General features: G+C 68.0%; 54 protein-coding genes (1 of these 54 running past the window's edge). 33 read left to right on the top strand and 21 right to left on the bottom strand.

Annotated elements, in window-relative coordinates; genetic code table 11:
• Nucleotides 1-457: 457 nt before the first annotated feature.
• Nucleotides 458-1,669, bottom strand: a complete 1,212-nt coding sequence (gene tyrS / locus KXV01_RS12655) for a tyrosine--tRNA ligase (protein WP_005420460.1) — start codon at nt 1,667-1,669, stop codon at nt 458-460.
• Between the two features lie 168 nt (nt 1,670-1,837).
• Here tyrS and KXV01_RS12660 point away from each other — a divergent pair, with 168 nt between their 5' ends.
• Nucleotides 1,838-3,310, top strand: coding sequence for a peptidoglycan DD-metalloendopeptidase family protein (locus KXV01_RS12660; protein WP_049413997.1), 1,473 nt, complete (start codon nt 1,838-1,840; stop codon nt 3,308-3,310).
• Nucleotides 3,311-3,375: 65 nt separating this feature from the next.
• Entirely contained in the window at nt 3,376-4,503 is a 1,128-nt protein-coding gene (locus tag KXV01_RS12665) for an anhydro-N-acetylmuramic acid kinase (RefSeq protein WP_111096931.1), read from the top strand.
• Between the two features lie 68 nt (nt 4,504-4,571).
• Here the strand turns inward: KXV01_RS12665 and KXV01_RS12670 are convergent, their stop codons facing one another.
• From KXV01_RS12670 to KXV01_RS12680, 3 genes are all read right to left on the bottom strand, one after another.
• Nucleotides 4,572-4,802 (bottom strand): hypothetical protein, encoded by a 231-nt coding sequence (locus tag KXV01_RS12670; RefSeq protein ID WP_005420465.1) that lies wholly within the window; start codon nt 4,800-4,802, stop codon nt 4,572-4,574.
• A 78-nt stretch (nt 4,803-4,880) separates the two neighbouring features.
• Nucleotides 4,881-6,185, bottom strand: a complete 1,305-nt coding sequence (locus tag KXV01_RS12675; RefSeq protein ID WP_049413991.1) for an MFS transporter — start codon at nt 6,183-6,185, stop codon at nt 4,881-4,883.
• Nucleotides 6,182-6,982, bottom strand: coding sequence for an exodeoxyribonuclease III (locus KXV01_RS12680; protein ID WP_049413989.1), 801 nt, complete (start codon nt 6,980-6,982; stop codon nt 6,182-6,184). Before KXV01_RS12680 ends, KXV01_RS12675 begins: the two co-directional genes overlap by 4 nt.
• A 161-nt stretch (nt 6,983-7,143) precedes the next feature.
• On the opposite strand from KXV01_RS12680, the gene pyrE reads away from it, so the two are divergent.
• The 8 genes from pyrE to KXV01_RS12720 all read left to right on the top strand — a co-directional run bounded on the left by pyrE (nt 7,144) and on the right by KXV01_RS12720 (nt 16,642).
• A complete protein-coding gene (gene pyrE, locus KXV01_RS12685; RefSeq protein ID WP_005420471.1) occupies nt 7,144-7,803 on the top strand; it encodes an orotate phosphoribosyltransferase in 660 nt (219 codons plus the stop codon).
• 19 nt (nt 7,804-7,822) lie between these two features.
• Nucleotides 7,823-8,485, top strand: coding sequence for a hypothetical protein (locus tag KXV01_RS12690; RefSeq protein ID WP_049413985.1), 663 nt, complete (start codon nt 7,823-7,825; stop codon nt 8,483-8,485).
• Nucleotides 8,486-8,706: 221 nt separating this feature from the next.
• Nucleotides 8,707-8,799, top strand: coding sequence for a potassium-transporting ATPase subunit F (locus KXV01_RS12695; protein ID WP_005407770.1), 93 nt, complete (start codon nt 8,707-8,709; stop codon nt 8,797-8,799).
• Between the two features lie 12 nt (nt 8,800-8,811).
• The gene (gene kdpA, locus KXV01_RS12700; RefSeq protein WP_111190482.1) at nt 8,812-10,521 is read left to right on the top strand and encodes a potassium-transporting ATPase subunit KdpA; all 1,710 of its coding nucleotides are present in this window, start codon (nt 8,812-8,814) and stop codon (nt 10,519-10,521) included.
• Nucleotides 10,522-10,531: 10 nt separating this feature from the next.
• Nucleotides 10,532-12,589 (top strand): potassium-transporting ATPase subunit KdpB, encoded by a 2,058-nt coding sequence (gene kdpB / locus KXV01_RS12705; protein WP_263467828.1) that lies wholly within the window; start codon nt 10,532-10,534, stop codon nt 12,587-12,589.
• Nucleotides 12,586-13,236 (top strand): potassium-transporting ATPase subunit KdpC, encoded by a 651-nt coding sequence (gene kdpC / locus KXV01_RS12710; protein WP_100478987.1) that lies wholly within the window; start codon nt 12,586-12,588, stop codon nt 13,234-13,236. The genes kdpB and kdpC overlap by 4 nt, the downstream gene beginning before the upstream one ends.
• 51 nt (nt 13,237-13,287) lie before the next feature.
• Nucleotides 13,288-15,948: a sensor histidine kinase KdpD gene (locus tag KXV01_RS12715; RefSeq protein ID WP_049439093.1), complete on the top strand. Its 2,661-nt coding sequence runs from the start codon at nt 13,288-13,290 to the stop codon at nt 15,946-15,948.
• Nucleotides 15,929-16,642, top strand: a complete 714-nt coding sequence (locus tag KXV01_RS12720) for a response regulator transcription factor (protein ID WP_005420506.1) — start codon at nt 15,929-15,931, stop codon at nt 16,640-16,642. The genes KXV01_RS12715 and KXV01_RS12720 overlap by 20 nt, the downstream gene beginning before the upstream one ends.
• A gap of 76 nt (nt 16,643-16,718) precedes the next feature.
• On the opposite strand, the gene KXV01_RS12725 is transcribed toward KXV01_RS12720, so the two are convergent.
• From KXV01_RS12725 to coaBC, 3 genes are read right to left on the bottom strand one after another with little or no spacing between them, the layout of a single operon-like run.
• Nucleotides 16,719-19,067, bottom strand: coding sequence for a phosphomannomutase/phosphoglucomutase (locus KXV01_RS12725; RefSeq protein WP_100478989.1), 2,349 nt, complete (start codon nt 19,065-19,067; stop codon nt 16,719-16,721).
• A gap of 12 nt (nt 19,068-19,079) precedes the next feature.
• Entirely contained in the window at nt 19,080-19,553 is a 474-nt protein-coding gene (dut, locus tag KXV01_RS12730; protein ID WP_005420510.1) for a dUTP diphosphatase, read from the bottom strand.
• Nucleotides 19,550-20,839, bottom strand: a complete 1,290-nt coding sequence (gene coaBC, locus KXV01_RS12735; protein WP_049414325.1) for a bifunctional phosphopantothenoylcysteine decarboxylase/phosphopantothenate--cysteine ligase CoaBC — start codon at nt 20,837-20,839, stop codon at nt 19,550-19,552. The genes dut and coaBC overlap by 4 nt, the downstream gene beginning before the upstream one ends.
• Before the next feature lie 199 nt (nt 20,840-21,038).
• On the opposite strand from coaBC, the gene KXV01_RS12740 reads away from it, so the two are divergent.
• The 4 genes from KXV01_RS12740 to KXV01_RS12755 all read left to right on the top strand — a co-directional run bounded on the left by KXV01_RS12740 (nt 21,039) and on the right by KXV01_RS12755 (nt 25,150).
• On the top strand, nt 21,039-21,665 hold the full coding sequence (locus tag KXV01_RS12740; protein ID WP_263467829.1) for a response regulator transcription factor: 627 nt from the start codon (nt 21,039-21,041) through the stop codon (nt 21,663-21,665).
• A 34-nt stretch (nt 21,666-21,699) separates the two neighbouring features.
• On the top strand, nt 21,700-22,440 hold the full coding sequence (gene radC, locus KXV01_RS12745; RefSeq protein ID WP_308304154.1) for a DNA repair protein RadC: 741 nt from the start codon (nt 21,700-21,702) through the stop codon (nt 22,438-22,440).
• A 112-nt stretch (nt 22,441-22,552) separates the two neighbouring features.
• A complete protein-coding gene (gene argS / locus KXV01_RS12750) occupies nt 22,553-24,241 on the top strand; it encodes an arginine--tRNA ligase (RefSeq protein ID WP_099488027.1) in 1,689 nt (562 codons plus the stop codon).
• Between the two features lie 21 nt (nt 24,242-24,262).
• Nucleotides 24,263-25,150 (top strand): SPOR domain-containing protein, encoded by an 888-nt coding sequence (locus KXV01_RS12755; protein WP_111096924.1) that lies wholly within the window; start codon nt 24,263-24,265, stop codon nt 25,148-25,150.
• A 129-nt stretch (nt 25,151-25,279) separates the two neighbouring features.
• Here KXV01_RS12755 and KXV01_RS12760 read toward each other — a convergent pair whose 3' ends face one another.
• Together KXV01_RS12760 and KXV01_RS12765 are read right to left on the bottom strand one after the other, a co-directional pair.
• Nucleotides 25,280-26,032, bottom strand: coding sequence for an SDR family NAD(P)-dependent oxidoreductase (locus tag KXV01_RS12760; protein ID WP_049414322.1), 753 nt, complete (start codon nt 26,030-26,032; stop codon nt 25,280-25,282).
• An 86-nt stretch (nt 26,033-26,118) separates the two neighbouring features.
• Nucleotides 26,119-26,607: a hypothetical protein gene (locus KXV01_RS12765; protein WP_263467830.1), complete on the bottom strand. Its 489-nt coding sequence runs from the start codon at nt 26,605-26,607 to the stop codon at nt 26,119-26,121.
• Between the two features lie 84 nt (nt 26,608-26,691).
• Between KXV01_RS12765 and KXV01_RS12770 the strand changes: the two genes are divergently transcribed.
• Complete coding sequence (locus tag KXV01_RS12770) at nt 26,692-27,159, top strand: DUF1456 family protein (RefSeq protein ID WP_111096926.1); 468 nt, start codon at nt 26,692-26,694, stop codon at nt 27,157-27,159.
• On the opposite strand, the gene KXV01_RS12775 is transcribed toward KXV01_RS12770, so the two are convergent.
• Entirely contained in the window at nt 27,128-28,015 is an 888-nt protein-coding gene (locus KXV01_RS12775) for a LysR family transcriptional regulator (RefSeq protein WP_049414319.1), read from the bottom strand. The two genes, KXV01_RS12770 and KXV01_RS12775, sit on opposite strands and share 32 nt — an antisense overlap.
• A gap of 50 nt (nt 28,016-28,065) precedes the next feature.
• Here KXV01_RS12775 and KXV01_RS12780 point away from each other — a divergent pair, with 50 nt between their 5' ends.
• Complete coding sequence (locus tag KXV01_RS12780; protein WP_263467831.1) at nt 28,066-29,313, top strand: MFS transporter; 1,248 nt, start codon at nt 28,066-28,068, stop codon at nt 29,311-29,313.
• Here KXV01_RS12780 and KXV01_RS12785 read toward each other — a convergent pair.
• On the bottom strand, nt 29,310-30,008 hold the full coding sequence (locus tag KXV01_RS12785) for a TorF family putative porin (RefSeq protein WP_111096928.1): 699 nt from the start codon (nt 30,006-30,008) through the stop codon (nt 29,310-29,312). The genes KXV01_RS12780 and KXV01_RS12785 overlap by 4 nt on opposite strands.
• 178 nt (nt 30,009-30,186) lie before the next feature.
• On the opposite strand from KXV01_RS12785, the gene KXV01_RS12790 reads away from it, so the two are divergent.
• Nucleotides 30,187-30,576 (top strand): DUF6165 family protein, encoded by a 390-nt coding sequence (locus KXV01_RS12790; protein ID WP_049414316.1) that lies wholly within the window; start codon nt 30,187-30,189, stop codon nt 30,574-30,576.
• A 6-nt stretch (nt 30,577-30,582) separates the two neighbouring features.
• On the opposite strand, the gene KXV01_RS12795 is transcribed toward KXV01_RS12790, so the two are convergent.
• Complete coding sequence (locus tag KXV01_RS12795; RefSeq protein ID WP_049414314.1) at nt 30,583-31,260, bottom strand: response regulator transcription factor; 678 nt, start codon at nt 31,258-31,260, stop codon at nt 30,583-30,585.
• A gap of 198 nt (nt 31,261-31,458) precedes the next feature.
• Entirely contained in the window at nt 31,459-32,031 is a 573-nt protein-coding gene (locus KXV01_RS12800) for an Ax21 family protein (RefSeq protein WP_049414309.1), read from the bottom strand.
• A gap of 283 nt (nt 32,032-32,314) precedes the next feature.
• Between KXV01_RS12800 and KXV01_RS12805 the strand changes: the two genes are divergently transcribed.
• Nucleotides 32,315-32,674, top strand: coding sequence for a DUF1428 domain-containing protein (locus KXV01_RS12805; protein ID WP_049414306.1), 360 nt, complete (start codon nt 32,315-32,317; stop codon nt 32,672-32,674).
• Between the two features lie 15 nt (nt 32,675-32,689).
• On the opposite strand, the gene KXV01_RS12810 is transcribed toward KXV01_RS12805, so the two are convergent.
• Both KXV01_RS12810 and KXV01_RS12815 read right to left on the bottom strand, forming a co-directional pair.
• The gene (locus KXV01_RS12810) at nt 32,690-33,382 is read right to left on the bottom strand and encodes a hypothetical protein (RefSeq protein ID WP_099488034.1); all 693 of its coding nucleotides are present in this window, start codon (nt 33,380-33,382) and stop codon (nt 32,690-32,692) included.
• 106 nt (nt 33,383-33,488) lie between these two features.
• The gene (locus KXV01_RS12815; RefSeq protein WP_263467832.1) at nt 33,489-34,382 is read right to left on the bottom strand and encodes a histone; all 894 of its coding nucleotides are present in this window, start codon (nt 34,380-34,382) and stop codon (nt 33,489-33,491) included.
• A gap of 490 nt (nt 34,383-34,872) precedes the next feature.
• Between KXV01_RS12815 and KXV01_RS12820 the strand changes: the two genes are divergently transcribed.
• The 9 genes from KXV01_RS12820 to KXV01_RS12860 all read left to right on the top strand — a co-directional run bounded on the left by KXV01_RS12820 (nt 34,873) and on the right by KXV01_RS12860 (nt 42,782).
• Nucleotides 34,873-36,306, top strand: a complete 1,434-nt coding sequence (locus tag KXV01_RS12820; protein WP_099488039.1) for a Do family serine endopeptidase — start codon at nt 34,873-34,875, stop codon at nt 36,304-36,306.
• 101 nt (nt 36,307-36,407) lie between these two features.
• Nucleotides 36,408-36,773 carry a hypothetical protein gene (locus tag KXV01_RS12825; protein WP_004153835.1) on the top strand — a complete coding sequence of 122 codons (366 nt, stop codon included), beginning with the start codon at nt 36,408-36,410 and terminating at the stop codon, nt 36,771-36,773.
• Between the two features lie 8 nt (nt 36,774-36,781).
• On the top strand, nt 36,782-37,252 hold the full coding sequence (locus tag KXV01_RS12830; RefSeq protein WP_004153834.1) for a phage holin family protein: 471 nt from the start codon (nt 36,782-36,784) through the stop codon (nt 37,250-37,252).
• Nucleotides 37,249-37,710 (top strand): protein sip-5, encoded by a 462-nt coding sequence (locus KXV01_RS12835; protein WP_263467833.1) that lies wholly within the window; start codon nt 37,249-37,251, stop codon nt 37,708-37,710. Before KXV01_RS12830 ends, KXV01_RS12835 begins: the two co-directional genes overlap by 4 nt.
• A gap of 67 nt (nt 37,711-37,777) precedes the next feature.
• Nucleotides 37,778-38,887, top strand: coding sequence for an AI-2E family transporter (locus tag KXV01_RS12840; protein ID WP_049414302.1), 1,110 nt, complete (start codon nt 37,778-37,780; stop codon nt 38,885-38,887).
• 31 nt (nt 38,888-38,918) lie between these two features.
• Nucleotides 38,919-39,638: an HAD-IA family hydrolase gene (locus tag KXV01_RS12845; RefSeq protein ID WP_049414299.1), complete on the top strand. Its 720-nt coding sequence runs from the start codon at nt 38,919-38,921 to the stop codon at nt 39,636-39,638.
• Nucleotides 39,639-39,641: 3 nt separating this feature from the next.
• Complete coding sequence (locus KXV01_RS12850; RefSeq protein ID WP_100478994.1) at nt 39,642-41,009, top strand: M17 family metallopeptidase; 1,368 nt, start codon at nt 39,642-39,644, stop codon at nt 41,007-41,009.
• A gap of 136 nt (nt 41,010-41,145) precedes the next feature.
• Complete coding sequence (locus tag KXV01_RS12855; RefSeq protein ID WP_049414295.1) at nt 41,146-42,249, top strand: catalase family peroxidase; 1,104 nt, start codon at nt 41,146-41,148, stop codon at nt 42,247-42,249.
• On the top strand, nt 42,246-42,782 hold the full coding sequence (locus KXV01_RS12860; protein WP_099488047.1) for a cytochrome b: 537 nt from the start codon (nt 42,246-42,248) through the stop codon (nt 42,780-42,782). The genes KXV01_RS12855 and KXV01_RS12860 overlap by 4 nt, the downstream gene beginning before the upstream one ends.
• A 576-nt stretch (nt 42,783-43,358) precedes the next feature.
• Here KXV01_RS12860 and KXV01_RS12865 read toward each other — a convergent pair.
• Genes KXV01_RS12865 through KXV01_RS12875 form a run of 3 tightly spaced genes read right to left on the bottom strand, consistent with a single transcriptional unit; the run spans nt 43,359 to nt 45,306 of the window.
• Nucleotides 43,359-43,961, bottom strand: coding sequence for a response regulator transcription factor (locus tag KXV01_RS12865; protein WP_014645643.1), 603 nt, complete (start codon nt 43,959-43,961; stop codon nt 43,359-43,361).
• Nucleotides 43,958-45,181 carry a sensor histidine kinase gene (locus KXV01_RS12870; RefSeq protein ID WP_049439699.1) on the bottom strand — a complete coding sequence of 408 codons (1,224 nt, stop codon included), beginning with the start codon at nt 45,179-45,181 and terminating at the stop codon, nt 43,958-43,960. The genes KXV01_RS12865 and KXV01_RS12870 overlap by 4 nt, the downstream gene beginning before the upstream one ends.
• Nucleotides 45,178-45,306: a hypothetical protein gene (locus KXV01_RS12875; protein ID WP_263467834.1), complete on the bottom strand. Its 129-nt coding sequence runs from the start codon at nt 45,304-45,306 to the stop codon at nt 45,178-45,180. Before KXV01_RS12875 ends, KXV01_RS12870 begins: the two co-directional genes overlap by 4 nt.
• Before the next feature lie 202 nt (nt 45,307-45,508).
• On the opposite strand from KXV01_RS12875, the gene KXV01_RS12880 reads away from it, so the two are divergent.
• From KXV01_RS12880 to KXV01_RS12895, 4 genes are all read left to right on the top strand, one after another.
• Complete coding sequence (locus tag KXV01_RS12880) at nt 45,509-46,756, top strand: efflux RND transporter periplasmic adaptor subunit (protein ID WP_049412546.1); 1,248 nt, start codon at nt 45,509-45,511, stop codon at nt 46,754-46,756.
• A gap of 102 nt (nt 46,757-46,858) precedes the next feature.
• Nucleotides 46,859-47,548 carry an ABC transporter ATP-binding protein gene (locus tag KXV01_RS12885; RefSeq protein ID WP_049412548.1) on the top strand — a complete coding sequence of 230 codons (690 nt, stop codon included), beginning with the start codon at nt 46,859-46,861 and terminating at the stop codon, nt 47,546-47,548.
• Nucleotides 47,549-47,562: 14 nt separating this feature from the next.
• Nucleotides 47,563-48,720: an ABC transporter permease gene (locus tag KXV01_RS12890; RefSeq protein WP_005420575.1), complete on the top strand. Its 1,158-nt coding sequence runs from the start codon at nt 47,563-47,565 to the stop codon at nt 48,718-48,720.
• A 12-nt stretch (nt 48,721-48,732) separates the two neighbouring features.
• Nucleotides 48,733-50,049 (top strand): ABC transporter permease, encoded by a 1,317-nt coding sequence (locus KXV01_RS12895; protein ID WP_100478998.1) that lies wholly within the window; start codon nt 48,733-48,735, stop codon nt 50,047-50,049.
• Nucleotides 50,050-50,351: 302 nt separating this feature from the next.
• On the opposite strand, the gene rarD is transcribed toward KXV01_RS12895, so the two are convergent.
• Nucleotides 50,352-51,248, bottom strand: a complete 897-nt coding sequence (gene rarD, locus KXV01_RS12900; RefSeq protein WP_049412555.1) for an EamA family transporter RarD — start codon at nt 51,246-51,248, stop codon at nt 50,352-50,354.
• On the bottom strand, nt 51,245-52,150 hold the full coding sequence (yedA, locus tag KXV01_RS12905) for a drug/metabolite exporter YedA (protein ID WP_263467835.1): 906 nt from the start codon (nt 52,148-52,150) through the stop codon (nt 51,245-51,247). Before yedA ends, rarD begins: the two co-directional genes overlap by 4 nt.
• Nucleotides 52,151-52,373: 223 nt before the next feature.
• On the opposite strand from yedA, the gene KXV01_RS12910 reads away from it, so the two are divergent.
• A complete protein-coding gene (locus KXV01_RS12910; RefSeq protein WP_005420583.1) occupies nt 52,374-53,708 on the top strand; it encodes an MFS transporter in 1,335 nt (444 codons plus the stop codon).
• Between the two features lie 31 nt (nt 53,709-53,739).
• Nucleotides 53,740-54,075 (top strand): hypothetical protein, encoded by a 336-nt coding sequence (locus KXV01_RS12915; RefSeq protein WP_239666619.1) that lies wholly within the window; start codon nt 53,740-53,742, stop codon nt 54,073-54,075.
• Nucleotides 54,076-54,226: 151 nt separating this feature from the next.
• Here the strand turns inward: KXV01_RS12915 and KXV01_RS12920 are convergent, their stop codons facing one another.
• A protein-coding gene (locus KXV01_RS12920) for a M28 family metallopeptidase (RefSeq protein ID WP_049412562.1) crosses the window boundary here: on the bottom strand, nt 54,227-55,607 show its 3' portion. The gene runs 272 nt beyond the window's last position; the window shows 1,381 of its 1,653 coding nt (coding positions 273-1,653); its start codon lies beyond the right edge, outside the window; the stop codon is at nt 54,227-54,229.

Genomic DNA, 55,607 nt, shown 5'->3' on the forward strand with positions numbered 1-55,607 from the left:
CTTGCTTTAAAACAATTAATAGTTGCTTGATCAAACGTCTGCAAGATGGACAATCATCCTTCCTGCAGGCGCCTTCACAAGATACCTGCGCATACTTTCAAAGATCCGGGGAAGTGGCCTCAGCGCCGTTCCCGTGTGCCGCGAAGTTTCCTTCGTAGCTAGCCGCCCATTATGCCAGACTTTTTCAGTCCGTCAACACCTTCGTTCGATCATCTCGTTCGGCGGTGGTGGGCGCCCTGTTGTCGCTGAAGCCCCTTGGTGGCGGCCCCTGCGACGGGGGAGGAGAAGTATGTCCCCATTCCAATCATTTGTGAAGGGGGTGTGGCGATTTTTTTCACCGGATGTTGCATCGGTTCATCCGTCGCGCGACGGAAGGAACCCGCGAAGCGCAGCCAAGCGTGGGCGTGGCTCTACCAGAGCCCAGGGAAGGGCCGGCTGCGCCGGCCCTTCCCTGCTGTCAGCCAGCGACCAGGCGCACGCGGGCGAAGGTGCGCTTGCCGACCTGCAGCAGGCCTTCGAAGCCCGGCTGCAGCACCTGCTGGCCGTCTTCGACCACTTCACCGTCCACCTTCACCGCGCGCTCCTTCAACTTGCGGTTCGCTTCGGAGTTGCTCGGGGTCAGGCCGGCCGCCGTCAGCAACGCGGCAATACGCAGGCCTTCGGCCGGGATCGCCACATCCTGCAGCGGCAGCTGGGTGATGTCGCCCTGCCCGGTCACCGCCGCTTCCCAGCCGGCAATCGCCTGCTCGGCCGCCACGGCGTCGTGGAAACGGGTCGCCAGCTCACGCGCCAGGCGCAGCTTGACCACGCGCGGGTTCAGGCCGCCATTGGCCACCTGCTCGCGCAGCTGCACGGCCTCGGCCTGGCTGATGTCGAAGGACAGCAGCTCGATCCAGCGCCACATCAGGGTGTCGTCCACCTTCATGGTCTTGGTGACGATGTCGATGGCCGGCTCGCTGATACCAATGTAGTTGCCCAGCGACTTGGACATCTTGTTGACGCCATCCAGGCCTTCCAGCAGCGGCATGGTCAGCACCACCTGCGGCTTCTGGCCATGGTGTTCCTGCAGGCCACGGCCCATCAGCAGGTTGAACTTCTGGTCGGTACCGCCCAGCTCGACGTCGGCCTCCAGGGCCACCGAGTCGTAGCCCTGCACCAGCGGGTACAGGAACTCATGGATGGCGATCGACTGCTGGGCGGCATAACGCTTGGCGAAGTCGTCGCGCTCGAGCATGCGTGCCACGGTGTGCTGCCCGGCCAGGCGGATCATGTCGGCCGCGCCCATCTTGCCGAACCACTCCGAGTTGAAGCGGACTTCGGTACGGCTGCGGTCCAGCACCTTGAACACCTGTTCCTCATAGGTACGGGCGTTGGCCAGCACGTCATCGCGGCTGAGCGGCTTGCGGGTCAGGCTCTTGCCCGACGGATCGCCGATCATGCCGGTGAAGTCGCCGATCAGGAAAATGACCTGGTGGCCGAGGTCCTGGAACTGGCGCATCTTGTTCAGCAGCACTGTGTGGCCCAGGTGCAGATCGGGCGCAGTGGGGTCGAAGCCGGCCTTGATCCGCAGCGGGCGGCCTTCCTGCAAGCGCGCGCGCAGATCCTCAAGCTTGAGGATCTCGTCGGCACCGCGGCCGATCAGGGCAAGGGCTTCTTCAATCGAGGACACGTGACTACTCCCGGCAACGCCGATTCTTGTGTGGGGGTGTTAAAGCAAAGTTAACCCGATTGGCTTCACAAAAGCCAATGGGCACAAGGGTTTGACGCGGTTTTCTCAGGTGTCTATGGTAACCGCCGATCAGGCCCGCGCTCCCGGGCCGCCAGGAAAACACCGCCGATGCACAATTCCGAACAAGGGCGCGCACGCAAGCAGCGCTTCCAGGAACGCCTTCACGTCCTGCACGACAACGCCCTGCATCGGAAGCTCAGGCAACACCTTCCCGCCGCCTTCAATGAGCGCTGGACCCGCCGCCATTGGATGCACGCGAGCCTGTTTGCGACCATCGGCGCCTTGGTGGCGACGATCGTCCCCGGTTTCTCGCACACCATTGACGCGCCTTACGCGGACAGCCACACCAGCCTGGCACTGCCGCTGCCACCGTTGACCATGGCCCGCCAGCAGCAGGTACCGGGCGACAGCTGGCAGGTGCTGCGCATCCAGCGCGGCCAGACCCTGAGCGACCTGTTCGACAAGGCCGGTATTCCGGCCACTACCCTGCACCGGGTGCTGGAGCACCCCGGTGCGCGCGAGGCGCTGACCAAGCTGCGCCCGGGCGCCGAGATCGCCTTCGACATGCCGCTGTCCGGCGACCTGCGCAGCATCCGCTTCGATCGCGACGCCGACAACCGGGTGGAACTGAGCCTGGCCGGCGATGACATCAAGGAGAAGGTGACGCGGCGCGAGACTTCCACGCGTACCGTGGTCACCAGCGGCGAGATCACCAGTTCGCTGTATGCCGCGGCCCGCCGGGCCGGGCTGTCGCCGTCGGCGATCGCGACGATGACCGACGACATCTTCAAGTACGACATCGACTTCTCCAAGGACCTGCAGCCGGGCGACCGCTTCAGCGTGGTGATGGACGAGACCTGGCGCGAAGGCGAGAAGGTGGACACCAGCAAGATCCTGGCGGCGACCTTCACCACTGGGGGCAAGACCTATTCCGGCTTCCGCTTCGACCGCAACGGCAAGTCCGAGTACTACGACATCAACGGCCGTTCGTTGAAGAAGAGCTTCATCCGCATGCCGATCCCGTTCGCGCGGCTGAGCTCGACCTTCGGCGCGCGCAAGCACCCGGTGCTGGGCAAGATGCGCATGCACAAGGGTGTGGACTACGCCGCGCGCACCGGCACGCCGATCATGGCCGCAGGCGACGCCCGCGTGCAGTTCGCCGGCGTGCAGCGCGGCTATGGCAACGTGGTGATCCTTGATCACGGCCGCGGCCACACCACCCTGTACGGCCACATGTCGCGCTTTGCGAACATCAGGACCGGCCAGCGCGTGGCCCAGGGCACGGTGATCGGCTACGTCGGCTCGACCGGCCTGGCGACCGGGCCGCACCTGCACTACGAATTCCGCGTCAACGGCGAGCACCGCAACCCGCTGACCGTGACCATGCCGCCGCCGGAGCCGCTGAAGGGCGCCGAGCTGGTCGCCTTCCGCGCGCAGACCGCGCCGGCGATGGCCCGCATCCAGGGCATGGAGAAGCTGATCTACGCCGATGCCAGCCCGGCACCGACCAGCCGCGACGAGGCCGCCACCGAGGTTGCCAGCGCCAAGGACAAGCAGGCAACCGGCCGCAAGCGCGGCTGAGCCCCTTCGTTGACGAAGAAGGACGCGGCAGCACAAGCTTGCCGCGTCCTTTTTTTATGCCTGCCATGAACACAACTGCCGACGCTGACGCCCCCCTGTACCTTGGCCTGATGTCGGGCACCAGCGCCGACGGCATCGATGCCGCGCTGGTGCAGTTTCCCGCCGCCGGTGGCTGCCGCTTCGTGCACGGGTTGACCGCCCGCTGGGAGCCGGTGCTGCGTGCGCGGCTGGTGGCGCTGGGTGAAGGCGGCCCGCTGGACTCGCTGGAGGAGCTCGGCGAGCTGGATGCGCGCATCGCGATCAACTTCGCCGAGGCTGCCAACCAGCTGCTGGCCGAAGCCGGCGTGGATCGCAGCCAGGTGCGCGCGATCGGCTCGCACGGCCAGACCGTGCGCCACCGCCCGCTGGCCGATCCGGCGTTCACCGTGCAGCTGGGCGACGGCAACCGCATCGCCGAGCTGACCGGAATCACCACGGTGTCCGACTTCCGCCGCCGCGACGTGGCGGCCGAGGGCCATGGCGCGCCGCTGATGCCGGCTTTCCACCTGGGCATGCTGGGTGCCGCCGATGAAGACCGCGCAGTGCTCAACCTGGGCGGCATCGCCAACCTGACCCTGATCCCGCGCGAAGGCGCAGTGCGCGGCTTCGATACGGGCCCTGCCAACGCGCTGATGGATGCCTGGTGCCAGCGCCACACCGGCCGCACCTTCGATGCGGACGGCGCGTATGCCGCCAGTGGCGCGGTGGACGAGGGCCTGCTGGCCGGCTGGCGTTCGGACCCGTGGTTCGCGCTGCCGCCGCCGAAGAGCACCGGGCGCGAGCAGTTCCACCTGGCCTGGGCCGAGGCCCACATGGAGGAAGGCGAATATGCCGCTGCCGATGTGCAGGCCACCCTGCTGGAGCTGACCGTGACGACCGTGGCCGACGCGCTGCTGGCGCAGCAGCCGCAGACCCGGCGCCTGCTGGTCTGTGGCGGCGGGGTGCGCAACCGGCAGCTGATGAAACGGCTGGCGGCGCGGCTGCCGGAGGTGCAGGTGGAGTCCAGCGCGGTGCATGGGCTGGACCCGGAGTACGTGGAGGCGATGGGCTTTGCCTGGCTGGCGCAGCGCACGATGGACGGACTGGCCGGCAACCTGCCAAGCGTGACCGGAGCGAAGGGGCCGCGGATCCTGGGGGCAATCCACCTGGCGTGAGGTGGCGCCATCCACGCATGACGTGGATTCACCGGGCAGCCGAGCGTGGGCTCGGCTCTACAAAGCCGCTAATCGAAGCCCTGCCCTGCGGGCAAGGCCTGCAGGGCGGCGATCGCATCGGAGAGGGCGTCCACTTCGGGATCGCCGAAGCCGGAGCGGACCTCCAGTTCACTGCTGAACAGGCCCTGCTCCAACAGGGCGGCGCAGGTCTGTTCGTGGGTCCAGCCGCGGGCGACCGCGACACGTCGGATACGTTCCAGCAGCAGCGGGTCCAGGTCCCGCAGCACAACATCGGCCATGCTCACTTCCCCGTTCGCAAGGCACCGCCCCCTCGGCGCGTCGGGGGCGATGATCCCGCAGTCCGGGCGGGCAGGCAATCAGGCGACCGGCGGCGGCCCGCGGTCGGCGATCCGCGGCCACAGCCAGGCCAGCAGCAGCAGGGTCGGCACTACAGTGACCGAGCTGAGGATGAAGAACGTGCTGTAGGACGTCGCTTCAACGATGTATCCGGAGACGCCGCCGATGAACTTGCCCGGCAGGTTGGCCAGCGATACCAGCAACGCGTACTGCGTGGCGGTGAAGTTGCGGTCGGTCAGCGACGACATGAAGGCCACCAGCACGGTGCCGGCGAACCCCTGGAACAGGTTGTCGGCACTGAGCGCGGCATAGAACGCCCACAGCTTGCCTGGGTTGTGCGCCATCAGCAGGAAGGCCAGGTTGGACATCGCCACGCCCAGTGCGGCCACCAGCAGCATGCGCCGGAAGCCGAATGCGGCCACCGCAATACCCCCCAGGAACGCACCGCCGATCCCCATCCATACGCCGAACAGCTTGGACACGGTGGCGATGTCGGCCTTGTCGAACCCCGAATCGAGATAGAACGGCCCGGCCATCACGCCGATCACCTGATCGGGGAACTTGAACAGGCCGACGAAGGCCAGCAGCACCAGTGCCAACGCCACGCCATTACGGCTGAAGAAGCTGGAGATGGGCTGGACGAAGGCTTCGGCGATATCGATGCGACGCTGCACCGCCGTGGCCGGGCGCTCCGGTTCGGCGCACAGGAGGGTAGTGACGATCGGCAGCAGCATCAGCGCGGCCATCGCCAGGTAGGCGACGATCCAGCCTTCGAACTGGGCCAGGTACAGCGCGCCGGCACCGGCCAGGATCAGGCCGATCCGGTAGCCCAGCGTGTAGGTGGCCGCCAGTGCGGCCTGCGCGGTCTGCGGCGCGATCTCGATACGGTAGGCATCAACCGCCGAGTCCTGGGTGGCGCCAGCGAACGACGCCACCAGCACCCACATCACCAGTGGCCAGACGCCCTCTTCCGGCCGCACGAAGGCCAGTGCGACCAGGCCGACCAGCACCAGCACCTGCGATACCAGCAGCCACGAACGGCGGCGGCCGAGCGCGCCCAGCAGCGGAAATGCATAGCGGTCCAGCAGCGGCGCCCACAGGAACTTGAGCAGGTAGAAGAAGCTGGCCAGGCTGATCAGGCCGATGCTGCCCAGGTCCAGGCCGACGTCGCGCAGGCGCGTGGACAGCGTCTGCGAAGCGATCAGCAGGAACGGCAGGCCACTGCCGAAGCCAAGCATGGCCATGGTCAGCGCCGACGGGGTACCGAAGGCGCGCTTGATGCCTGCCCAGCCCTTGTAGCTGACCGGCGTGGCGGCCTCGGTCACAGGTCGTAGTCCACGGTGAACGGGGCGTGGTCGGAGAAGCGCTCGTCGCGGTAGATCGAGCAGCTGCGCAGGCGATCACGCAGGCCGGGGGTGATGAACTGGTAGTCGATGCGCCAACCGACGTTGTTGGCACGGGCGGCGCCGCGGTTGCTCCACCAGGTGTAGTCCTCGCCGGCGGGGTTGAGCAGGCGGTAGGCATCGGCCCAACCGCGGCCGGCGGCGACATCGGTGGCCTGGCCGTGGTCGGCGCAGAGGGCGTTGAGCCAGTCGCGTTCCTCCGGCAGGCAGCCGGAATTCTTCTGGTTGGACTTCCAGTTCTTGATGTCCAGCGCCGAACGCACGATGTTCCAGTCGCCGCACAGCACGTAGTCGCGGCCGCTGCGCGCCCACTCCTCCAGGATCGGGCGCAGCCATTCCATCACTTCGAACTTGAAGCCCTGGCGCAGGTCACCCGAGCTGCCGGAGGGAATATAGAACGAGACCACGCTGAGATTGCCGTAGCGCGCCTCGATGTAGCGGCCTTCGTCGTCGAACGGGGCCCAGCCCAGCGAGGTGATGACCTGGTCCGGCTCGCGCTTGCTGTAGATCGCCACGCCGCTGTAGCCCTTCTTGGTGATGGCGTCGCGGTAGAAGCAGTGATGGCCATCCGGACGGAACATCGGGTCGGTCAGCTGGTCTTCCTGGGCCTTGGTTTCCTGGATGCACAGGACGTCGGCGTCCTGGGCACGGAACCAGTCGAGGAAGCCCTTGGTCGCGGCGGAACGGATGCCATTGGCGTTGAAACTGATGATGCGCATGCGGGGACCTGCGGCGGGAAACCGGGCAAGCATACCGGTTGCCCGTGGGGCTGCGCAGTCCGCCAGGCAGTGCCGCGACAGGCTTCAGGCGGGGCCGGACGAGCGCGAAACGCCCAGCTGGATTAGGATTTATGCTCCAAATGAAGATGAATCGAGTTTTGATGAGCGACCACCGCCACCGTTTCCTGCAGCTGGCCCTGACCGCCGACGCCCTGCGCTTCGGCCAGTTCACCCTCAAGTCCGGCCGGCTGAGCCCCTATTTCTTCAACGCCGGCCGTTTCGACTCCGGTTCGCTGCTGTCCCAGCTCGGTGCCTGCTATGCCGATGCCATCGATGCCAGCGGGATCAAGTACGACGTGGTGTTCGGCCCGGCCTACAAGGGCATTCCGCTGGCCACCGCGATGGCCTGCGAGCTGGCCCAGCGCGGCCGCGACCTGCCGCTGTCGTTCAACCGCAAGGAAGCCAAGGACCACGGCGAAGGTGGCCAGCTGATCGGCGCCGACATGAATGGCAAGCGCGTGCTGATCGTCGACGACGTGATCACCGCCGGCACCGCGATCCGCGAAGCGCTGGGCATCATCCGCGCTGCCGGCGGCACCCCGGCCGGCATCGTGGTAGCCCTCGATCGCCAGGAGATCGCCTCGGAAACCGACCGCCGCTCGGCGGCGCAGTCGGTGGCCGAAGAGGCCGGGATTCCGGTGATCGCCGTGGCGTCGCTGGCCGATCTGCTTGATTTCGCCTCCGGCAACCCGGAACTTGTGGGTTACCGCCAGCCGCTGGAAGCCTACCGGGCCCAGTACGGCGTCCGTTCGATCCGCTGACCGACCCAGGGGAAAGGTCATGTCCCGAGTTCCTGCCGTTCTCTTTGCTGGCCTGCTGCTGGCCGTGCCGTGCACCGTGCCGGCGCAGTCGCGCGACGGCGGCAAAGTGGAAAAGAAACTGTACTGCTGGAACGAGGGCAAGGAGCGGATCTGCAGCGATTCACTGCCAGCCGATGCGGTCAATCACGCCCGCGAGGAGTTCAACGCGAAGAGCGGCCTGCGCAATGCGCAGGTCCAGCGCGCGTTGACCGACGAAGAGCGCGCCGCCGCCAGCACGGTGGCCGCGCAGCAGCAGCTGGACCTGATGGCCGAGCAGACCCGCCAGCGCACCGAGCAGGCGATGCTGACGACCTATGGCAGCGAGGACGACCTGCGCCGGGTGTTCGCCGAGCGCCAGGAAGTGCTGGACAACAACCTGAAGACCGCCGAGTACAACGTCACCAGCCTGCGCGAATCGCTGGTGGCGCTGTTGTCGGCCGCTGGCGACCGTGAACTGGCCGGCGGCAAGGTCGCCGACAAGCAGGCCGAGGCGATCCGTCAGCGGCACGTGCAGTTGCGGGCGCAGCAGCGCCTGCAGGCGGGGTTCCTGCAGCAGCAGCAGGCGCTGAAGGCCGAGATCGACAGCACGCTGCAGCGCTACCGCGAGCTGAAGGGCGTGGCGCCAGCGCGCCAGGCGCCGTGATTCGCTTGTAGCGTCGAGCCCATGCTCGGCTCCGCGTGACGTTGGGAAAGAGCAGCCCAGCATGAGCCCGGCTCTACAGCAGGCGGCGCCTGGTTACGGCCTGGCCCACGGAATTTATGCACTCTTTACGCGTCGGCACGGTCCGGCGCGTAGTGCGTTTATGGGCGGCAGGACGACGATGACGACCTGAGGTGGAGGGGTTCCACCAGGACGCTATTGCAATGTCCCCCTGGCTGTCGTTGTTGTGTGGCGTGCTGGTGCTGGTCGCCGCCGCCTATCTTCTTTATGTCGTGCTGCGGCCCGAGTCGTTCTGAGCGGAGCCGGCCATGACTGAGATGCTTGTGATTATTGCCGCCAGCCTGCTGCTGGCGTGGCCGCTGGGCCTGTACCTGGCGCGCGTGATGCGTGGCACGCCGATGAAGGTCGACGTGCTGTTCCACTGGATCGAGAAGCCGCTGTACAGGGTGTTCGGCGTCGATCCCTCGCGCGCGATGTCCTGGCGCGGCTACGTGCTGGCCTTCGTGCTGAGCAACGTGGTGGTCGCCGTACTGACCCAGGCGGTGTTCATGACCCAGGCCTGGCTGCCGCTGAATCCGGACCAGATCCCGAACATGCGCTGGGACACCGCGCTGCACACGATGATCTCGTTCCTGACCAACACCAACCAGCAGCACTATTCGGGCCAGGCGCAGCTGTCCTACCTCTCGCAGATGACCGGCATCACCGGCCTGCAGGTGGTGACACCGATGATGGGCCTGGCGCTGGCGGTGGCCACGCTGCGCGCGTTGTTCTCGCGTGCGCCGCAGGCTGCCGCGGCCACCGGTGCCGGCGACGACCGACAGGTAGCGGTGGGCAACTACTACGTGGACGTGGTGCGCCTGTGCGTGCGCTTCCTGTTGCCGCTGTGCCTGGTGTGGACCCTGCTGCTGACCAGCCAGGGCGTGCCGTCGACGATGGCCGGTGGCCCGCAGGCCACGCCGATCGATGCCAGCGCCGGCATGGCCGCACAGAAGCTGCCGCTGGGCCCGGTGGCGGCGATGGTCGCGGCCAAGCAGCTGGGCGCCAACGGTGGCGGCTGGTACGGCCCGAACAGCAGCTTCCCGCTGGAAAACCCGACCCCGCTGTCGAACGCGCTGGAGATCGTCGGCATCCTGCTGGTGCCGATGGCGGTGATCTTCATGATCGGTGCGTTCACCGGCCGGCGCCGGTTCGGCGCCCTGGTGTTCAGCTGCATGCTGGGCATGTCGCTGCTGTCCACCGGCGCAATGATGTGGAGTGAAGGGCACAGTGCCAGCGCCGCCACGCCGCTGCTGATGGAAGGCAAGGAGGTGCGCTTCGGCGCCGACGGCACTGCGCTGTGGGCGGCGGTGACCACGCAGGTCTCCAACGGCTCGGTCGACGGCATGCATGACTCGCTGGCGCCGCTGAGTGGCGGCATCGCGATGGTCAACATGCTGGTCAGCGCGATCTGGGGCGGCATCGGCTGTGGCCTGCAGCAGTTCATCGTGTACCTGCTGCTGGGCGTGTTCCTGGCCGGGTTGATGACTGGGCGTACGCCGGAACTGTTCGGCCGCAAGCTGGAGACGCCACAGGTACGCCTGCTAGCCCTGCTGGTGCTGCTGCAGCCGATCACCCTGCTGGTGTTCACCGCGATCACCCTGGCCGTGCCCGGGCTGGCCGGTACCTCCAACCCTGGCTTCCATGGCATCAGCCAGGTGTTCTACGAGTACGTCTCGGCCTACGCCAACAACGGCTCGGGCTTCGAGGGGCTGGGCGACGCCACGCTGTGGTGGAACCTGAGCTGCTCGCTGGTGCTGCTGCTGGGCCGCTTCCCGCTGCTGATCATCCCGCTGGTGGTGGCCGCCCAGCTGGCCGCCAAGCGCCAGGCGCCGGAGTCTGCCGGCAGCCTGCAGATCGAAACCCCGACCTTCGCCCTGACCCTGGTCTCGGTGATCGTCATCCTGACCGTGCTGCAGTTCATGCCGGCGCTGGTACTCGGCCCGATCGCCGACCACCTCAGCCTGGGACTGCACTAAGGACACCCCGATGAGTACCCACGCAAGTTCCACCCGTAGTTCCCTTGCCCCGCGCCCTGCGCTGCTTGATGGCGCCGGCCTGCGCCGTGCGCTGGTCGAAGCAGTACGCAAGCTCTCGCCGATGCATCTGGTGCGCAGCCCGGTGATGGCGGTGGTGATGGCCGGCACGATCGTCGCCGCCATCGTCACACTGACCGGCAATGCGCCGCTGGGCTTCGGCCTGGTGGTGACCGCGATCCTGCTGGTGACTGTGTTGTTCGGCAATTTCGCCGAAGCAGTGGCCGAGGCGCGTGGCCGTGGCCAGGCCGCGTCGTTGCGCCGCGCGCGCCAGGATCTGGTGGCGCGGCGCCTGGCCGCACCGCAGCCGGGGGCTGCGGAAGCCCAGGTACCTGCCGCTGAGCTGCGCCCGGGCGACCATGTGATCGTCAGTGCCGGTGAGCTGGTGCCGGCCGATGGCGAGATCGTGCAGGGCCTGGCCACCATCAACGAGGCGGCGGTGACCGGCGAATCCGCCCCGGTGCTGCGCGAGGCCGGTACCGACCGTTCCGGCGTGATCGGCGGCACCAAGGTGCTGTCCGACCAGATCATCGTGCGGGTGACCGCCGAGCCGGGCCACAGCTTCCTCGACCGGATGATCGCGCTGGTGGAGGGTGCCAACCGCCAGAAGACCCCGAACGAGATCGCGCTGACCCTGTTGCTGGCAGCGATGACGCTGACCTTCCTGGTGGTGGTGGCGACGCTGCCGGCGATCGGTGCGGCGGTAGGCGTGCAGGTCGATCCGCTGCTGCTGATCGCGCTGCTGGTATGCCTGATCCCGACCACCATCGGCGGGCTGCTGCCGGCCATCGGCATCGCCGGCATGAACCGTGCGCTGGCCGCCAACGTGCTGGCCAAGTCGGGCAAGGCGGTGGAAGTGGCCGGCGACGTCGACGTGCTGCTGCTGGACAAGACCGGCACCATCACCTACGGCGACCGCCAGGCCAGCCACTTCCATCCGTTGGCCGGCATCGACGCCAGCCAGCTGCGTGAAGCGGCGCTGCTGTCCTCGCTGGCCGACCCGACCCCGGAAGGCAAGTCGATCGTGCGCCTGGCGCGCGAGCAGGGCTGCGCCACCGCCGAGCCGGACCATGCCGAGTACCTGGCGTTCAGTGCGCAGACCCGCATGTCCGGCGTCGATCTGGAACATGGCCGGCAGATCCGCAAGGGTGCCGCCGATGCGATCCGCGCCCATGTGCAGGCGCTGGGCGGCAACGTGCCGGCGGAACTGGCCGGTCGCGTCGAGCAGGTGGCGCGCAATGGCGCCACCCCGCTGGTGGTGGCCGAGGGTCGCCACGTGCTGGGCGTGATCGAACTGTCGGACGTGGTCAAGCACGGCATGCGCGAGAAGTTCGCGCAGCTGCGGGCGATGGGCATCCGTACGGTGATGATCACCGGCGACAACCCGCTGACGGCTGCAGCCATTGCCGCCGAGGCTGGCGTCGACGACTACATCGCCGAGGCCCGCCCGGAGGACAAGCTGGCGCGCATCCGCCAGGAACAGGCCGGTGGCCGGCTGGTGGCAATGGTCGGTGACGGCACCAACGACGCCCCGGCACTGGCCCAGGCCGACATCGGCCTGGCGATGAACTCCGGCACGCAGGCGGCGAAGGAGGCCGGCAACATGGTCGACCTCGATTCAGACCCGGCCAAGCTGCTGGCGGTGGTGGAAGTCGGCAAGCAGCAGCTGATCACCCGCGGCGCGCTGACCACCTTCTCGCTGGCCAACGACGTCTCCAAGTACTTCGCGATCCTGCCGGCGCTGTTCGCCGCGGCCGTTCCGACCATGGCCGCACTGAACGTGATGCAGCTGTCGAGTCCGCGCAACGCGGTGCTGGCGGCGCTGATCTTCAACGCCCTGGTGATTCCCGCGCTGATCCCGCTCGCCCTGCGCGGCGTGCGCTTCCGCCCGGCCACCGCGACCGCGCTGCTGCGCCGGAACATGCTGGTGTACGGCCTCGGCGGCGTGCTGCTGCCGTTCGCGGCAATCAAGCTGATCGACCTCCTCCTAGTCCTGGTATTCGGCGCATGAACCGTTCTGTTTCCACCTCCACCTCCCTGCCCCGCGAAGCGAACGCCGAGGCCCGCGTGGCCAGCCTGCAGGACGACGCCCGCTGGCGCCCGGCGATCGGCCTGGGCCTGGCCACCCTGCTGCTGGCCGGCGCGGTCTATGCCGGCATCGCCACCGGCTTTGCCGGCCTGGCCTACCCGACCCAGGCCGAAGGCAGCCTGCTGCGCGATGGCAGCGGCCAGGTGCGTGGCTCGGCCTGGCTGGCGCAGCCGTTCACCGGTGACGGCTACTTCCAGGCGCGTCCGTCGGCGGCCAACTACGACCCGATGGCCGCGGCCGGTTCCAACCTGGCGCGCAGCAACCCCGCGCTGGCCGAGCGCGTCGCCGCCAGCACCGCTGCGGTGGCCGCACGCGAAGGCATTGCCCCGGCGCAGGTGCCGGCGGACCTGGTCACCCAGTCCGCCGGTGGCCTCGATCCGCAGCTGTCGCCGGCGGCGGCGCAGCTGCAGGTGGTACGCGTGGCGCGTGCCCGTGGCCTGCCGGTGGAGCGCGTGCAGGCACTGGTGCAGGCGCATACCGAAGGGCGCCAGTGGGGCCTGTTCGGCCAGCCACGGGTGAACGTGGTGACGCTGAACTTCGCGCTGGACCATGCGGCCAAGACGCCGTGATGCCGGGCTGTACCCGCTGCGCGCACAATGGTGGCCATGACAGCGGCCCCCATGACTGATGCACGTACCCGCCAGGCCGATGCCCTGGTTGAAGGCCTGCAACGCGAAGCCGGCGGCAAGCTGACCGTGTTCCTCGGTGCGGCGCCGGGCGTGGGCAAGACCTACACCATGCTGACCCGTGCGCAGGAACAGCTGCGCCGCGGCGTCGACCTGGTGGTGGGCCTGGTGGAAACCCATGGACGCACCGATACCCAGGCCCTGCTGGAGGGCCTGCCGCAGCTGCCGCTGAAGGACGTGGCCTATCACGGCCATGTCCTGCAGGAGATGGACCTGGATGCCGTGCTGGCACGGCATCCGGCGCTGGTGCTGGTGGATGAACTGGCCCACCGCAATGCACCGGGCAGCCGCCATGAGCGGCGCTGGCAGGATGTGATGGAGCTGCTGGATGCCGGCATCGACGTCTGGACCACGGTCAACATCCAGCATCTGGAAAGCCTCAACGACGTGGTGATGCGGATCACCGGCGTGCGCGTCAGCGAGACCGTGCCCGACGGCGTGCTCGACCGCCTGCACGACATCGTGCTGGTCGATCTGCCGCCGCGCGAACTGATCGCTCGCCTGCAGCAGGGCAAGGTCTATGTGCCCGAACAGGCGGCACAGGCACTGCAGGCGTTCTTCTCACCGGCCAACCTGACCGCGCTGCGCGAACTGGCGATGCAGGAAGCCGCCGACCGCGTCGACAGCAGCCTGCGCGAAACCCGTGCCGCGCGCGGCGAAAGCAATCTGCCCCTGCGTCGCGGCGTTCTGGTGGCCATCGACGGGGGCGGCCAGAGCGAATACCTGGTGCGCGTGGCGCGGCGCATCGCAGAGCGCCGCGACGCACCGTGGACGGTAGTGACCGTGCAGGGCCGGCGCCAGGACGAGGCGACCCGGCGCGAGATCGATGCGGCCTTCGCGCTGGCACGGCGGCTGGGCGGCGACGCCGAACTGCTGCACGGATCAAGCATTGCCGATGCCCTGCTCGACCATGCCGCACACAACGGCGTGTCGACCCTGGTGCTGGGCCGGACCCGCGAACGGCCGCTGGCGCGGATGTTCAACCGCACCCTGACCCAGCAGCTGATCCAGCGTGGCGCGCATTACGAGATCACCATCATCAGCACGCCGCAGGCACGCGCACGCTCGCGCCGCGAGAGCCTGCTGCCGCCAATGCGCGGTATCAGTCATGAACCGGCACAAGCCCTGATCGCCACGGCGCTGGCCTGTGCGGTGGCGTGGCTGGCCGAACACTGGGTGGGCATGGCCGACCTGTCGATGGTGTTCATCGTCGCAGTGGTGCTGGTGGCTGCACGCACGCGCGCCAGCGTGGCGGTGATGGCCGCGATCCTGTGCTTCCTGGCCTACAACTTCCTGTTCATCGCGCCGCGCTTCACCTTCGCCATCGGTGCGCGCCAGGGCGTGATCACCGTGTTCCTGTTCCTGGCCGCGGCACTGGTGGCCGGGCGCCTGGCCTCGCGCCTGCGCATGCAGGTGATTGCGCTGCGTGCGGCCAACCGCCATGCGCGTGCGCGCCAGCAGCTGGGCCGTCAGCTGGCCAGTGCGGCCGGCAACGGCGAAGTGGCACAGGCGGGCCGGCATGCGCTGGAGCAGGCCCTGGACGTGCCGGCGTGGCTGCGGATCGGCACCGATACCGCCGCCGGTGGCCGCAGCCAGCCTGGCGATACCGACCTGGCGGCCGCCGATTGGGCACTGCGCCACGGCCAGCCCAGTGGGCGTTTCACCGATACCCTGGCCGGCGCGCAATGGTGGTTCCTGCCGCTGCTGGACGGCGAAGACCGTGCGATCGGCGTGGCCGGCCTGTACCTGCCCGGCGCACAGGCGCGCCTGCTGCCCGAACAGCGGCAGCTGGCCGAAGCGATGGTCGATGACATCGCACAGGCCGCGCTGCGTACGCGGCTGGTGGCGGAACTGGAGCAGGCACACGTCAGCAACGAGACCGAGCGGTTGCGCTCGGCGCTGCTCTCCTCGGTGTCGCACGACCTGCGCTCGCCACTGGCGGCGATGATTGGGTCGGCCGACAGCCTGGCCAGCTACGGTGCAGCGATGGATACGGCTGATCGCCGCGCCCTGCTGGACACCATCCTGGTCGAGGGCGAGCGCCTGGACCGCTACATCCAGAACCTGCTGGACATGACCCGGCTGGGTCATGAAGGGCTGAAGATCAACCGCGACTGGATCGGCGTGGACGAACTGATCGGCTCGGCGGCACGGCGCCTGCAGCGCTACCAGCCAAAGGTGCGGCTGGAGCTGGACATCCCAGCCACGCTGGCACCGATCTGGGTGCATCCGGCGCTGGTCGAACAGGCCGTGTTCAACGTGATGGAGAACGCGGCCAAGTTCTCGCCGCCCGACGCCGCCGTGCAGGTACAGGCGCGCGAGCTGGACGGCCAGCTGCGCATCGACGTGATCGATGCCGGCCCCGGCATTCCCGATGACGAGCGCGCGCGCATCTTCGACATGTTCTACAGCGTCGAGCGTGGCGACCGAGGCCGCCACGGCACCGGCCTGGGCCTGACCATCTGCCAGGGCATGATCGGCGCACATGGCGGCAGCGTGCAGGCGCTGCCCGGACGCGACGGTCGCGGTACCCTGATCCGCATCACCCTGCCCCTGCTCAAGCCAGCCTCCCACGATGAGCCCGACCCCGATTGATGCCAGCGTGCCGGCCGCGCGCGTCCTGGTGATCGATGATGAAACCCAGATCCGCCGGTTCCTGGACATCAGCCTGCGCGCGCAGGGCTATCAGGTGCGGCAGGCGGCGACCGGCCAGGAAGGCCTGCAGCTGGCGGCCAGCGAAGACATGGACCTGGTGATCCTGGATATCGGCCTGCCGGACATGGAAGGCCACGAAGTCCTGGAACAGCTGCGCCAGTGGAGCCAGGTGCCGGTGATCATGCTGACCGTGCGCGCCGGCGAAGCCGAGAAGGTGCGCGCACTGGATACCGGCGCCAACGACTACGTGACCAAGCCATTTGGCACGCAGGAGCTGATGGCGCGGGTGCGGGCGCTGCTGCGCACGCGCAGCGTGCCGACCGATGGCACGCCGCCGGTGTTCGACGATGGCCACCTGCACGTGGACCTGGTGCGTCGCGAAGTCGCCCTGCAGGGTGAACCGGTGGCGTTGACCCGCAAGGAATACGCGCTGCTGTCGCTGCTGCTGCGCAATGCCGGGCGGGTGGTGACCCAGCCGCAGATCCTGCAGGAGATCTGGGGGCCGACCCACCAGCACGACACCCACTACCTGCGCATCCTGGTCGGCAAGCTGCGGCACAAGCTGGGCGATTCGGCGCTGGATTCGCGCTACCTGTTCACCGAGCCGGGCGTGGGGTTGCGGTTCAAGGGATAGTGCCGGCCGCTGGCCGGCAAGCCCAATTGCCGGCCAGCGGCCGGCACTACCCATTCTGCTGCAGCGTCCAAAGGGGTCAGAACCCCAGCGGGGTATCGCCCAGCACTGGTTGCAGCTGGCTGCGGAACAGGGACTGGATGCGTTCCAGTGCGGCCTCGTCGTTGCCTTCGAAGCGCAGCACCAGCACCGGCGTGGTGTTGGAGGCACGCACCAGCCCCCAGCCATCGGCGAAGTCCACGCGCAGCCCGTCGATGGTCGACAGGCGGCCACCCACATACGGGTTGTCCGGCGATTGCGCCGCCGCCACCAGCATCGCCACCAGGGCATGCGGCGTCCCGTCGGCCACCGGTACCTTCAGCTCCGGCGTGGCGACCATTTCCGGCAGTTCGCCCAGCACCTCGTCCGGGGTTTCCTCGCGCTGGGCCAGGATCTCCAGCAATCGCGCAGCGGCGTACAGGCCGTCGTCGAAACCGAACCAGCGTTCCTTGAAGAAGAAATGGCCGCTCATCTCGCCGGCCAGCTCGGCATCGGTCTCGCGCATCTTCGCCTTCATCAGCGAATGCCCGGTCTTCCACATCAGCGGGCTGCCACCGTTGCGCAGCACGTGGTCGGACAGCTTGCCGGTGCACTTCACGTCGTAGATCACCATCGCGCCCGGATTGCGCATCAACACATCGGCAGCGAACAGCATCAGCAGGCGATCGGCGTAGATGATCCGGCCTTCGCCGGTCACCACGCCCAGCCGGTCGCCGTCGCCATCGAAGGCCACGCCGAGATCGGCGCCAAAGCGCTTGACCGTCTGCACCAGGTCTTCCAGGTTGGCCGGTTCGCTCGGGTCGGGATGATGGTTGGGGAAGGTACCGTCGACATCGCAGTACAGCGGAATGACGTCGGCGCCGATCGCTTCCAGCAGCTGCGGCGCCAGTGCGCCAGCCACGCCATTGCCGGCATCGGCCACGACCTTCAGCGGGCGGTCCAGCTGCACGTCATCGGCGATGCGCTGGATGTAGTCGGCACTGACATCGCGCTGCTGGTAGTCACCGGGCTCGGCGGCCTGCACCAGGCGGCCCTCGACGATGCGCTGGTAGAGATCGGTGATGGCATCGCCGGACAGCGTCTCGCCGCCAATGACCACCTTGAAGCCGTTGTACTCGGGCGGATTGTGGCTGCCGGTGACTGCCACGCAGGTGCCGGTACGCAGATGGAAGGCGGCGTAGTACACGAGCGGGGTCGGCGCCAGGCCGATGTCGATCACCGCGCAGCCGGCACGGCGCAGGCCCTCGGCCAGCCCAGCCGTGAGCTCGGGTCCGGACAGGCGGCCATCGCGACCGATCACCACCTCGCGCAGGCCCTGCTCCAGTGCCACGGTGCCGATGGCCTGGCCGATCAGCGCCGCGGTCTTCGGTGTCAGTTCACTGCCCACCACGCCGCGGATGTCATAAGCGCGGAAGATGCCGGCGGCCAGCTCCTCGGCCGGCACCGGCGGGGGCGGCGGTGGCGTGGCATCGCCACTGCCGGTCACAGCGGCCACGGGTGGCGGCGCCTGCTGCAGGCTCTCGCTCAGGGTCGGGCCATGGTCGGCCTCGGACGCTGCGGCGCGGCGCGGCAAGGGCAGCGACTTCGGCAGTCGGTCACGTCCCACCACCAGCAACACGGCAATGAACGCCAGCAGCAACGCCACAATGGCGCTGGCCAGCGCGCCCAGGCCCAGCGGACCGGCGTCGACATTCGGCACCGACGCGACCAGCCGCAGCGGCGTGCCTGCAACCGGGCGCGCCAGCGCTTCGGCACTTTCGGACAGGCCCGCGTCGCCCTGGGTGACCAGATCGAACCCACCCTGGCGCAGGCCAAGGAAGCCTGCGGACGGCGCACGCACCTGGTCCAGCGGCGAGGTCAGCCGCAGCAGCGGCTGGCGGACATAGATCACGGCCGGCCCCAGGCTGCCCAGCTGCACCGGCGCGGCCAGGCCCAGGCGATTGCCGCCACCATCGCGGACGACGCGCAGGCTGGGTTTGCCCTCAGCCACCGCCGCTTCCAGCAGAGCCAGGCGTGCATACCCGAAGGTGGCCGGATCGGCATAGGCGTTGGCCAGATCGGCCGTCAGCACCTCGACCTGCTCAACCCCGGTCCAGCTCTCGCGCACGGCCAGCGCCGCTGCAGCAGCATCGCCGGCCTGCAGCGCCTGCTGCACGCGATCGTTCTTCAACTGCTGCTGCAGCTGCTGCAACTGGCCTGCAGCGGCCTGCTGCAGGCCCTGCACGGCCTGGTCGCGCGCTTCTTCCAGCGCCTGGCCGTTGGCCTCCTGCCGCCATTGCTGCACCGCGCTCCATCCGAACCAGCCGGCCAGCAGGATCAGCAGCACCCCCAGTAGTGGTGCACTGCGACCCAACGACCGTCCCCGCTGTCCTTCCCCGATGCCGCTCATCGATGTCCCCTGTCAACGCACCCCGGTATGGCCGAATCCACCCGTGCCCCGCACGCTGTCGGTGAAAGTATCCACCACCTGCAGGCTGACGCGGGCAATCGGAACCACCACCAGCTGCGCGATGCGATCGCCGGGCTCGATGGTGAAGGCCTCGCGGCCACGGTTCCAGACGCTGATCAGCAGCGGCCCCTGGTAGTCGGCATCGATCAGGCCGGTGCCGTTGCCCAGCACGATGCCATGCCGATGGCCCAGCCCTGAACGCGGCAGGATCACCGCGCACAGGTTCGGGTCGGCAATGTGGATGGCCAGGCCGCTGGGCACCAGCGCGGTGTCGCCCGGCTGCAGGGTCAGCGCGGTATCCAGCGCGGCGCGCAGGTCCATGCCGGCGCTGGCTTCGGTGGCGTAGGCCGGCAGCGGCCAGCTGTCGCCGAAGCGCGGATCGAGCAGCTTGACCTGCAGCGGTTGGGAAAGGGATGCCTGGGTCATGCCTGGAGTCTCCGCGCGATCAGCGCCAGCAGTTGTTCGGCCAGTTCGCGCTTGGAGGTGGCCGGGAATACCTGTTCACCGTCCTGCCAGAAGGCCGTGGCGGCATTGTTGTCGCTCTCGAAACCACCACCACTGATGCCGACCTGGTTGGCAATCACCAGGTCCAGGCGCTTGTCGATCAGCTTGCCGCGTGCATATTTCTCCACGTCGTGGGTCTCGGCGGCGAAGCCGACCACCAGCTTCAGCGACTGCGTCTGCGCGGCGACTTCGGCCAGGATGTCCGGCGTGCGCACCAGCTCGATCACCAGCGACTGGCTGTCGGCGGTCTTCTTCAGCTTCTGCGCGGCGACCTGGCGCGGGGTGTAGTCGGACACCGCGGCGGCACCGATATAGATGTCGGCGGGCAGCGACTTCAGTACGGCATCGCGCATCTGCGCGGCCGAGCGCACGTCGATGCGCTGCACGCCCGGTGGCGTCGGCAGCTGGACCGGGCCGCTGACCAGAACCACGTGCGCGCCCAGCGCGGCGGCGGCAGCGGCCAGGGCAAAGCCCATCTTGCCGCTGCTGCGGTTGCCGACGTAGCGCACCGGATCGATGTCTTCGTAGGTCGGGCCGGCACTGATCAGCAGGCGCAACCCCTGCAGGGCATGGGTTTCCGGCGCGGCAACCGTCGCAGCGGTACCGCCATTGGCCACCAGCGCGGCCACGATGTCGCCCGGTTCGGCCAGCCGGCCGGGACCGGATTCACCTTCGGCCAGCGGGCCATCGACCGGGCCGATCACCTGCGCACCGCGCTGGCGCAGCAGGGCGATGTTGGCCTGGGTAGCCGGATGCAGCCACATCCGGTGGTTCATTGCCGGGCAGATCGTCAGCGGTGCGGTGCTGGCCAGGCACAGGGTGCTGACCAGGTCATCGGCATGGCCTTGGGCCAGCCGCGCCAGCAGATCGGCGGTACCCGGCGCGACCACGATGCGGTCGGCCCAGCGCGCCAGCTCGATGTGGCCCATGGCCTGCTCGGCGGCGCTGTCCCACAGCGTGGTGCGGGTCGGCTGCCCGGACAGGGCCTGGAAGCTGAGCGGAGTGACGAACTGCTGGGCACCGGCGGTCATCGCCACCTGCACCTGGGCACCGGCATCGCGCAGGCGCCGCACCAGCTCCAGGGCCTTGTAGGCCGCGATCCCGCCTCCGACGCACAACAGCAGTTTCTGGCCTTCCAGCGCGCGGGCCGGCGCGGGGGAAGCGTTGGGGGAGTCAGCCACCTGGAATTCCTGTGCAAACGAGGGCATTAGCTTACCCGATGGTCAGTAATGTCCCGGTACACGGCACACATAGCGGGCGGCTATCAGCAGATGGGACTTGCGCCACAACGCTTCCGGGGTTCAAGACACTGCGATTCGGAACTTTCCTATACCTGTTGCCCGGCCACGTTTGCAGAATCGTCGGTGGCCACCGCAGGTGTGCCGCTTCGCTTTTCGAGGATTCCGCGTGCACCCGCGCATCATCATCGCCGACGACCATCCCGTCGTCCTGCACGGCATCCGCATCGTGCTGCAGACCCATCTGATGGAGGTCGTCGGCAGCGCGCGTGACGGCGCCCAGCTGCTGCAGCTGGTCGAGCACCACGGCTGCGACGCGGTGCTGACCGACCTCTCCATGCCGGGCACCGGCCCGGATGGCCCGGAACTGATCGCTGAGCTGCGCGCACGCCACCCGGGCATGCCCGTGGTGGTGCTTACCGGCGCCCGTCACCCCGGCCTGCTCGATGGCCTGCTGCGTGAAGGTGTCAGTGGCCTGGTGGACAAGTGCGCCGATTTCGGCGAGTTGCCGCAGGCCCTGAACGCGGCCATGGCCGGGCAGGTGTTCGTCTCGCAGCAGCTGCGCCACCACCTGCAGGCGCGCGACCTGATGTTCGCGCGTGAGCCGGCGGCGCTGTCGGCCCGCGAGCAGGAAGTACTGGACCTGCTGGCCGCCGGGCTGAAGGTGAACGCCATCGCCGTCCACTGCGGACGCAGCCCGAAGACGATCAGCCGGCAGAAGGCCGAAGCCAAGCGCAAGCTGGGCCTGCAGAACAACCAGGAACTGTTCGCCTACCTGCAGTCGCGGCGCGGCTGAGGCAACGGCCGACCCTGGCATGCGTGCTGCCCCGATGGGACGCCTCACCCGCACCGGCGATGATGCAGGCATGCCCATCCATGACTGGCCCGAACAGGAACGTCCCCGCGAGAAGCTGATCGCCCGCGGCCCCGCCACCTTGTCCGACGCCGAGCTGCTGGCGCTGTTCCTCGGCTCGGGCTTCGGCGGGCGCGACGCGGTGCAGACCGCGCGCGACCTGCTGCAGGCGCATGGCCCGCTGCGCGTGCTGCTGGACCGCCCGGCCCGGGAGCTGGCCCGGCTGCCTGGGCTGGGCCCGGCGCGCAGCTGTGCCCTGGCCGCCGGGCTGGAACTGGCCCAGCGCTACCTGGCTGCCGAGCTGCAGCAGGGCGAGGCGGTCGGCAACAATCCCGTCGCGGTGGGCCGTTACCTGCAGCACCGCCTGCGCGGCCAGGCCCGCGAGATCTTCATGGCGCTGTTCCTCGACAACCGCCACCGCCTGATCGCCTGCGAGGAGCTGTTCCAGGGCACCATCAACGCCGCGCCGGTCTATCCCCGCGAGGTGGTGCGGCGCGCCCTGCTGCACAACGCGGCGGCGGTGATCCTCAGCCACAACCACCCCTCCGGCGACCCGGAGCCCTCCGGCGCCGATACCCGCATCACCGACGAACTGCAGCAGGCGCTGGCCCTGGTGGACGTGCGCCTGCTGGACCACTTCGTGGTCGGCGAGGGCCGCCCCGTTTCATTTGCTGAACGAGGGCTGCTGTCCCCGCCCCAGCCGCGCCTGTTCGGCTGAGCCGCGCCCGCCAGGCGCGGGCGGGGCCCCCACAGGCATGTTCTGGTCAGCGTGGGCGCGGGCATCTGCGCTAAAATGGGCGATTCCGCCGCTCATTCTCACAGCAGGCCTCGTGAAAAATCTCCTCCGCGCCCTGATCAGCCAAGGCATCGAAGCCTTGCGCGCCAATGGCACCCTGCCCGCCGACTCCCTGCCGCCGGACTTCGTGGTCGAGCGCCCGAAGACCCGTGACCACGGCGACTTCGCCACCAACGCCGCGATGCTGCTGGCCAAGGCCGCGCGCAGCAATCCGCGCGCACTGGCGCAGGCGCTGGTCGAGGCGCTGCCGCGCAGCGAGGACGTCAGCAGGGTCGAGATCGCCGGTCCCGGCTTCATCAACTTCCACCTGGCTCCGGCTGCGTACCAGCGCGAAGCCGCGTCGGTCATCAAGGAAGCCCACGACTACGGCCGCAACCTGTCCGGCAATGGCCGCACGGTGGGCGTGGAGTACGTGTCGGCCAACCCGACCGGCCCGCTGCATGTCGGCCATGGCCGCGCGGCGGCGATCGGCGACTGCGTGGCCCGCGTGCTCGATGCCAACGGCTGGAACGCCAAGCGCGAGTTCTACTACAACGACGCCGGCGTGCAGATCGAGAACCTGGCACTGTCGGTGCAGGCCCGCGTGAAGGGCATTGCGCCGGACCAGGAAGGCTGGCCGGAAGGCGGCTACCGCGGTGAGTACATCGCCGATGTTGCCCGCGCCTACATGGCCGGCGCCAGCGTTGACCTGGAAGGCACGCTGGTAGTCGGCGCCAAGGACCCGGACGACATGCAGGCGATCCGTCGCTTTGCCGTGGCCTACCTGCGCAACGAGCAGAACCTGGACCTGGCCGCCTTCGGCGTCGACTTCGACATCTACTTCCTGGAAAGCTCGCTGTACGCCGATGGCAAGGTCGCCGAGGCCGTGGCCAAGCTGCAGGCCTCCGGGCACACCTACGAGGAAGGCGGCGCGCTGTGGCTGCGCAGCACCGATTTCGGTGACGACAAGGACCGCGTGATGCGCAAGTCCGACGGCACCTTCACCTACTTCGTGCCGGACGTGGCCTACCACCTGTCCAAGTGGCAGCGCGGCTACGAGCGCGCGATCACCGAACTGGGCGCCGACCACCACGGCTCGCTGGCGCGCGTGCGCGCCGGCCTGCAGGCGCTGGAAGTGGGCATCCCGCAGGGCTGGCCGGAATACGTGCTGCACCAGATGGTCACCGTCATGCGCGGCGGCGAGGAAGTGAAGCTGTCCAAGCGTGCCGGCAGCTACTTCACCCTGCGCGACCTGATCGAGGAGGCCGGCCGCGATGCGACCCGCTGGTTCCTGATCGCGCGCAAGCCCGATTCGCAGCTGACCTTCGACATCGACCTGGCCCGCCAGCAGAGCAACGACAATCCGGTGTTCTACGTGCAGTACGCGCACGCCCGCGTCTGCAGCCTGCTGCGCCAGGCCCAGGAAAAGGGCCTGGTGTACGAGCAGGGCAATGGCCTGGCCAATCTGGGCCGCCTGGCCGACGATGCCTCGCTGGGGTTGATGAACGAGATCTCGCGGTATCCGGAAGTGGTGGAAGCGGCTGGCGTGGCGCTGGAGCCGCACCTGGTGGCGCAGTACCTGCGTGAATTGGCGCATGCCTTCCACACGTGGTATCACGGGACGCCGGTGCTGGTGGACGACGCCACCGATCGCAACGCCAAGCTGACCCTGGCCTGCGCGGCGCGCCAGGTGCTGGCCAACGGCCTCGAACTCCTGGGCGTGAGTGCCCCGGAAAAAATGTAAGCATCAGGAGACGCAGTACACATGGCAGCACGACGCGGCAAAACCCAGGCACGACGCAACAGCAGCAGCCAGGGCACCCCCGGATGGGTGTGGCTGGTGGCCGGTGTGGCGATCGCCGCCGTGGTGTTCCTGGCGGCGCCGAACCTGTTCAAGGGCGAAGGCGATGGCTTCCTGCGTGCCGGTCCGCAGCCGAACCCGAACGCGCAGCCGGCCCCGGTCGCTGATGCCGACAGCGATGTCGGCAGCCAGCCGGCCGCGCAGCCGGCCACGCCGAAGCCGGCCGAACCGGAGAAGCCCGCCGCGACGCAGTACGACTTCTACACCCTGCTGCCGGGCAAGGAAGTGGAAATGTCCGACGCCGAACTGGCCGCCAGCGCGCGCGCCGAGGATCAGCGCCGGGCCAAGGCCGAAGCGTCGCGCGCGCAGGCCGCGCTGGAGGGCAGGCCGGTACCTCCGGCAAGCACGGCCACGCCGGCACCGACCGCAACGGCCAGCGTCGCAAGCACCGCGCCGGTAACCGCGACCAACCGTCCGCTGCCGGCACCGCTGAGCGAGCACCCGGCCGCGGCAACCCCGTCGGCCAGCACGGCGGCCGCCACTCCAGCGCCGCGCGCGGAAAGCGCGCCCGCCGCGTCGGCACCGCCGGCGTCCGCAGCTGCACCGGCGGCCGCCGACAACGCCCGCTACATCCTGCAGGCAGGAGCCTTCGGTGCTTCCGGTGACGCCGAAGCCACCAAGGCCAAGCTGGCCATGATGGGCCTGGCGGCACGCGTGGAGTCGGCGCAGATCAACGGCAAGACCGTGTACCGCGTGCGCATGGGCCCGTACGGCAGTGCCGGCGAGTTGTCCGAAGCCAAGCAGAAGCTGGATGGCACCGGCCTGCAGGCGATGGCGATCAAGGCGCAGTAAGCCTGCCGATGTGAATGAAAAAGCCGGGCAGTGCCCGGCTTTCTTGTTTCTGCAGAGTCGAGCCATGCTCGACTGCCGTTCAATGCAGTCGAGCATGGCTCGACTCCACAAAAAGCGATACGACTCCGGTCAGCCCTCGCGGGCGACCTGGAATCCGGCGAACGACTGGCTGACCGGCATCAGCTCCAGCCGGTTGATGTTCAGGTGCGGCGGCAGGCTGGCCACCCAGAAGATCTGCTCGGCGATGTCTTCGGCGGTCATCGGGTTGGCGCCGCTGTACAGCTTGTCCGAGGCGTTCTGGTCGCCATGGGTACGTACCACGGTGAATTCGGTTTCGGCCATGCCCGGCTCGATCGTGGTCACACGCACGCCGGTGCCGTGCAGGTCCGAACGCAGGCCCAGCGAGAACTGGCTGACGAAGGCCTTGGTGCCACCGTAGGCGTTGCCACCCGGGTACGGGTAGACGCCGGCCACCGACGAGATGTTGATGATCGCGCCCTTGCGCTCCACCAGCTGCGGCAGCAGGCGGTGGGTCAGGGTCACCAGCGCGGTGATGTTGGTGTCGATCATCGTGGTCCAGTCCGACAGCGTGGCGCTCTGTGCCGGCGCGGTGCCCTGCGCCAGGCCGGCGTTGTTGACCAGCAGGTCGATCTCGCCAAAGGCCGGCGGCAGCGCCAGCAGGGCCGCCTCCATCGCCACCGCATCGCGGATGTCGAAGGCGGCGGCATGCACCACGTCCTTGCCGTAGCGCTCGACCAGCGGCTGCAGGCGTTCGCCGCGGCGGCCGGTGGCGATCACTTTCCAGCCGGCCTGGGCGAAGCGGTGGACGGCGGCGGCGCCGAAGCCGGACGTGGCGCCGGTAATCAGGACAGTGCGGGTCATCAGGCAACTCCAGGGGGAAAACCGGACGCCCATTCTGGCATTCCCGGCCCGTCCTGAGTTGCCCACCGTCCTGCCGTCCCCCCGGCTCAACGCACGCGAAACACTCTGGCCTTGGGCAGGTCTTCGTCGACCTGCAGGAACCAGCGCCCGGCAATTCCGGGAACAACGGCGATCTGCGGCGACTGCAACACCCTGCGCAGCTTCATCTGTCCCTTCATCACCTGCCATTGCTGGCCGTTATCAAGGGTGAACAGCGTGCCGGGCTGCCAGCCTGCGACCTCTCCGACCACACGGGCGCTGACCGGTTCGTCTTCCAGGCCCAGATGCATTGCTGCTGGTGCCGGCACATTGGCAGGCAGCGGCGCAGCGACCGGGGCCACCGCTGCCGTCGACGCGGCGGCCGTGCTCTCTGCCTCGCGCAGTACCCGGTTCAACGCCTGCAACTGCGCTGGGCTGAGCCCGACCTCGGCCAGGTGGGATGCACTGAGGCGCCGCTCGACGGGTACGAAGCGGTCCTGGGCGAAGGCAGCGAAGCTGCCGGCGAGCAGTAGTGCGGAAAACAGATACCGGCGCATGCGAGGGTCCCAGCGAACGAGTGCTCACGATGCTGCAGTTCGATGACAGTCCGGTGACACGCCAGAGGCCGGTACAATTGGGCCATGATCAACAATGATGTCCTGCGCAGCGTGCGCTACTCCCTGGACCTGGGTGACCAGCACGTGGTCACCCTGTGCCAGATGGCCGACCCGGCCTTTGCCGTGGATACCGGGCAGGTGAAGGCCTGGCTGCGCCGCGAGGACGAAGCCGGTTTCGAGGCGATGAACGACAGCGCGCTGGCGCACTTCCTCGACGGCCTGATCGTGCACCTGCGTGGCCGCGACGAGAGCCAGCCGCAGCGCGCAGTGAAAACCCACATCGACAACAACCTGGTGCTGAAGAAGCTGCGCGTGGCGTTCCAGCTGCGCGACGTGGACCTGATGGAGATCTTTGCCAGCGCAGGTTTCAATGTCTCCAAGTCGGAAGTGGGCGCGCTGTTCCGCCAACCCGGGCACGCCAACTACCGGCGTTGCCTGGACCAGATGCTGCGCAACTTCCTCAAGGGCCTGAGCCTGCGCCTGCGCGGCTGAGCACGGCGTCGACGAACGCCCGCGCCGCTGGTGTCGGCAGGCGCTGCCAGACCAGGTGCACGCGCCGGGTCGGGGTCGGCTGCAGCGGAATCTGCACCACGCCCTGGAACCCATCGGCGATCAATGCCGGCACGATGCCGACCGCCAACCCATGGCGGACGAAGCGCTCGACCAGTTCCATCAGGTTGACCTCGAAACGGACCGTGTGCGGCAGTCCGGCTGCGGCAAAAGCATCATCGGTCTGCCGGCGGGCGCCGGTGCCGCGCGGGAAGTCGACCAGTGCTTCATCCTGCAGTGCGGTCAATGGCAGCCGCTTGCGCCCGGCCAGCCGGTGCGATGGCGCCAGTACCGCTACCAGATCCTCCTCCTGCAGCACCTGGTGGCAGACACCGTCCAGCGCTGCCGAAGGCGCCAGGCCGACCAGTGCCACATCCAGCGCGCGCGACTGTACCTGCGCGATCAGGTCCTCGCTCTTGTCTACGCGCAACTGGAACTCCACCTGCGGGTGCACGCGCTGGAAGGCCGCCAGCATCGCCACAACGTCGATGTCGGTCAGCGAGGAAATCTGCCCGATGGCCAGCAACCCACGCACTTCGCCACTGACGGCGGCCACGTCGGCGCGCAGGTGGCGCAGGCTGGCCAGCACCTGGCGTGCGTGCACCAGCAACGCCTCGCCGGCGGCGGTGGCCCGCACCTGGCGCGGCAGGCGCTCGAACAGCGTGGCACCCAGTTCCTGTTCCAGGTAGGCGATCTGGTGGCTGAGCGCGGATTGCACCACGTGGCAGCGCTCGGCGGCACGGGTGAAATTGCCCTCTTCGGCCAGCGCCACGGCGAATTCGAGCTGCTTGAGGTTCATACAACTATCTTGTTTTCAGATGGCGCGGATGATGATGATTCATTTCCATCATGCTCGCAGCAGGCGGACACTGTGCCCCCCGTTTCCTGGAACATCGCGTGGACCCGTCCCTTCCCCCTCCCCCTCTGCAGCGCTGGCAGGTGCTGCTGATGTCGGTCGCCACCGGCGTGGCCGTGGCCAGCAACTACTATGCGCAACCGCTGCTGCACACCATCGCCGACGCCTTCGGCGTGCCGTTCGGCCAGGTCGGCATGGTGGTTACCGCCGCGCAGCTGAGCTATGCCGCCGGCTTGATCCTGCTGGTGCCACTGGGTGACCTGTTCGAACGCCGCCGCCTGATCGTGGTGATGAGCCTGCTGTCGGCGGGTGGACTGGTGATCAGTGCCTGCGCCCCGTCGCTGACCTGGCTGCTGGTGGGCACCGCGATCACCGGCCTGTTTTCGGTGGTGGCCCAGGTGCTGGTGCCGTTCGCCGCCACGCTGGCCGCGCCGGAACACCGTGGCCGCGTGGTCGGAACATTGATGAGTGGCCTGCTGCTGGGCATCCTGCTGGCGCGCACCGTGGCCGGCGTGCTTTCCAGCCTGGGCGACTGGCGCCTGGTGTATGCGATCGCCGCTGCCACCCTGGTGCTGACCGCACTGGCATTGCAGCGCGGCCTGCCGCGCTTCCACCACAGCGCCGGCCTGGGCTATTTCGCATTGCTGCGCTCCATTGGCGAACTGTTCGTGCAGGAACCGGTGCTGCGCCAGCGCACGCTGCTGGGGGCCTGCAGCTTCGCCATGTTCGCGATCTTCTGGACCCCGCTCGCGTTCCTGCTGGCACAGCCGCCGTACGCCTACAGCGACGCCACCATCGGCCTGTTCGGGCTGGTCGGTGCGGCCGGCACGCTGGCGGCGGGGCTGGCTGGCCGCATGTCCGACCGTGGCCAGACCGGACCTGCCACCGCCATTGCACTGGCGCTGTTGCTGCTGTCGTGGCTGCCACTGGGGCTGTCGGCCCACTCGCTGCTGGCGCTGCTGGTCGGCGTGGTGGTGCTGGACCTGGCCGCGCAGCTGCTGCATGTCAGCAACCAGAACCTGATCTATGCGCTGCAGCCTGCGGCACGCAACCGCCTCAATGCCGGCTACATGACCGGCTATTTCATCGGCGGCTCGCTGGGCTCGCTGCTGTCTGCACAGGTCTACCAGCGCTTCGGCTGGACCGGCGTCTGCGTGGCCGGTGCCGCCGTGGCCGTGCTGGCCCTGCTGCTGTGGCTGCCCGGCGCGCTGCGTGCGCGCCAGGCGGCATCGTCGAATTAGAAACTGCCCTGCAGCGCCAGCTCCCAGCGCCCACCGGCGTTACCCGGGAACAGGCGCTTGGCCGCGTTGTCGGTGTCGTGCACGGTGGCACGCAGCTCCCATGCCGGGGCCAGCGTGGCAATGGCACTGAGCTGGCCATGCAGGTAGTCCGGGCCCTGCGCGGTGGCCAGCCAGTACTGGCCCAGCGCCGCTTCCAGGCGGACGCGTTCGTGCAGCGGCACACGCACTCCCAGCTGGGCATAGGTGCCGCGATGGCCACCGGCCAGTGCATCGCTGGAATGGGCGACCTGCAGCCAGGCACGCTGCTTCCAGGTCAACGTGGTGTTGAGTTCGGTCCAGTCCAGCGTGCGGCCGGTGCCCGGGTACACGTAGCGGGTCAGGTTCGCATCCAGGTTCCAGGCCGGCGCCAGTGCGCCGGACCAGCCGGCCACCAGGTCGAACTCGCTGCGCGCGCCATTGTCCGGTTTGAACGAAACGTTCGAACCCCACACGCTGGCGTACCATCCCGACGGGATCGAGACCTTCGCGCCGGCCTGCACCGCCGGGTCGCCATCGCTCTGCGAGCTGCCACGCCACACGTAGTCGCTGGTCAATGCAGCACTGCCACTGGCCTGCACCTGTGCCTGCGCGCTGCCGATCCCGAGCAGCCCTGCCAGGGCGGCCACCAGCGCCGCCATCATCCCCTTGCTGTTCACTGCACTGTGTTCCTTGTCGAAGGCGGTCGCGCCGCCGGGACGGCAGTGTCGGGCGCGCCGCCGTAACGGATCGAGGGTGCTGCCCGGCCAGCGGCGCAAATTCGGCGTAAATCCCGTGGATGGAGGCTGCGCGCCAGCCGCGCGGTATCATGGCGCCTTGTTTCCAGGAACCAATCACGTGGACGCCATCCTGACCCCGGTATCGATCGGCGAGCTGATCGACAAGATCACCATTCTCGAGATCAAGGCCGAGCGCATCGATGATGCTGCCAAGCTGGCCAACGTGCGCACCGAACTGGATGGCCTGTTGCCCTTGCTGCAGCAGCAGCTGCAGGCGCAGCCGGCATTGGACGCGCTGAAGCAGCAGCTGAAGGCGATCAACGAGCGCATGTGGGACATCCAGGACCAGCTGCGCGACAAGGAAGCGGCCCAGGTATTCGACGATGCGTTCATCCAGCTGGCACGCGGTGTCTATGGCACCAATGGCGAGCGGGTGCAGGTGAAGAACGAGATCAACCGCGTGGCCGGTTCGGCGCTGGTGGAAGAGAAGCAGTACCAGGGCGAGTAAGGCTGCTCAGCCGCATTCCAGCAGGTGGCGGAAGCGGAACAGGTCGCCGTCGCCACGAATGCCGAGCTTGCGGTAGGCCGACGTTTTCTGCGAGCTGATGGTGCTGGCCGAGCGCCCCGAGCGCAGGGCCATTTCACTGGTGCTCACGCCCTTCAGCACCAAGCCGAGCACTTCACGCTCGCGCTGGCTCAGCGGCGCGAGCACCGGTGCAGATACCCGGCGTGTGCGTGGCAGCTTCAGCTCCTCACGCAGTTCCGGTGGCACGAAGCGGCCGCCACGGGCGATCACGTCAATGGCGCGCAGCAACGTCTCCGGTGGCATCGACTTGGACAGGAAGCCGCGCGCGCCGGCTCGCATCGCGGTGGTCACCGTGCTGGCGTTGCAGTGCGCCGAGAGCACCAGCACCGGCAGCGCCGGCCAGCGCTGCGACAGCACGCGCAGCAGGGCCAATCCATCGCCCAGGTCGCCCATCGGCAGCGCATCGATCAGCAGCAGGTCGACACACCTCGGGCTGCGCTCCAGCAGCTGCAGCAGGTGCGCCTCGCTGGACAGGCTCACGCGCACCTGCACACCACTGTGTTGGCGGAGCAGCACTTCCACGCCCAACCGCAGCACAGGATGCGGGTCCAGCAGCGCCAGGCGGCATGGCCGATCAGGCAGCAGGGGCGGGCGAGTGGGCGGCATCGCGGCATGTCCAGGCAACATGGGGCATCCACCGTAGGCCGGTGCCCGCAGCGGCGGAATCCAATTCCTTGCAATGCTCGGCCCGCGTGCGCCACCAGTCAGACGGCATTCTGTTTCGCGCGGCCACAAACGCAACAGGCCCGGCAAGAGCCGGGCCTGTCGAGACTTCTCCAGCGCGCAGGCGCGCGGGAACAGCAATTACCAGCTGAAGCGCGGGCCGACGGTGTATTCCTTGTCGCCGTCGCGGTTCATCTTCAGTTCGCCGTTCAGGCCCCAGTTCTGGTTCAGCTTGACCTGGCCACCCAGGCGGCCGTACCACTGGCCTTCCGGGTTGATGCCGTGCTTCTTCGAGAAATCTTCGTAGCCGACCATGCCGTAGACCTCGGCGTGGGCACCGAAGGCGGTGCGGATACCGGCTTCAGCGCTGTAGCCGTTGAAGTCCAGGCCGTGCTTCGGGTCGAACTTCTGGTAGGCGACGCGGGCAACGAAGTCGGTGGTCGGGGCGATTTCGACGTTGTAGCCGGCACCGACCTTCCACTGGTCAACCTTCAGGTTGGTGTGGTCGATTTCCTGGCGGCTGTACTCGCCGAAGGCGTGGAAGTTCGGCAGGAAGCCGTACGAACCCTTCACGCCCCAGCCGTCGGCCTTGATGCCTTCAACGTCGGTCTTGGCGTAGTCGGCTTCGGCGTAGTTGTAGGACAGGTTCTCAGCAGCCGAGGCGGTGAACGGCAGGGCAGCGGCCAGGGCCAGAGCAATCAGCGAATTCTTCATGGGGGTACACCTTTACTTTCTTATGGTGTGCAGCAGCGCCAGGGCGCCATCGCATCGGGAATGTAAATTCTCCGTTATTCGCCACAACGCTCCCTGAAAACAGCGGTCTTCGCATTGCTGAATTTTCTGGCTTGATTCAGGCTGCGTCTGGCATACGCGCGCGGCGCGCGTGCATTCTGCTTCCAGCTTTCACCCACCTTTCCCCAGATGTCGATCCGCGATGCCCGGGTTCGTCGGTTACTTGAAGGCCGTGCATGTGGCACGGTCCATCCGGAGGCAGGCAATGAGCTACATCGATGGTTTCGTCCTGGCGGTGCCCACCGCCAACAAGGAGAAGTTCCTCGCCCATGCACGCACAGGAGATCCGGTCTTCATCGAGTACGGCGCACTGCGCGTGGTCGAGTGCTGGGGCGATGACGTGCCGCACGGCAAGACCACCGACTTCTTCGGCGCGGTGAAAGCCACGCCGGACGAGACGGTGGTGTTTTCCTGGATCGAATGGCCCGACAAACCGACCCGCGACGCCGGGATGAAGAAGATGATGGAAGACCCGCGGTTTGATCCAACGAAGAATCCGATGCCGTTTGACGGCGCGCGGATGATCTACGGCGGCTTCGTGCCGATCTACGAGCTGACCCGCTGAACCCGGCGGACGTGCTCAGCGCGCGTCCGTTTCATCGCTGGCAGTGGCATGGCCGGCGCCCAGTGCGGCGCCGGCTCCGAGGCCCATGCCGCCCATGCCAGCGCCCATTCCGCCGCCCCCACCTCCGCCACCACCCGCACGGCCGCCCTTGGCATCGCCATCGTTGCGCCCCTTGCCGCCACCACTGGCCGCGGGGCGGGTCGGCCCCTGCGGCGGAATCCGCAGGTCGGGAGGAATCGGCGCCAGATCCAGCGCTTCGCGCACGAAGTCGCGCAGCGAGACCACCAGTTCGTGGATATGCACCGGCCGCCCCTGTGCCAGTTCGTTGGCGGCACGCGCCGCCAGTCGCACCTGTTCGTCGGTGCCCAGCAACAGGATGTCCGAGAGCGCGGCCTCGACCGCATCGCGGATGCGGCGCGTTCGATCCGAACGCGGTTCGGCGATGCCTTCGGCCGCTTCGCGCTGGCGCAGATCGCGGCGATGGCTGGGATCCACGCCCAGTTCACCAGTGAATGAACCGCCCAGGGTCTTGTAGGCCGCCATCAGCGTGCGCAGCCGCTCGTTGATCTGCCGGTTCTCGCGCTCGCGACGCTGCTGCAGGGTCTGCATCACCAGCAGGCGGATGCCCACGCCCAGCAGTGTGATCAGGACCAGGCCGGCCAACGTGGACAGCACGCCCTGCCAGGAACTGAAATCGATACCGCGCATGGTGGGGCTCCGGCGGGAAGAATCTGCATCTTGCCCCAGACCGCGCCCCGAAAACGCGAAAGGCCCCACCACCCGGTGGGCGGCAGGGCCTTCGGTCACGGCGCGATTACTTGCGCTTGGCGACCTTGCGCACGGCCTTGGCCGGGGCCTTCTTGGCAACAGCCTTCTTGGCCGGAGCCTTATTGGCGGCGACCTTCTTCAGCGGTGCAGCCTTCCTGGCCACGGTCTTGCGGGTCGCGGCGACCTTCTTGCCGACAGCCTTCTTGGCAGCAGTGGTCTTCTTGGCAACGGCCTTCTTGGCGACGGCAGCCTTCTTGCCGACAACCTTCTTGGCGGCGGCGGTCTTCCTGGTGGCGACCTTCCTGGTGGCGGCAGCCTTCTTGCCGACAACCTTCTTCGCAGCCACTGCCTTCTTGGCGGCGACGGTCTTCTTGGCCACTGCTTTCTTGGCGGCGACGGTCTTCTTGGCCACAGCCTTCTTGGCGGTGGCGACCTTCTTGCCAACCACCTTCTTGGCGGCCGCGGTCTTCTTGGCAACGGTCTTCTTCGCGACAGCAGCCTTCTTGGTGGCGGCCTTCTTCACGGTGGCGACCTTCTTGCCGGCAGCCTTGGTGGTCTTCTTGGCAGCGGCGGCCTTCTTGGTCACGGCCTTGCCCGCAGCCGCCCTCTTCTTCGCCACTTCCTTCTTCAGGGCAGCAGCTTCGGCCTTGGCGTTCTTCTTGGCCGCTTCCAGCTTCTTCTTGGCGTTGGCAACCGTCTTGCCGACCGACTTGGCAGCCTTCTCGGCCTTCTTGGCAACGGTCTTCTCGACCTTGGCCACGGCCTTCTTGGCCTTGGCAACGCGGGTACCGGCAGCCTTGCTCGCGCGCTTGACGGTCTTCTTGACCGACTTCACTGCGTCTTCGGCGGCGTGGGCGATGGTCTCGCCGACGTTGGTGGCGGTTTCTTTCACGTTCTCGACAGCGTCGGTCACGACCGACACACCATTACCGTTGCTCATGTTGCCCTCCTGCGGGCCTTAAGTATCAAAACGGGGCGATGCTATACCGACATTGACGATCGTGGAACGGGGCATATGCCAGCAATCGCATCTGTTGCGACGCCGATGGTGTACGCAGCAGTGCCCGTTGCCGCCTGCGGTTCGCAGCAAACCCCTTTTTTTCAGTGCTGCGCCACGCGAACCCAGCATTGTCTGGCCGTCGTCGCGCGCACGTGCACGGATGCCGCCTCCGGCATCCATCGTGGCGCATTGCGGCACCCGCCTGCGCGGAACTGCGCAAGTATCCGCCTGTGCCAGTGCGGCGCGCGTTGGCGTTGAGTGGCGCACCCATCACCTGCCCGGGTGTCGCCACAAGCGCGTTCCTGGCCCCTGCGCTCCCCCCTTCGAGGCACCCGTTTTCATGGCGCATTTATCCAGATCGCGACACACTCATTCAGCTTGTTTTACCGTAGGCCCGAACGGCCCCACCCACGCCAGCGAACCGACTCCCATGCGACCGCTTCCCACCCTGCTCACGCTCGCAATCGCCGCCGCCTTCGGTGGCTTCGTTGCCACCGGCATCAATGCCCACCTGGACAACCGTGCCGACGCCGCGCCGCTGCCGGCGGTCCTACCGACCACCGCAGCGTTGCCGGCCTCGGTGGCCGGACAGGCGGTACCGTCACTGGCACCAATGCTGGAGAAGGCGATGCCGGCGGTGGTCAGCGTCAACACCAAGCAGGTGGTTCGCGTACGCAATCCCTTCTTCAACGACCCGTTCTTCCGCCGCCTGTTCCCGGACATCCCGCAGGAACGCATCAACGAATCGCTCGGCTCCGGCGTGATCATCGACGCCAAGGAAGGCCTGGTACTGACCAACCACCATGTGATCGAGAACGCCGATGACGTGCAGGTGACACTGGCCGACGGGCGCACGGTCAAGGCCCAGTTCCTGGGTTCGGACCGCGATACCGACATCGCCCTGATCCGCATTCCGGCGCAGAACCTCACCGACATCAAGCTCGGCAACAGCGACCAGCTGCGGGTCGGCGACTTCGTCGTGGCCATCGGCAACCCGTTCGGCTTCAGCCAGACAGTCACCTCGGGCATCGTCTCGGCGGTGGGCCGCAGCGGCATCCGCGGGCTGGGCTACCAGAACTTCATCCAGACCGATGCGTCGATCAACCCGGGCAACTCCGGTGGCGCGCTGGTCGACCTGCAGGGCCAGCTGGTCGGCATCAACACCGCCAGCTTCAACCCGCAGGGCAGCATGGCCGGCAACATCGGCCTGGGCCTGGCGATTCCATCGAACCTGGCGCGCAGCGTGGTCGACCAGCTGGTCAAGCACGGCGTGGTGGTGCGTGGCACGCTGGGGGTGGAAAGCCAGAACCTGACCGCGCAGATCGCGCAGGGTCTGGGCCTGGGCGAAACACGTGGTGCGCTGATCACCCGCGTGCTGGCCGGTTCGGCCGCCGCCGCAGCCGGGCTGAAGCCAGGCGACGTGGTGGTCTCGGCCAACGGCCAACGCGTGGACAGCGCCGAAGCCCTGCACAACGTGGAGGGCCTGGCCGCCGTCGGCAGCCCGATGACGCTGGACGTCCGCCGCGAAGGCAAGCCCGTGCAGATCAAGGCAACGCTGAAGGAACAGGCACGTGCGGTCAGCGGCGAGAGCCTGGACCCGCGGCTGACCGGCGCCACCTTCGTCGACCTGCCCGAGTCGCTGCGGCAGTCGGGGGTCGGCGGCGTGCTGGTCAGCGAGGTCAAGCGCGGCAGCCGCGCGGCCAGCAACGGCCTGCAGCAGGGTGACATCATCACCGACGCCACCGTGGGTGAATTCGCCGACCTGGCCAGCTGGCGTGCCAATTTCCAGCAACGCCCGCCGACCTTGGTCGTGCGCGTGCTGCGCAACAATGGCCAGCAGCAGGGCCAGCTCGTGATGCGCTGATCGCCCTGCCGTAACACCCCCTATACCCCGGCAATGCTATTGCTGTCAGTCCAGGTCGGCACCGCCGACGCCCGTTCCCCCATCGCAACAGGAGTGATTCGATGAGCCCCACCAATACCGAGAACCTGAAGGAACACCTGGGTGAAGCCGGTTCCCACCTGAAGCAGGCCGCCACGGCCGCCGGCGGTGCGATCAAGGGCGCAACCGGTGCCGCGACCGACGAACTGCGGATCGGCAAGGCCAACGTCAAGGCTGAACTGTCCGACAGCGCGCTGTCCGGCCTGGCCGCCGCCGAGTTCGGCGGGGCCGCTGCCAAGGAACAGGTCGATGCACTGATGGACAAGGGCAAGGACCTGATCGACAGCGCCGCCGAGCTGATCCGCGAACGTCCGCTGGCTTCGTTCGGTGTTGCCTTCGCTGCCGGCTGGATCATCGCCAAGCTGGCCCGCGGCAGCAGCGACAAGTAAGCTGCGGCGTGAGCGAAGACAACGCGCAAGCCCCTGATCCGGCGGCCACCCCGCCGCTGGATGAGAGCATCCGCCAGGTCGGCGCGGCCGGTCGCGCCGCTGCCGATTCGGCCAAGCACTCGCTGCGTTCGCTGCGCCGGCTGGCCTCGGCCGACTTCGCGCTGGCTCGCAGCGCATTCGGCCGTGCACTGGCCTGGGCCGGGGTAGCGATCGTATTCGGTGCGTCGGCCTGGCTGCTGATGGCCGCCACCCTCATCGCCCTGCTGCAAAGCTGGGGCCTGAGCTGGCTGCAGGCCCTGCTGATCACCTCGCTGCTGAGCCTGGCCGTCACCGGTTATGCGATCTGGCGGGTGTCCTACTTCTTCCACCACACCGGCATGCACGCCACCCGGCGCCAGCTGTCCCGCCTGGGCCTGTTCGACGAGCCCAGCGAAGACGACCCCGATGCCGATGTGCAGCTGCCAGAGGGCAAGCCATGAAGTTCGGCGCGCTGCAGCGGCGGGTGAAGCGCTGCGAACAGGTGGTGACCGTGCGTCTGGTCGAGACCCAGGACCACTGGTCCACGCTCAGCCAGGTCTGGCGCCAGGGCTGGTCGCCACTGCGCATCGTGCTGGTGGGCCTGGCCGGTGGCTTCATTGCCGGCAAGCTGGAAATGCCGGGCAAGGTCAACGGTGCGCGCTGGCTGCAGATGGTGGGTTCGGTCTCGAACCTGTTCGCCAGTGCGCAGGCGGCGTTCGCCACGGCGATGGCGGCGCAGGCTGCGGCCACCGCCGACGATGCGGCCGAAGAAGCCGACAACGCCAGCGAACAGGCACAGGCGGCCGCATCGGCATCAACCGCACGGCCCGCGCCAGCGGCGGCGTCACGGCCCGCGGCAGAACCGGAGCCGCGCGAACCGCGCCCGGCCGAAGCCGCCACCGAACTGTCCGAACGTTGATCCATGGAATCCGCCGCGCCGATCGCGGCCGGCGGATAATGCGCCCCCCTTTCCGGCTGATGCGTCGATGAGCGAGTCCTCCCTGTTCCCGTCACCAGCCGATCCGCAGGACCCGGAGGCACCGCTGCCGCCTCCGTCTCGCCCACGCGGGCCGATGTCGCTGGTGGTGCTGGCGACCCTGGCGGTGGGCTACACGCTATGGGCTGCACAGGACATCATCCTGCCGGTGCTGCTGGCGATGTTCTTCGCACTGGTCGGCAACCCGATCCTGCGCCTGCTGCAGAAACTATGGATTCCGCGCGCGCTGGGCGCGCTGCTGATTCTCGGCGCCGGCCTGGGCGTGACCGGTTCGCTGGCGGTGCAGTTGATCGGCCCGGCGATGGAATGGGCGCAGGAAGCCCCGCAGCAGCTGCGCAAGGTCGCCCGCCAGGTGCAGGACCTGACCAAGCCGGTGCAGCAGGCCAACCAGGCGGCGGAGAACTTCGCGCGCGTCGCCGGCGGCGACAGCAACCACAAGGTGCAGGTGATCCGCACCCAGCTCGACGACCCGTACCGCATGCTGACCCGCGCGCCACGGCTTGCTGCCTCGGTGCTGGCCGTGGTGCTGCTGACCCTGTTCTTCATGATCTATGGGCAGAGCCTGCAGCGCGCGGCGATCGCGCTGTTCCCGAACCGCCAGCAGCAGCGCTTCACCGCCGACATCCTGCGGTCGATCGAACGCGAGGTCTCGCGCTATGTGCTGACCATCAGCGTGATCAACACCCTGGTCGGGCTGGTGTTCGCCGGCGTGCTGATGCTGCTCGGCATTGGCCTGCAGGAGGCGTTGCTGTGGGGCACGGTGGCCGCGCTGCTGAATTTTGCCCCGTATGTCGGCCCGCTGATCGGCGTGGCACTGATGCTGCTGATGGGCTTCGTGGAATTCCGCGACCCGCTGCAGGCGCTGCTGCCGGCGGCCGCGTACCTGGCCCTGCACACTCTGGAAGGGCAGATGGTGACCCCGATCGTGCTGGGCCGGCGCATGAAGCTGTCGCCGCTGGTGCTGATCCTGGCACTGATGGTGTTCGGCTGGGCCTGGGGCATGATCGGCCTGCTGCTGGCGGTGCCGCTGCTGGTCTGCATCAAGCTGGTGCTGGCACGGCTGGACGGCATGCAGGGCTGGGCACGGCTGCTGGAATGAAAGCCCGCGCGGGCAGGCGTAGAATGGAGGGGTGAATTTCCCCGTCCAAGCCATCACTCTCGACCTTGACGACACGCTGTGGCCGTTCGCTCCGATCGGCGCCCGCATCGACCTGGTCCTGCACGAATGGATGCGTGAACACAGCCCCGCCACCGCCGCGATGTATCCGGTGGCGGCGATGCGCGAACTGCGCGAGCGCCTGTACCACGCTCATCCGCACCTCCACCACGACCTGAGCGCGCTGCGTCGGCTGACCCTTCACGAAGCGCTGCACGCCAGCGGCGCCAGCCTCGATCTGCTGGAGCCAGCGTACGAAGTGTTCTACGCCGCGCGCAACCAGGTCGAGTGCTATCCCGATGCGATCGATGCGCTGGCGCGGATTGCCGCGCGGGTGCCGGTGGCAGCGCTGAGCAATGGCAATGCCGATCTGGAGCGGATCGGCCTGGCCCATCATTTCGCCTTCCAGCTGGGCGCGCGCGAACACGGCGCGGCCAAGCCGGAGGCAAGCATCTTCCACGCCGCCTGCACCCGCCTGGGTGTGGCGCCGGCACAGGTACTGCACGTGGGCGACCACGCCGAGATGGACGTGGCCGGGGCGATCGCCGCCGGCCTGCGCGGCTGCTGGATCAACCGCGAAGCAGCCACCTGGACCCATCCGCACCTGCAGCCGGACCTGCAGTTCGACACCCTCACCGGCCTGGCCGACTGGTTGGACGCCAACCTCGACACCGCCGCATCCCGGAGTAACTGACGCATGAGCGAGATCACTGGTTTCACCGCCGACAGCGCCGCGGCGCTGCCTCTGTACGTGCTGGACCGCGAGCAGTTCGCCGCCTGGAAGCAAGGCCAACCGGCCGCGATCCAGGCCTGGCTGGCCTCGCAGGGCTTCAGCGCCGGCGCGCACAGCGTGGCCCTGCTGCCCGGAAGCGATGGCCTGGCCGGTGCGGTGATGGGCGTGGGTGATCGCGCCGATGCCTACAGCTATGCACATGCGCCGCACGCCCTGCCGGAAGGCAGTGTCTGGCAGCTGGCCAATGAACTGCCTGCCGCCGAACTGGCGCTGCTGCAGCTGGGCTGGGGTTTGGGCAGCTACCGCTTCGACCGTTACCGCAAGCGCAACCGCGCCCCGGCGCAGCTGGTGGCCGCACCGTCCGGCGAAGTGGCCGACCTGATCGCCGCCAGCCTGCGCGTGCGCGACTGGGTCAACACCCCGACCGAAGACATGGGGCCGCAGCAGCTGGAAGACGCCGCGCGTGCACTGGCCGCTGCGCATGGTGCGCAGGTCGAGGCGATCACCGGCGATGAACTGCTGAAGCAGAACTTCCCGGCCATCCACGCCGTGGGCCGCGCTTCGCACCGCGCGCCGCGCCTGGTGGTGCTGCGCTGGGGCAAGGAAACCGACCCGGCACTGGTGCTGGTCGGCAAGGGCGTGTGCTTCGATACCGGCGGCCTGGACATCAAGCCGGCCGACGGCATGCGCAACATGAAGAAGGACATGGGCGGCGCCGCGCATGCGCTGGCCCTGGCCGGCCTGGTGATGGCGCGCGGACTGCCGGTGCGCCTGACCCTGCTGGTGCCGGCGGTGGAAAATGCGATCGGTCCGGATGCGTTCCGCCCGGGCGAAGTGATCGCCACCCGCAAGGGCCTGAGCGTGGAGATCGACAACACCGATGCCGAAGGCCGAGTGATCCTGTGCGACGCGCTGACCTTTGCCGGTGAGCAGAAGCCGGACCTGGTGCTGGACTTCGCCACCCTCACCGGTGCCGCGCGCATCGCGCTGGGTCCGGATCTGCCGGCGCTCTTCAGCAACGACGACACGGTGGCGCAGCAGTGGCTGCAGGCCGGCGACGCAACCCGTGACCCGGTCTGGCGCATGCCGCTGTGGCGCCCCTACCTGCGCTATCTGAGCAGCGGCATCGCCGACCTGGCCAATGCCGGTTCGCGCATGGCCGGCTCGGTGACCGCCGCGCTGTACCTGGAGCGCTTCCTGGAAGACGGCCAGCGCTGGGCGCACCTGGACGTGTACGCCTGGAATGATGGAGAACGCCCGGGCCGTCCGGCCGGTGGCGAAGCGCTGGCGCTGCGCTCGGCCTGGGCGATGTTGAAGCAGCGCTACAGCTGATCGAGTGGGTGCCGACCGTTGGTCGGCACGCCGTCCCCGGCAAATCTGACGAAAAATTGAATTTCGGCCCCGGCCGGGTTCTGCGAGGATGTGTGGGTCGACCACCCACACGCTCCGTGAAGGCAGGACTCCGACCATGTCGCTCTTCGGCTACACCCGTGCCGGCCAGACGCCGGGCGCACCGCGCAAGCATTCCCCCCTGCTCTGGATCGCGCTGATCGCGCTCATCCTGGGTACCGTGGCGCTGGCCTTCGCCTGGCTGGCCGGCTGGATGGGCGACCGCCTCACCGCGCAGCGCTTCACCGACACCATCGAGGCCACCGGCCCGGCCCATCCGGGCTTCCGCCGTGCACACAGCAAGGGCATCTGCGTAAGCGGCTGGTTCGAACCCAGCGCGCAGGCCCCTACCCTGTCCAGTGCCCGGGTGTTCTCGCAGACGCGTGTCCCGGTGATGGGCCGCCTGTCGATCGGTGGCGGCGACCCCTACGGCGCCGACAACACCGCACGCGTGCGCAGCCTGGCGGTGCAGATGGTCAGCGATGATGGCCAGGAATGGCGCATGGCGATGAACAGCTTCCCGTTCTTCGCGGTACCCACGGCCGAGGCGTTCTACGAGCAGACGCGCGCCTCGATTCCCGATCCAGCCACCGGCAAGCCGGACCCGCAGAAGATGGCGGTAGTGCTGGCGAAGTACCCCAGTGCGCAGGCGTTCCAGCAGTGGGCGAAGACGGCACCGTGGACCAGCAGTTGGGCCGACACTACCTTCAACAGCGTCAACAGTTTCTGGTTCACCAACGCGCAGGGCCAGAAGCGTGCGGTGCGCTGGCGCTGGCAGCCGCAGGCGCCGGTGGTGGAGATGGATGCGGAAGCGCGCAAGCAGGCCAGCGTCGATTTCCTCAGCCAGGAACTGCAGCAGCGCCTGGCCCGCGGCCCGGTGCGCTGGAACCTGGTCGTGACCACCGCCGAGCCCGGCGACGCCATCGATGATCCGTCGGTGCCGTGGCCCGAATCGCGTGACCAGGTAGTGGCGGGCGTACTCAGCCTGGACCGCATGCAGTCACAGGAACAGGGTGCCTGCGGCCAGATCAACTTCGATCCGCTGATCCTGCCCAGTGGGGTGCGCGGCAGTAATGATCCGATCCTGGCGGCCCGCTCGGCGGTGTACTCGCAGTCCTTCAACCGCCGTGAACGCGAGCGCGCCACCGGCAACGTCGAACAACCGAAGGAGGCCGCACGATGAGCACCGGCAACGGCCACTTCAACCTGCTGGCGCGGGTGCTGCACTGGTCCATGGCGCTGATGATCGTCGCCATGCTGTTCATCGGCGTGACCATGGTCGCCTCGCTGCACCTGCGTCCCGTGCTGATCGACCTGCACCGCCCGCTGGGCATCGCCATCGGCGTACTGGTGCTGCTGCGCCTGTACAACCGGCTGCGCCATCGTCCACCGCCGCTGCCGGCGGACCTGCCCGTGTGGCAGGTGATGGCAGCCAAGGCCTCGCACTGGATGCTGTACGCGCTGATGCTGGCGATGCCGTTGATCGGCTGGGCGATGCTGTCGGCCGGCGGATACCCGATCGTGCTGTGGGGAGGGCTGCACCTGCCGCCGATCGTGCCGCACACCCCGGCGCTGTATGCCGCGTTGCGCAATGCGCACAGCCTGTTGGCCTATGTGTTGTTTGCCACGGTGCTGATGCATGTGGGTGCGGCGTTGTTCCACCTGTGGGTGCGGCGGGATGGCGTGTTCCAGGCGATGGCGCGCGGGAAGGATTGAAAGGATTCGCCGGGCGTTCCCGGCGGATTGTTTCCGCGACCGCGGGGGGGTGTCACTTTCTTTGCGCGCAAAGAAAGTAACCAAAGAAACGCTCCGCCGGCCGCGAGCCGGCGTGCTTCGCACGCCGGTGCCCTGCGCTCCTCGGTCCGTCGAGGGACGGCGCGGGAACTCGCTGCGCTCAGACACCCGCACCTCTTCGCCCTCGCCGGACCTCCGGTGCTCGGCTCGCTTGAAGGCGGACTGGAAGGTCAAGATCAAGAGCAACAGCATCCACGCATGGCGTGGATCTACTGGGTGCAGCTGTGGCTTTTGACGTTGGGTCCGCCTTCTAGCGAGCCGAGCATCGCAGGGGAATCAGGGGCGTAGAGGCGCCGGTGTTTGAGCGAAACGAGTTCGGCGCCGTCCCCTGATTCCCCGAGAAGCGCAGGGCACCGGTGCGTAGCACCGGCTCGCGCTCTGGCGGCGTGTTTCTTTGGTTACTTTCTTTGCACGAGCAAAGAAAGTGACACCTCTCCGCGGTCGCGGAAACAATCCGCCGGGCAGCGCCCGGCGCTACCAGTGCGTCGGCGCACGCCGCTACAACCACCCCTTCTGCCGCGCCAGCCGGTACGCCTCGATCCGGTTGGCCACGCCCAGCTTGCCGATGCACTCGGACAGGTAATTGCGCACCGTACCGTGCGACAGCCCCAGCTGCTCGGCGATCTCGCTGGCGGTGCGGCCCTCGCCCGCCAGCCGCAGCACGCGGCGCTCGCGGTCGGTCAGCGGGTCGGCCTGCGACCACGCATCCAGTGCCAGCTGCGGGTCGATCGCGCGGATGCCCTGCTTCACCTTGCGCAGTGCATCGGCCAGGTTCTCGGCCGGTGCGTCCTTCAGCAGGTAGCCCAGCACGCCGGCTTCCAGCGCGCGTCGCAGGAAACCTGCGCGGGCGAAGGTGGTCACGATCACCACCTTGATCGGCAGTTCATGACGGGCAATGCGCTGGGCCAGTTCCAGCCCGGACAGGCCCGGCATCTCGATGTCGGTCACCAGGATGTCCGGCTGCAGCTGCTGCAGCATGCGCCACGCGGTTTCGCCGTCGGCGGCACTGCCCAGCACCTCGATATCCGGCTCCAGGCCCAGCAGCGCCGACAGTGCGCCGCGTACCATCGCCTGGTCCTCGGCCAGCAGGATGCGGATCATGCGGCACCGTCCTGTGCCAGCGACGGCGGCGTTCCCGGCGGCAACGGTGTGGTCGCGGCAGCCAGCGGCACGCGCACGGTCAGTAGCGTGCCCTCGCCCCTTGCGGACTGTACCTGCAGGCTGCCCCCCAGGGCGGCCACGCGTTCGCGCATGCCGCTCAGCCCGTTGCCCTCGGCCTGCACGCCGCCACGACCATCGTCGCGGATCTGCATTGCCAGCATGCGTCCCTCCAGCATGAACTCCACCCGTGCCTGTGTCGCCTGTGCATGGCGCACGATATTGGTCGCGGCCTCGCGCAGCACCAGCGCCAGCCCGCGTTCGACATCCACCGGCATCGCCGGTGGCGGTGCGTATTGCAGGTGGACCTGCTGGCATTCCAGCAGCAGCCGCGCCGAGGCCAGCTCACCGGCCAGGTCACTGGCACGGATGCCGGTCACCGCACTGCGCACCTGCGCCAGTGCCTCGCGCGCGATGGCCTCGGCCTCGCCGATCTCCTGCCGCGCGCGTGCATCACCGCGGTCGTGCAGCTTGCGCGCCAGTTCCAGCTTCAACGTGATCAGCGACAGGGTGTGGCCGAGCAGGTCGTGCAGGTCGCGGCCGATGCGTTCGCGCTCTGCAGTGGCGGCGAGCCGCCGCACCTCGTCCTGCGAAAGCTGCAGTGCCGCATCCTTCTGCTGGTTGAGTGCCTCCACGTTCACGACCAGGCCGACGATATAGGACACGGCGGGGATCCAGACCAGGCTCTGCCACGGGTACTGGAACAGCAGGGCGAGGCTGCAGAACAGGAGGTTCAGACCAGTGAGCTGCAGCAGATACTGCCACCAGCCTCCGCGACCGCTCACCCGCAGCAGCACGCAGCCGAACACGAAGTAGGTCAGCCCGGACGGGTACCAGGGCAGCAGCACCAGCGACATCGCGATCAGGCCCAGAGCATAGCGCGGGGCGTGATGGCGCGGCGCCACCATCACCTTGGCGTACAGCAGCAGGAACACCGGATAGCTGGCCAGCGTCAGCAGCAGCCAGCGCAGGGTGAAGCCATGGCCAAGCAAGGGCGTCAGGAAGATCCACACTGACCACAGCAGGTGGATTGCCTCGCCCCAGGGGGACTTTCCCCGGCGCAGCGTATCGGCCACCGCCGAGTCCGGCGCGGGGCGCAGCAGCGAGGCAAGCCATGTCGACGGCACGGGCGGTTCCAGGCGGGGACGATCGCCGCCGATCATGCCAGTTCAGCCGCCTGCGCGCAGGCGCCACCACCGGCCGGGCGGCACCGGCGCAACCGAGCGCGGATCACGGTACGCTTGGCGGCGCCGCTGCGGCGGGCCGGCAACAGAGTGATCGGATCCATGGGCGGTACCGGTAGCGGGGACGTTGCCATCCTGTGCCGCCGTGGTCACGTTTCGCAGTTGCCGCCGTCAGTGTCATCGGGTGACAGCTGTCACTGCCGTCATCGCTGTGTCTGCCTTCATGCTGTGCCGCACGCTCCACCGCCGGAACCGCCGCCGCCCGCCCTTCCGGCCACACCCGCCCAAACGCCTGTGATGGAACGAATGAACGCTTCTGCCGAGCTGTTGAAGGAACTCCGTATCGACCGCAAATCGCCGCCGCCCGCCTCCGGCAGCAGTGGCGGTGGCCGCCGCTGGCTGTGGATCGCGATCATCGTGGTCGTGCTGCTGGTCGCCGCGGCCGTGGCCTTCCTGTTCGGTCGCGCACCGGCCGAAGAGGTGGAAACGGCTCCCGCCGTGGCCATCCAGCAGGGCAGCGCCAGCAGTTCGGTGCTCGACGCCAGTGGCTACGTGGTTGCCCGTCGCATGGCCACGGTGTCGGCCAAGATCACCGGCAAGGTGCGCGAGGTGATGATCGAGGAAGGCATGCGGGTCGAAGCCGGCCAGGTGATGGCCACGCTCGACCCGATCGATGCCGACGCGCAGCGCAGCCTGTACGCCTCGCAGCTGCAGGCTGCGCGCAGCCAGGTGGCCGGGCTGGAGGCACAGCAGAGGCAGGCCGCCGCCGAAGCCAGCCGCCTGCAGGCGCTGGTTGGCCAGCAGCTGGTCTCGCGCTCGCAGTACGACCAGGCCGTGGCCCAGCGCGACAGCCTGCGTGCGCAGCTGGATACCGCGCAGCGCAACGTCAAGGTTGCCAACGACCAGCTGGCCATCGCCGACCTGGGCGTAGACAACAACATCGTGCGCGCGCCGTTCTCCGGCGTGGTCACCGCCAAGGCGGCGCAGCCCGGCGAGATCGTTTCGCCGCTGTCGGCGGGTGGTGGGTTCACCCGTACCGGCATCGGCACCATCGTGGACATGGACTCGCTGGAGATCGAAGTCGAGGTCGGCGAGGCCTTCATCGGCCGCGTGCAGCCGAAGATGCCGGTGGAAGCCACGCTCAACGCCTACCCGGAATGGAAGATTCCCGGCGAGGTGATCGCCATCATCCCCACCGCCGACCGCGGCAAGGCCACGGTGAAGGTGCGCGTGGCGCTGAAGGTGAAGGACCCGCGCATCGTGCCGGAGATGGGCGTGCGGGTCAGCTTCCTGGAACAGGCGCAGCCGCAGGCGGCCGCCAAGCCGCAGGGTGTGCGCGTGCCGGGCGGCGCCGTGGTCCAGCGCGAGGGTGCCTCGGTGGCCTTCGTGCTGGGTGACGGGAACCGCGTGCAGCAGCGCACGGTCGAGGCCGGCCAGGCGATGGGCAAGGACCGCCAGATCCTCAAGGGCGTGAGCGCAGGTGAGACGGTGGTGGTGAACCCGCCGGACACCCTGCGCGATGGCGCCAAGGTGCAACAGAAACAAGCGCAGTAACGGCCTGGCGCCCATGGGCGCCGCCGGCAACACCGCTCGACGCACGCCTGCGGCCACCGCAGGTGCGCTTCCCCGTTTCCCGCCTTCCGTGGAGAACCACCCATGTCGACCCTGGTTTCACTGCGCAACATCACCAAGACCTACCAGCGTGGCCCCGAGAAAGTGCAGGTGCTGCACGGCATCGACCTGGACATCGCCAGCGGCGACTTCGTCGCGCTGATGGGCCCGTCCGGTTCGGGCAAGACCACCCTGCTCAACCTGATCGGCGGCCTGGACAACCCCAGCGGCGGCGAGATCAGCATCGAGGGCGAGCGCATCGACCAGATGAGCGGCGGCCAGCTGTCGACCTGGCGCAGCCACCACGTCGGCTTCGTGTTCCAGTTCTACAACCTGATGCCGATGCTGACCGCGCAGAAGAACGTGGAACTGCCGCTGCTGCTGACCCACCTCAGCGCGGCGCAGCGCCGCCGCAATGCCGAGATCGCGCTCACCCTGGTCGGCCTGGCCGACCGCCGCAGCCACCGCCCGAATGAACTGTCCGGCGGCCAGCAGCAGCGCGTGGCGATCGCCCGCGCGATCGTCTCCGACCCGACCTTCCTGATCTGCGACGAACCCACCGGCGACCTCGACCGCCAATCGGCCGAGGAGATCCTCGGCCTGCTGCAGCAGCTCAACCGCGAGCACGGCAAGACCATCATCATGGTCACCCATGACCCGAAGGCCGCCGAGTACGCCACCCACACGGTGCATCTGGACAAGGGCGAGCTGGCCGACGCGCCGCTGGCCCACTGACGGAGGCCACGGCGATGAAATACTTCTCGTTGGTGTGGGCGCAGCTGTTCCGCAGCCGCACGCGCACGTTGCTGACCCTGCTCTCGGTGGTGGCCGCGTTCCTGCTGTTCGGCATGCTCGATTCGGTGCGCGTGGCGTTCTCGTCGGGTGGCAGCGTGGAAGGCGCCAACCGCCTGGTGGTGGCCTCGCGGTTGTCGATCACCCAGTCACTGCCGATCCGCCTGGAAGCACAGGTCCGCCAGGTGGCCGGCGTGCGTGACGTGGCCTACGGCATGTGGTTCGGTGGCATCTACCAGGACCCGAAGAACTTCTTCCCGAACTTCTCGGTCTCGCCCAACTACTTCGACGTGTACCGCGAACTGCAGATCGACCCGGCGCAGCTGGAAGACTGGAAGCAGACCCGCACCGGCGCCATCGTCGGCGAGACCCTGGCCAAGCAGTTCGGCTGGAAGATCGGCGATACCATCCCGCTGCAGGCGACGATCTTTCCGCGTGGCGGCAGCAACGACTGGCCACTGGTGCTCAAGGGCATCTACCGCTCCAAGGACCGCGCGCTGGCTGCCAACGAAGAGCGCCAGCTGATGATGAACTGGAAGTACTTCGATGAATCCAACGACTACATCAAGAACCAGGTGAGCTGGTACACGGTGACGCTGGACAACCCGGACCACTCTTCGCGGGTGGCACAGGCGATCGATGCGATCTCGGCCAACTCCGACCACGAGACCAAGACCCAGACCGAATCCGCCTTCCAGCAGGCCTTCGTCAAGCAGTTCGCGGACATCGGCATGATCGTCACCTCGATCATGGGCGCGGTGTTCTTCACCCTGCTGCTGTTGACCGGCAACACCATGGCGCAGGCCGTGCGTGAGCGCGTGCCGGAGCTGGCCACGCTGAAAACGCTGGGCTTCAAGGACAGCACCGTGCTGACCCTGGTGATGGTGGAATCGGTGCTGCTGATCGGCCTCGGTGGCCTGATCGGCATGGGCCTGGCCGCCCTGATCCTGCCGGCGATCGGCCCGAAGAGCATGGGCATGCTGCCGCCACACGTACCAACGCCGACCTGGCTGATGGGGCTGGGCCTGATCGTGGTGATCGGCATCATCGTCGGGCTGCTGCCCGCGCTGCGTGCCAAGCGCCTGAAGATCGTCGATGCACTGGCCGGCCGCTGAGGAGGATTGCAGATGAACAAGCTCAAGAAGTGGCTGGGCAACGGCGTAACGGTGCTGCTGCTTGCGATCGGCCTGGTGTTGTGGATCGGGCTGCCATGGTTTGGCGTGCTGGCCGTGGCCGTGCTGGTAGCGCTGTGGCTGCTGCTGACCCGCGGCGGACGGCTGGCGTTGGCCGCCACCCGCATCGGCGTGGCCAGCCTGCCGCAGCGCTGGGGCGCGTCCTCGGTGATCGTGGTCGGCATTGCCGGCGTGGTCGGCGTGCTGGTGGCGATGCTGGCGATGGGCGAAGGCTTCCAGGCCACGCTCAACAACACCGGCGATGACACCACCGCCATCGTGCTGCGCGGTGGCTCGCAGGCCGAGACCAACTCGGTGATCACCCGCGAGCAGGTACCGATGCTGTCCACCCTGCCCGGCATCAGCCGCGATGCGCAGGGCCGGCCGTTGCTGTCACCGGAACTGTCGCAGGTGGTCAACCTGGTGTCCAAGTCCGATGGCACCGACGTCAACGCGCAGTTCCGCGGCGTCGGCCCGCAGGCATGGGCCGTGCATGACAAGGTCAAGATCGTTGAGGGCCGCAAGTTCGCCACCGGGCTGCGCGAGATCGTGGTCGGCCAGGGCGCCAAGGGCCAGTTCCGCGACATGGAGGTCGGCAGGACGCTGACCCTGGGCAACCAGGCCTGGACCGTTGTGGGCGTGTTCGCCACTGGCGATGCGCATGATTCGGAACTGTGGACCGACGCCGATACGCTGGCCACCACCTACCAGCGCAGCGCCTGGCAGTCGATCAGCGTGCGCACCGAGGGCAAGGCTGGCTTCGATCAGTTCAAGGCGGCCGTCGCTGCCGACCCGCGCCTGAAGCTGGACGTGGAAACCACCCGCGTCTACTACAGCAAGCAGGGCGGCGGGCTGACCAAGCTGATCGACATCCTCGGCAAGGTGATCGGCACGATCATGGCGGTCGGTGCGGTGTTCGGCGCGCTCAACACCATGTATGCGGCCGTGGCCACGCGCGCCCGCGAAATCGCCACCATGCGTGCGATCGGCTTCCGCGGCCTGCCGGTGGTGACGGCCGTGATGCTGGAAACGATGCTGCTGGCGCTGCTCGGTGGCCTGCTCGGCTGTGCGGTTGCATGGCTGCTGTTCAATGGCTACAGCGTGTCCACCATCGGCAGCAACTTCAGTGCGGTGGTGTTCAAGTTCCACGTTTCGCCGGAACTGCTGTGGACCGGCCTGAAATGGGCACTGGGCATCGGCCTGGTCGGCGGCCTGTTCCCGGCGCTGCGCGCGGCACGTTTGCCGATCACCACGGCGCTGCGCGAAACCTGAGCCCCGGCTTCGCAGCGGCACACCCGCAAGGACGGAGCGAAGGCTCCGTCCTTTTTTCCGTCATGCGTCTGTGGATTGTTGGACACGATTCATCTTGGCGGCACGCTGCGGGACCGTTGCCAACGGAAACCCTCTAGAATCGCGCGCCCATCATCTGTATCCGCGTTCCCACCACGGCCATCTCTCTCCTGGCCATGGCTGGAAGCAGAACGGCGCCTCTCGGGGCGCCGTTCTTTTTGCGCGAAGGCGGGGTCAGAGCCCTCCGCGTTGCGGAGGGATCCGACCCCGTAGCCCCGCCTGCGTTACTGCTTGGCGCGCATCGTGCGGATGTTGTCGCCGACGAACAGGATCAGGCCGGCCCAGATCGCGGCAAAGCCGATCGCCTTGGCGGTATCGAACGCTTCGTGAAAGAAGAACACGCCCAGCAGCAGCTGCAGGCTCGGTGCGATGTACTGCAGGATGCCGACCAGCGACAGCGGAATGCGCTTCACACCGTAGGCAAAGCCGATCAGTGGCACAGCAGTCACTACGCCGCCGAAGATCAGCAGCAGGTCGTTGCGCCAGCCCCAACCATGGAAGAACGCACCGCCGTGGCCGTTCTCGGCCCAGATCGCAAACGCCAGCGCCGGCAGGAACAGGTACATGCTCTCCACCCCGAGGCCGGCCACCGGGTCGACCGAGACCAGCTTGCGCAGCAGGCCATACAGGCCGAACGAACAGGCCAGGCCCAGCGCGATCCACGGTGGCGTACCTGCATCGATGGTCAGCCAAGCCACGCCCACCGCCGCCATCGCCACCGCTACCCACTGCAGCCGGCGCAGCCGTTCCTTCAGCACCAGCACACCCAGCAGCACGTTCACCAGCGGGTTGATGAAGTAGCCCAGGCTGGTCTCGATGACATGACCGGCGTTGACCGCCCAGATGTACAGGCCCCAGTTGAACGCGATGGTCAGGCTCGACACCAGCAGGATCGGCAGCGCGCGCGGCTGCGCGGCGATCTTCTGCCACCAGCCCAGGCGCGCACTGATCAACAGCCAACCCAGCACCAGCACCGTGCTCCAGATGATGCGGTGGGCGATGATCTGAAACGAGGGCACCTCGTTGAGCAGGTGCCAATAGACCGGCACCAGGCCCCAGATCACGAAGGTGGATGCGGTGACCAGCAGGCCCCGGCGCTGTTCTTTCTCGTCCATGCTCACTTCTTTCTCGTCCTTGCCATTGTCAGCACCACCACACCCAGAAGAATCACCGCCATCGCCAGCAGATCGCGCCAACCGAAGCGCTCACCGTTGAGCAGCGCGCCCAGCAGCACCGCGATCACCGGATTGACGTACGCGTAGCTGCCTGCGAGCGCGGGGCGCACGTTCTGCAGCAGCCACACGTAGGCAGTGAACGCGACGATGGAGCCGAACACGCACAGGTAGGCCATCGCCAGCAGGCCACCGGTATCGGGCAGCGTGGTCGGGCGCTCGCCCACCGCCAGGCCGATCAGCACCAGCAGCACGCCGCCGCAGATCATCTGCCCGGCCGCGGTCATGAACGGACCCGGCAGGTCCAGGCCGCGTGCCCACACAGAACCGAAGGCCCAGCCGATCGGCGCGATCAGCAGCAATACCAGCCCGGTCGGCGAGCCGGTCAGGCTGCTGCCGGCATTGAGCCAGACCACACCGAGGAAGCCGATGGCGATGCCCAGCCACTCACCACGGCTGGCATGTTGCCCGCGCAGCGCCGAGAACAGCGCCATCCACAGCGGCACCGAGGCCACCGCCGTGGCGGCCAGGCCCGAAGACACCTCACGCTCGGCCAGCACCACCATGCCATTGCCCAGCACCAGCATGGTCACGCCCATCACCACCAGGTTGCGCCACTGCCGCAGCGTCGGGTTCGGCAGCTTCCAGAACAGGCGCAGCGCAAGGAACACCAGGCCGCCGGCAATGATGAAGCGGCTGCCGGAGACCATCGTCAGCGGCAGTGCGCCGCCGTGCAGGGCCTTGGCGATGCCCAGGTAGGTCGAACCCCAGACCACGTAGACCAGCAGCAGTGCCAGCGCGACAAGGCCACCCCGGGGGGCAGCCGCAGACGAAGAGGGGGGAGCCGACATGACACACCAGGGAGCCGGGGGAAGGCGGATTCTAGGACGTTTTGAGTATGGTCCGGGACCCCATACGGTGGCACGCTGTCATCCATCCATGCACCCTGCTCTGGTCTGCTACCCCGTGTTGACGGCCGATGCAGTACCAAGAGGGCTGCCCGGTCGCGCCGTCCCAAGGCCGGACGCCGTTTTCCCTGCGCACGGACGCGCCGCATCGAGGATTTCCACCCAGATGAGCACCACGTCCCAACCTGTTGTCCCCGCGAACGACCGTGCCGCCCTGCGGCGGTCGATCTCCAACACCCTCAAAGGCTCCGCCGGCAACCTGGTGGAGTGGTACGACGTCTACGTGTACTCGGTGTTCGCCGTGTACTTCGAATCGCAGTTCTTCTCGCCCGACGACAAGAACTCCACCCTGTACGTGTGGGCGATCTTCGCGGCGACCTTCCTGATGCGCCCGATCGGCGCCTGGTTCTTCGGCCGCTTCGCCGACCGCCACGGCCGCCGCCTGGCGCTGACCGTCTCGGTCACGTTGATGGCGCTGTGCTCGTTCCTCATCGCCATCACCCCCACCGCCGCGAGCATCGGCATCTGGGCCGCCGTGATCCTGTTGTTCGCACGCCTGCTGCAGGGCTTCGCCACTGGCGGCGAGTATGGTGCCAGCGCCACTTACATGTCCGAGGCCGCCATTCCGGGGCGTCGCGGCTTCCTGTCCTCGTTCCACTACGTCACCCTGGTCGGCGGCCACGTGCTGGCCCAGCTGACCCTGCTGCTGATGCTGACCTTCTGGGGCAAGCCGGAGATCTCCGAGTGGGGCTGGCGCATCGCCTTCGGTATCGGTGGCATCGCCGCGGTAGTGGTGTTCTGGCTGCGCCGGGGCATGGACGAATCGCTGTCGGAGTCGTCGATCGAGGCCGCGCGCGAGGGCAAGGCAAAGAAGTCCGGTTCGATGTACGAGCTGTTCGTGCACCAGTGGCGGCCGCTGCTGCTGTGCTTCCTGATCACCGCTGGCGGCACCGTGGCCTTCTACACCTACTCGGTGAACGGCCCGAAGATGATCCAGAGCGCCTTCGCCGGCAACGACCCGATGACCGGCACCCTGATCAACCTGGGCGTGCTGGCCTTCCTGATGGTGCTGCAACCGGTCGGCGGCTGGCTGTCGGACATCATCGGCCGCAAGACCCTGCTGGTGTTCTTCGGCGTCGGCGGCGTGCTGTACAGCTGGTACCTGATCACCCAGCTGCCGCACCAGCATGACGCCACCCTGGCCTTCCTGACCCTGGCGCTGGCGTTCGTCATCCTCACCGGCTACACCTCGATCAACGCGGTGGTGAAGGCTGAGCTGTTCCCCACCCACGTGCGCGCACTGGGCGTGGGCCTGGGCTATGCGCTGGCCAACTCGCTGTTCGGCGGCACCGCCCCGCTGCTGTACCAGGGCGCGCTGAAGACCGGCCACGTCGATTGGTTCGCCATCTACGTGACCGCGACGATCGCGGTATCGTTGGTGGTCTATGTGTTCTTCCTTACCAACAAGGGCCCGAACTGGCTCGACGGCACCCGCAAGTAAGCGCGTTGCCCTGATCGCGGCCACTGGTGCAATGCCGGTGGCCGCTACCTCTCCCGCCACCGCGCTGATGTGGATCGCGGTGACACTGGCCGCAGCCACGGCAGTGGCCTGGGTGCTGCGCCGCCCCAACGCGCAGGCCACGTGGCCGCGCACGGGGTTCGGGGTCGCCCTGCTGGTGGTCTGCGCCGCGCTGGCGCTGCAGCTGGCGGTGGACCTGGGCAGTGGCCACAGCTCGCTGCAGCTGCGGCTGCATCGCGGCGTCAACGCCGGGTCGCTGGTCGGCCTGCGCACGATGGTGGCGTGCTATCTGGCCGCGCTCGCTGCCGGCGGCTGGGGCGCATGGAAGCTGCTGCGCCGGCGCCGGTAGTACCGGCCGCTGGCCGGCAAAGCCACCTTCTTTCGGTAGTGCCGGCCGCTGGCCGGCAAAGCCAGTTCTTTCGGTAGTGCCGGCCGCTGGCCGGCAACCTCATGAACCTCCGGGAAGAGCAGGGAGTTGCCGGCCAGCGGCCGGCACTACCTCAGCGGCGGGCCGCTTCGCTCTTGTCGCGCGCGCCGCGGAACTCCGATTCCTTTTCCCACGTCGGCCAGCGGCGGCTGTTGGCCAGCTCCGCACCCAGGTCGTAGACCAGCAGGGTGTCGGCAGCGTGGCCGCTCGGGTCCCAGCTCGGCGTCCAGGCATCACAGGCCTGGTGGTAGCAGTCGGCGAAGTACTTCTCGCGCAGCGCGCGGCCGGCTTCAACGCCACCGTCCAGCTTGTCCAGGCCCGGGCCGATGGTGATCGCCGGCACGCCCAGGCGGGCAAAGGCGAAGTGGTCGGCGCGGTAGAAGAAACCGGCTTCCAGGTTCGGATCCGGGCTGTAGCTGCGGCCGCGGGCCTTGGCCACGCGTTCCAGGTCGCGTTCCAGCGAGACCCGGCCCTTGCCCCACGAGGCGATGTCGCGGGTCGGGCCATCCGGGCTGAACATTTCGATGTTCAGCACCGCAGCGGTCTTGTCCAGCGGCGCCAGCGGATGCGCGGCGTAGTAGCTGGCGCCCAGCAGGCCCTTCTCTTCGGCGGTCAGTGCCACGAAGTACAGCGTTCGCTGCGGCTGCGGGCCAGCGGCGAACACACGGCCCAGTTCCAGCACCGTGGCCACGCCGGTGGCGTTGTCGATTGCACCACGGCGGATGCGATCACCCTTGGCGTCGGGCTGGCCGATACCGAACGCATCCCAGTGCGCGGAGAAGATCACCGCCTCGTCGCCATGCTCGCCACCGGGCAGCTTGGCCACCACGTTGCGGGTCACCACCTGCTCGCGCTTGAGCGCGAAATCCACGCTCAGCTTGGCGTTGCCCAGTGCAACCGGGCGGAAGTCGGCACGCATCGCCTTGCGCTTCTCAGCATCGAAGTCGAGGCCGGCGTCGGCGAAGATCGCCTCGGCCAGCTCGCGCTGCATCCAGCCGCGCAGCGGCGTGTGCTGCGCCATCGCTTCTGCCTGGCTGCGCTCGATGTCGAACAGCGGCGAGGTGCCCGAGCTCTTCACCGTGGCCCAGCCATAGGCGGCCGGCGCGGTCTCGTGCACGATCAGCACGCCCTCGGCACCCCGGCGTGCGGCTTCCTCGAACTTGTAGGTCCAGCGGCCGTAGTAGGTCACCGCCTTGCCATCGAACGCGCCCGGCGCATCGGCCTCGAAGTCGGCGTCGTTGATCAGCACCACGGCGATCTTGCCGTGCAGGTCCACGTCCTTGTAGTCGTTCCAGTGGCGTTCCGGCGCATCAATGCCGTAGCCGACGAACACCAGCGGCGCGTCCTTGATCTGCACGCGCTTGCGCGGCTGCAGGCTCTGCAGGGTCACGTCCACGCCATTGGCCAGCGCACGCTTGCCCTGCTTCAGCGACAGGCTGGCCCTGGCTGCGCCA

It is taken from the genome of Stenotrophomonas sp. Ps181 (assembly GCF_025697425.1).
In the GTDB taxonomy this organism is placed as follows: domain Bacteria; phylum Pseudomonadota; class Gammaproteobacteria; order Xanthomonadales; family Xanthomonadaceae; genus Stenotrophomonas; species Stenotrophomonas sepilia.

Bases quoted from the DNA above. Each gene is read 5' to 3' on its own strand.
- KXV01_RS12775 (WP_049414319.1), bottom strand. From the start codon at position 28,015: ATGAACCTCAAGCAGCTCGAATTCGCCGTGGCGCTGGCCGAAGAGGGC.
- KXV01_RS12765 (WP_263467830.1), bottom strand. From the start codon at position 26,607: ATGCGCCGGTATCTGTTTTCCGCACTACTGCTCGCCGGCAGCTTCGCT.
- KXV01_RS12805 (WP_049414306.1), top strand. From the start codon at position 32,315: ATGAGCTACATCGATGGTTTCGTCCTGGCGGTGCCCACCGCCAACAAG.
- KXV01_RS12770 (WP_111096926.1), top strand. From the start codon at position 26,692: ATGATCAACAATGATGTCCTGCGCAGCGTGCGCTACTCCCTGGACCTG.
- KXV01_RS12780 (WP_263467831.1), top strand. From the start codon at position 28,066: ATGCTCGCAGCAGGCGGACACTGTGCCCCCCGTTTCCTGGAACATCGC.
- radC (WP_308304154.1), top strand. From the start codon at position 21,700: ATGGGACGCCTCACCCGCACCGGCGATGATGCAGGCATGCCCATCCAT.
- KXV01_RS12850 (WP_100478994.1), top strand. From the start codon at position 39,642: ATGAGCGAGATCACTGGTTTCACCGCCGACAGCGCCGCGGCGCTGCCT.
- KXV01_RS12755 (WP_111096924.1), top strand. From the start codon at position 24,263: ATGGCAGCACGACGCGGCAAAACCCAGGCACGACGCAACAGCAGCAGC.
- KXV01_RS12660 (WP_049413997.1), top strand. From the start codon at position 1,838: ATGCACAATTCCGAACAAGGGCGCGCACGCAAGCAGCGCTTCCAGGAA.
- kdpA (WP_111190482.1), top strand. From the start codon at position 8,812: ATGACTGAGATGCTTGTGATTATTGCCGCCAGCCTGCTGCTGGCGTGG.
- KXV01_RS12870 (WP_049439699.1), bottom strand. From the start codon at position 45,181: ATGATCGGCGGCGATCGTCCCCGCCTGGAACCGCCCGTGCCGTCGACA.
- KXV01_RS12840 (WP_049414302.1), top strand. From the start codon at position 37,778: ATGAGCGAGTCCTCCCTGTTCCCGTCACCAGCCGATCCGCAGGACCCG.
- KXV01_RS12860 (WP_099488047.1), top strand. From the start codon at position 42,246: ATGAGCACCGGCAACGGCCACTTCAACCTGCTGGCGCGGGTGCTGCAC.
- KXV01_RS12910 (WP_005420583.1), top strand. From the start codon at position 52,374: ATGAGCACCACGTCCCAACCTGTTGTCCCCGCGAACGACCGTGCCGCC.
- KXV01_RS12885 (WP_049412548.1), top strand. From the start codon at position 46,859: ATGTCGACCCTGGTTTCACTGCGCAACATCACCAAGACCTACCAGCGT.
- KXV01_RS12690 (WP_049413985.1), top strand. From the start codon at position 7,823: ATGTCCCGAGTTCCTGCCGTTCTCTTTGCTGGCCTGCTGCTGGCCGTG.
- KXV01_RS12890 (WP_005420575.1), top strand. From the start codon at position 47,563: ATGAAATACTTCTCGTTGGTGTGGGCGCAGCTGTTCCGCAGCCGCACG.
- KXV01_RS12865 (WP_014645643.1), bottom strand. From the start codon at position 43,961: ATGATCCGCATCCTGCTGGCCGAGGACCAGGCGATGGTACGCGGCGCA.
- pyrE (WP_005420471.1), top strand. From the start codon at position 7,144: ATGAGCGACCACCGCCACCGTTTCCTGCAGCTGGCCCTGACCGCCGAC.
- KXV01_RS12815 (WP_263467832.1), bottom strand. From the start codon at position 34,382: ATGAGCAACGGTAATGGTGTGTCGGTCGTGACCGACGCTGTCGAGAAC.
- KXV01_RS12880 (WP_049412546.1), top strand. From the start codon at position 45,509: ATGAACGCTTCTGCCGAGCTGTTGAAGGAACTCCGTATCGACCGCAAA.
- KXV01_RS12825 (WP_004153835.1), top strand. From the start codon at position 36,408: ATGAGCCCCACCAATACCGAGAACCTGAAGGAACACCTGGGTGAAGCC.
- KXV01_RS12800 (WP_049414309.1), bottom strand. From the start codon at position 32,031: ATGAAGAATTCGCTGATTGCTCTGGCCCTGGCCGCTGCCCTGCCGTTC.
- KXV01_RS12855 (WP_049414295.1), top strand. From the start codon at position 41,146: ATGTCGCTCTTCGGCTACACCCGTGCCGGCCAGACGCCGGGCGCACCG.
- KXV01_RS12810 (WP_099488034.1), bottom strand. From the start codon at position 33,382: ATGCGCGGTATCGATTTCAGTTCCTGGCAGGGCGTGCTGTCCACGTTG.
- kdpC (WP_100478987.1), top strand. From the start codon at position 12,586: ATGAACCGTTCTGTTTCCACCTCCACCTCCCTGCCCCGCGAAGCGAAC.
- KXV01_RS12795 (WP_049414314.1), bottom strand. From the start codon at position 31,260: ATGCCGCCCACTCGCCCGCCCCTGCTGCCTGATCGGCCATGCCGCCTG.
- KXV01_RS12875 (WP_263467834.1), bottom strand. From the start codon at position 45,306: ATGGATCCGATCACTCTGTTGCCGGCCCGCCGCAGCGGCGCCGCCAAG.
- coaBC (WP_049414325.1), bottom strand. From the start codon at position 20,839: ATGCCCTCGTTTGCACAGGAATTCCAGGTGGCTGACTCCCCCAACGCT.
- KXV01_RS12680 (WP_049413989.1), bottom strand. From the start codon at position 6,982: ATGCGCATCATCAGTTTCAACGCCAATGGCATCCGTTCCGCCGCGACC.
- dut (WP_005420510.1), bottom strand. From the start codon at position 19,553: ATGACCCAGGCATCCCTTTCCCAACCGCTGCAGGTCAAGCTGCTCGAT.
- KXV01_RS12725 (WP_100478989.1), bottom strand. From the start codon at position 19,067: ATGAGCGGCATCGGGGAAGGACAGCGGGGACGGTCGTTGGGTCGCAGT.
- KXV01_RS12665 (WP_111096931.1), top strand. From the start codon at position 3,376: ATGAACACAACTGCCGACGCTGACGCCCCCCTGTACCTTGGCCTGATG.
- kdpB (WP_263467828.1), top strand. From the start codon at position 10,532: ATGAGTACCCACGCAAGTTCCACCCGTAGTTCCCTTGCCCCGCGCCCT.
- KXV01_RS12695 (WP_005407770.1), top strand. From the start codon at position 8,707: ATGTCCCCCTGGCTGTCGTTGTTGTGTGGCGTGCTGGTGCTGGTCGCC.
- KXV01_RS12715 (WP_049439093.1), top strand. From the start codon at position 13,288: ATGACTGATGCACGTACCCGCCAGGCCGATGCCCTGGTTGAAGGCCTG.
- yedA (WP_263467835.1), bottom strand. From the start codon at position 52,150: ATGTCGGCTCCCCCCTCTTCGTCTGCGGCTGCCCCCCGGGGTGGCCTT.
- KXV01_RS12720 (WP_005420506.1), top strand. From the start codon at position 15,929: ATGAGCCCGACCCCGATTGATGCCAGCGTGCCGGCCGCGCGCGTCCTG.
- KXV01_RS12820 (WP_099488039.1), top strand. From the start codon at position 34,873: ATGCGACCGCTTCCCACCCTGCTCACGCTCGCAATCGCCGCCGCCTTC.
- KXV01_RS12670 (WP_005420465.1), bottom strand. From the start codon at position 4,802: ATGGCCGATGTTGTGCTGCGGGACCTGGACCCGCTGCTGCTGGAACGT.
- KXV01_RS12915 (WP_239666619.1), top strand. From the start codon at position 53,740: ATGCCGGTGGCCGCTACCTCTCCCGCCACCGCGCTGATGTGGATCGCG.
- KXV01_RS12835 (WP_263467833.1), top strand. From the start codon at position 37,249: ATGAAGTTCGGCGCGCTGCAGCGGCGGGTGAAGCGCTGCGAACAGGTG.
- KXV01_RS12895 (WP_100478998.1), top strand. From the start codon at position 48,733: ATGAACAAGCTCAAGAAGTGGCTGGGCAACGGCGTAACGGTGCTGCTG.
- KXV01_RS12760 (WP_049414322.1), bottom strand. From the start codon at position 26,032: ATGACCCGCACTGTCCTGATTACCGGCGCCACGTCCGGCTTCGGCGCC.